Consider the following 57,671-nt stretch of genomic DNA (forward strand, 5'->3'; position numbering starts at 1 on the left):
GGCGATCCGCGATCGCAAGCCGGCCGCGGCCGCCATGGCGATGCGCGAACACCTGCTCGATCTGCAATACGCCATGATCCAGGCCATCCACATTGAGGACGATATGCCATGACGACGATCCCGTTTCACGATCCCGCGCCGGTGTTGCGGATAACGAACCTGAAGGTGCAGTTTGCCGGATCGCCGGTCAGCGTGTTAGATGGCATCTCTCTGAGCGTAAAACGCGGCGAGACGCTGGCGCTGGTGGGCGAATCGGGCTGCGGGAAGAGTATTACCTCGCTGGCATTAATGGGGCTGCTGCCCACCAGCGCGCAGATTGTCAGCGGTGAGATGCACTTTCGTGACCAGGATCTGCGCCAGCTCGCCCCGCGTGACTACGCCGACCTGCGCGGCAACGCGCTGGCGATGATTTTTCAGGAGCCGATGACCTCCCTCAATCCGGCGTTTACTTTAGGCGATCAGCTCAGTGAAGCGGTGATGCGCCACCAGAACCTCTCGCGCAGCGAGGCGATGGCAGTAGCGCTGCAGATCCTCGAAAAAGTGCAGATCCCGGCCCCGCAGATGCGGCTCAAAGCCTACCCGCACCAGCTCTCCGGCGGCATGCGCCAGCGCGTGATGATCGCTATGGCGCTGATTAATAACCCCCGGCTGCTGATTGCCGACGAACCGACCACCGCGCTCGATGTCACCATCCAGGCGCAGATCCTCGCTCTGCTCAACACCCTGAAGGCAGAAACCGGCACGGCGGTGTTGATGATCACCCACGATCTCGGCGTGGTGGCGGAAGTGGCACAGCAGGTGGCGGTGATGTACGCCGGTCAGGTGGTGGAGCAGGGGAGCGTTGAGGCGATTTTTGCCGATCCGCAGCACCCCTACACCATCGGCCTGATGGGCTCGATTCCGTCACTCGGCGCGCGCAAAGGTCCGCTCTCCACCATTCCCGGCGCGGTGCCGCTGCCGGAAGCGATGCCGAAAGGGTGCCGCTTTGCCACCCGTTGCCCCTTTGCGCAGACGCGCTGCCATCAGGAAAAACCGACCTTACAGCCGCAGGGGCCAGCTCATCTGGTGGCCTGTTTCCGCGCGCCCCTTGAACAGCATATCGCGCTGGGAGAAACCGCATGAGCACACCGATTCTTGAAGCCCACGATCTCAGCAAACGCTTTGCCGGGCCGTCGCGCCTCTTTGCACCGAAACGTTATGTCACTGCCGTCGATCGCGTCTCGCTGGCGGTTTACCCCGGTGAAACGCTGGCGATTGTGGGTGAATCCGGCTCCGGTAAGTCGACCCTTGGCCGCCTGCTGCTGCGCCTGCTTGCCGCCTCTGAAGGTGAGGTCTACTACCAGGGCGAGGCGATCACCCATGCCAGCGGCGCGCGCGTTAACCAGCTGCGCCGCGAACTGCAAATTATCTTTCAGGACCCCTTTGCCTCCCTCAACCCGCGCATGACCGTGGAGCAAATTGTCGGCGAGCCGCTCTGGCTGCACCAGAAGATGGGCCGAAGTGACCGCCAGCTACGCGTGGCAGAGCTGCTCTCCACCGTCGGGCTGCCTGCCGCCTGGGCACGACGCTACCCCCATGAGTTTTCCGGCGGCCAGCGCCAGCGTATCGGCATCGCCCGCGCGCTGGCTTCCGGGCCGAAACTGCTGCTCGGCGATGAGCCGGTATCGGCGCTCGATGTCTCGGTGCAGGCGCAGGTGGTCAACCTACTGGAAAACCTCAAGCAGCAGTTTGGCCTGACGATGATTATCGTCGCCCACGGTCTGGCGGTGATCCGCCATATGAGCGACCGCGTGGCGGTGATGTATCTCGGGCAGATTGTCGAGATGGCAACGGTCGAAGAGATTTTTGACGCGCCCTTGCACCCCTACACCCAGGCGCTGATTGCCTCCGCGCCGCAGACGCAGCCGGGGCTTGAGCGGCAGACGCCGCTGTTGCAGGGCGATCTGCCTAACCCGGCCAACCCGCCGCAGGGCTGCCGTTTTCATACCCGCTGCCCCTATGTCAGCGATGAGTGCCGCCATCTTGAGCCGATCAACCAGTTGCTCGAAGGGGGCCGTCAGGTTGCCTGCCATCGCTGGCAGGAGATTAACCGCGATCGCAGCGTTATTCAGATTGCTCCGCCTTCCGCCGCCTTCCTGCGCCGCCGCGCGCTGTTTGAACAGGCAGCCTCTCACTCGTCCCGTTAAAGGAAACAATAATGATTGTGCGAAATTCTCTGTTGACCGTTCTGGGAAGCGTTATGTTGCTGGGCGCGGCGCTGCCGACCCAGGCTGAAAGTGTGCTGAAAGTGGGCCTCGGCGCCGATCCCGATATGCTCGATCCGCATCTGGCGCGCACCTACTACGGGCGCTTTGTCTTTGCCTCGCTCTGTGACCGGCTGGTGGATGTTGACGCCAACCTGAAGGTCGTGCCGGGCCTCGCGACGGCGTGGACATGGAGCGAAGATGGCAAAACCCTGACCATGACCCTGCGCGAAGGGGTCACCTTCCACGACGGCGAGAAGTTTGACGCCGCGGCGGCGAAATTCAGCCTCGACCGCGCCCTGACGCTGCCAGGCTCGCTGCGTAAAAGCGAACTCTCATCGGTGGAATCCGTTGAGGTGACCGGGCCGATGCAGATAGCCCTGCACCTGAAAACGCCGGACTCCGCGCTGTTGATGCAGCTCACCGACCGCGCTGGCGCGATGCTGGCCCCCGAAGCGGCGAAGAGAGCCAATTTCGCCGCGCACCCGGTCTGCTCTGGCCCGTATAAATTTGACAGCCGCGTCTCGCAGGATCGCATTGTGCTGACGCGCTTTGACAACTACTGGAATAAGGGCGCGTACCACTTCGATAAAGTGGTCTATCTGCCGATCCCGGATGCCTCCGTGCGGCTGGCAAACCTGCGTGCGGGCGATCTCGATCTGACAGAGGGCATTGCCGCCAGCGATGTGAAAACCGTGCAGGCCGACAGCAAGCTGCAACTGGCGAAGGTGACCGGCCTCGGCTACCAGGGCATCACCTTTAACATCAATAACGGCAAAGTGCCGGCTAACGATCCCTTCAAGGATGCGCGTGTGCGCGAAGCTTTCTCGCTGGCTATCGATCGCGAGGCGCTCAACCAGGTGGTGTTTGAGGGGCTTTATACCCCGGCAAACCAGGCCTTCTCGCCGGTCAGCCCATACCACGTCAAGCTGCCGGTTGCGCCGCGCGATGTGGAGAAAGCGAAAGCGCTGTTACAGGCCGCCGGGGTGAAAACACCGCTGACCGTCTCGCTGCTGGTGCCCAATAACCCGACCTCGCAGCAGGTGGGCCAGGTGCTGCAAGCGATGACCGCTGAAGCGGGCTTTAACATCAACCTGCAGATGACCGAATTCGCCACCCTGCTCGACAGACAGCAGAGCGGTGATTATCAGCTGAGCTTCTCCGGCTGGTCCGGCCGCCCGGATCCTGATGGCAGTATCTTTGGCTTTGTGCACAGCAAAGGCGCGCTCAACGATGGCCGTTACAGCAACGCTCAGGTGGACGCATGGCTGACCGAGGCGCGGACGCAGAACGATCCCGCTACCCGTCAGGCGCTGTACGAAAAAGTGGTGAAACAGCTGCAAACGGATATGCCGATTGCCTACCTCTACTTTGAACCGCGCCTGTTCGGGCTGAACAAAAAAGTGCAGGGCTTTACCCCTTACCCGGACGGCATTGTGCGTCTGGCGGGTCTGAGCTTCGCCAAATAACCCGTCAGCCGTAAGGAGAGACCATGCTGGAACTGATTTGCAAACGCCTGATGCTTGCGGTGCCGACCCTGCTGCTGGTGAGCATGATGGTGTTCGGGTTGCAGAAGCTGCTGCCCGGCGATCCGCTCACCGCCATGCTCGGCGAGGAGCGCGATCCGGCGGTGATCGCACAGCTGCGCGCGGAGCTGAACCTGGATGCGCCGATTCCGGTGCAGTATTTCCACTGGTTGACCCGCGCGTTGCAGGGGGATCTGGGCGTCTCCTTACGGACGCAGGAGCCGGTGACCCATCTGATTGCCGCCAAGCTGCCGGTGACGCTGGAGATGTCGCTGCTGGCGATGATCATCGCGCTGCTGGTTGGCATCAGCATGGGCATCCTCGCAGCGGTGAATAAGAACAGCTGGATCGATCACGGCACTAACTTTGTCGCCATCTCGGGGATCTCGGTGCCGCACTTCTGGCTGGGGATATTGCTGATCCTCATCTTCTCGGTCAATTTGCAGTGGCTGCCCGCCTCCGGTTTTGTGCCCTTTGCGGAGGACCCGCTGCAAAACCTGCGCACGCTGCTGCTGCCGTCGCTGGTGCTCGGTACTGGGCTTGCGGCGACGCTGATGCGCCACACCCGCGCGTCGATGATTGCGGTGCTGAAAGCCGATTACATCCGCACCGCGCGTGCCAAAGGGCTGCTGCCGAAAGCGGTGATCATGAAGCACGCCTTTCGTAACGCGCTGGTGCCGGTGATCACCCTGACAACACTGCTGTTCGGCGAATTACTTGGCGGCGCGGTTCTCACCGAGCAGGTGTTTACCATTCCCGGCTTCGGCAAGATGATTGTCGATTCCGTCTTTAACCGCGACTACGCGGTGGTGCAGGGCGTGGTGCTGGTGGTGGCGATCGGTTTTCTCGCCCTCAATCTGCTGGCCGACGTGCTGTATGTGTTGATCAACCCGAAAATGCGGAGCGAATAATGGCGGAACTCACCTCTGTCGGTACGGCGGCAGCGCTGCCGCGTAATGAAAACCGGGTGCTTAAGAAATTTCTCGCCAACAAAAGTGCGGTGCTTGGCGCGGTGATTGTCGGCATCTTTGTGCTGATCGCGCTGCTGGCACCGTGGATCGCGCCGTTTGATCCGGTCAAAGCCGACTTTCTGGCGGTGCGTAAAGCCCCCTCGGTGCTCCACTGGTTCGGCACCGATGAACTGGGGCGCGACATTCTCTCGCGCATGGTGTGGGGCGCGCGTACCTCGCTGCTGGCGGGCTGCGTCTCGGTGGTGATTGCCGTGGCGATTGGTGTGCCGCTCGGCCTGCTGGCCGGTTATTTTCAGGGGATGTGGGATGGGGTGATTTCGCGCTTTATCGAAGCGCTGCTCGCCTGCCCGTTCCTGATTATGGCGATTGCTCTCGGCGCGTTTCTCGGCCCAAGCCTGACCAACGCGATGATCGCCATTGGCCTCTCGGCGATGCCGATCTTTGCCCGCCTGACGCGTGGCCAGGTGATCGCCATCCGCAATGAAGAGTATATCGACGGCGCGCGGGCCATCGGCCTGCCGGATCGCTGGATCATCGTGCGCTATGTGCTGCCCAACGTGATGTCGCCGATTCTGGTGCAGGCGACGCTCGCTATCGCCTCGGCGATCATTACCGAGGCGAGCCTCTCATTTCTCGGTCTCGGGCAGCAGCCGCCATACCCCTCATGGGGCGCAATGCTTAACACGGCGAAAGGGTTCCTCGAACAGGCGCCGTGGATGTCGATTTTTCCCGGTGTGGCGATCTTCCTCACCGTGCAGGGATTCAATTTACTCGGCGACGGGCTGCGCGACGCGCTCGATCCGCGCCACGACTAAGGAGTTTGCATGACGAAAGCGATTGATTTTAGCGTCGGTTACGCTTCACGCCGCGCGCCGATGATTGGGCAAAACGCGGTAGCAACGTCGCAGCCGCTGGCGGCACAGGCCGGAATGCGTATGTTGCAGCAGGGCGGTAACGCGGTGGATGCGGCGATTGCCGCGGCAATGGCGCTGACGGTGGTCGAGCCGACCGGTTGCGGCATCGGCAGCGATGCGTTTGCCATTGTCTGGGACGGTAAAGCGCTGCACGGGCTGAATGCTTCAGGCCGCTCGCCCGCCAGCTGGCATGCGGATCTCTTTGCCGGTCTTGACGCAGTACCGGAGATTGGCTGGGATGCGGTGACGGTGCCCGGTGCGGTCTCCGGCTGGGTGGCGCTGGCGGAGCGTTTCGGCACGCTGCCGCTCACCACGCTGGCGCAACCGGCGATTGAGTATGCCCGCAACGGTTTTCCCGTCTCGCCGCTGATTGGCCATCTCTGGCAGCGCGGGTATGAAAAACTAAAAGATCAGCCGGGCTTCAGCGACTGCTTCGCGCCCGAAGGCCGTGCGCCGAAGATCGGCGAGATCTTCCGCAACCCGGCGCAGGCGCGCACGCTGGAGCTGATTGCCGAGACCAGGGGTGAAGCCTTCTATCGCGGCGAACTGGCGCAGAAGATCGCCGCCTTTGCAAAGCAGCACGGGGCGCACCTGAGCGAAGCGGATCTGGCGAATCATAAAGCCAACTGGGTCTCGCTGCTGTCGCGCGATTTTGCCGGTGGCTCGGTGCAGGAGCTGCCACCGAACGGCCAGGGAATTGCGACACTGATTGCCCTCGGTATCCTCGAACAGTGCGATATTGGCCGCTACGATCCCGACTCGGTGCAGTCGCTTCATCTGTCGATTGAGGCGATGAAACTGGCGCTGGCGGATCTCGATCGCTATATCGCCGATGAAGATCACCTTGAGTTTGCCGCCGACCTGCTGCTCAGCGACAGCTACCTGAAAACCCGCGCGGCGCTCATTGATCCTGAAAAGGCCTCTGATTTTGTCTACGGTTCACCGACGCAGAGCGGCACGGTCTATCTCTCAACGGCGGACGCCAGCGGCATGATGGTGTCGTTTATTCAGTCCAACTTTATGGGCTTCGGCTCGGGCGTGGTGGTGCCGGAGACCGGGATCAGCCTGCAAAACCGCGGCTGCGGCTTTGTGCTCGATCCGAAACACCCGAACGCGCTGGCGGGCAGCAAGCGCCCGTTCCACACCATTATTCCCGGCTTTGCGATGGGGGCAGATGGCAAACCACTGATGTCCTTTGGCGTAATGGGCGGGCCGATGCAGGCGCAGGGGCATATGCAGATGGCGCTGCGTATTATGCAGCATGGGCAGAACCCGCAGGCGGCGATTGACGCCCCGCGCTGGCGCGTGGTGCGCGGGCGGGAAGTGATTGTCGAGTCGACCTTCTCGCACAATGTGATCGCCGCGCTGCGCGATCGCGGGCACCTGATTACCGTTGAGGATCCGCAGGCGGGGTACAATTTTGGCGGCGCGCAGGTGATTTACCGTATGCCGGAAGGGCAGTACATCGCGGCCACCGAGAGCCGCAAAGATGGGCAGGCGCTGGTGAGTTAAGGGGGCTCCGCTCCCGTAGGCCGGATAAGCGCCAGCGCCATCCGGCATGATTACCGCGGCAGCGATTGCCGGATGGTTACATACAAACCGGCGCCGTTCCCGTAGGCCGGATAAGCGTCAGCGCCATCCGGCAATGGGCCTGGCATATGGCATTGGTGGAAGGGTTCCGTTCACCATGCGTGGCGGAGTTTCATTAACCCTTTATGCGGTGAACGGGACAAGGGAAGCGGCCGCGCTCCCCTTGTCAATCCCCGCGGCCCCGCGAGGAAATCGGTGCTTCGCACTACGCTCACCTCCCGCGCGCCTGACTGCGGCCGGCTCGACTCGACTTACTCGTTCCATTCTGGAACGAGTCCCTGTCTCGGTTCGCCTCTGTCCGCCATCCCTGGCGTCCAGACCTTGTCATTCACGCTTCGGTTCGCCGATTTCAGCGGGGACACAACCCCTCGCTTTCATATTGCAGATAAAAGCGAAACCGGTATCGCTGGAACTGCGGTTTTGTAGGCCGGATAAGCGTACGCGTCATCCGGCATATCACTGCGGCACCGATTGCCGGATGGCGGCTATGCCTTATCCGGCCTACGGTAACGAAGCCGATGGAACCGCCCAGGCCGGATAAGCGTGTAACGCGCCACCCGGCAAAGGGGCTGGGCATTATGCCGGATGGCGGCTGCGCCTTATCCGGCCTACAAATTATTCCAGAGTGAAGGGATCGGCGTCCTGCCAGGCGGGGAACTGGGCGCGGTACTCTTTCAGCGCGGAGAGTGACATCTCGGCGTCGATACGCGTTGCCTGGTGCGCGTCGGCGCTGGCAACTATTTCCCCTTGCGGGCTAATCACCCGGCTGTCGCCGCGGTAATGGTGGCCGTTCCCGTCGCTGCCGACGCGGTTACACCCTGCCACCCAGGCCTGGTTTTCAATTGCGCGGGCCAGCAGCAGCGACTGCCAGTGCAGGGAGCGCGGCGCAGGCCAGTTGGCGACATAGAGCAGCAGATCGTACTCATCGCGGTTGCGCGACCAGACCGGAAAACGCAGGTCGTAGCAGACCAGCGGCATAATGCGCCAGCCGCGCCACTCGAATATCACGCGTGACTCACCCGGCTGATAGTGGTGATGCTCATCCGCCATGCGAAAGAGATGGCGCTTATCGTAAAAATGGACTTCGCCCTGCGGCTCAACCAGCAAGAAGCGGTTGACCGCCCCGCGATCTGTTTGCAGCGCTGCGCTGCCGGCAATCAGCGCGTTACTCTGCTGCGCCTTCTCGCGCATCCAGCTCACCACCTCCTCCTGCGATAGCGACCGCGTGGCGGCTTCCATCGCAAAGCCGGTAGTAAACATCTCCGGCAGGACAATCACATCCCGCCCGCTAATCCCTTCCAGTTGTACATCAAAATGGCGCAGGTTCGCTGGGCCATCCATCCACGCCAGCGGCTGTTGTAACAGCGTAATTTTTAAACCAGGCACAATCACGACTCCCCTTCAGACAGCATCGGCACACTGTAGCACGCTAAAAACGAAAAAAACCCGCAGGATTGCGGGTTTTGTCGAAGGCGGAGAGGAGCCGTCAGGCGCTTAAGCGGCTTCCGGCTTGCGCAGCTTTTCCGGGGCTTGCACCACCGGTTGTGTCGCCAGCGCATCCGGCTCGAAGTCATCAACGTTGATGGTGCGCAGCCGGCTCGCTTCCGCTTTAATCAGCAGCGCCGCTTCATCCTGGTTAATCAGCCCGCTGGCCAGCGCCTGGTTTGCCAGATCGTCCAGACGGGTAAACGGCAGGTTTTTACCCAGCGACTTACAGATGCGCTGATGGATCGGGTCGGCAGCCATGACATCCACCAGTGCCTCTTCCAGCAGCCCTACCGGGTTGTGCTCGCTCGGCGTCAGGTATTGACCGCGGCCGATGCGTGAACGGGTGGCGTTTGGCGTTTGCAGGATCTTCGCCACTTTATGATCGAGCCTGTCGGACGGCGCACGGTAGTGGCGGCCGGTCGGGAAGATGACAAAGCTCAGCATGCCCGCCACGAATCGGTTCGGGAAGTTCTCCAGCAGATCGACCATCGCTTGCTCGGCCTGATAGAGCGCATCCTGCACGCCCCAGTGCACCAGCGGCAGATCCGCTTCCTGGCGACCTTCGTCGTCATAGCGCTTCAGCACCGCCGAGGCGAGGAACAACTGGCTTAACACATCACCCAGACGGGCGGAGATGCGCTCGCGGCGTTTCAGGCTGCCGCCGAGCACTGCCATTGAGATATCCGAGAGCAGTGCCAGGTTAGCACTCAGGCGGTTCAGGTGTTGGTAGTAACGTTTAGTCGCATCCCCGGTTGGCGAAGCGCTGGTTAAGCCGCGCGTCAGGCCGAGCCACAGGCTGCGCATCTCATTACTGCCGACATGGCCGATATGTTTAAACAGCAGCTTATCGAACGCATCAACATCGTTGTTCTGCGCGGCGGCCATCTCTTCCAGCACATAGGGATGGCAGCGAATCGCCCCCTGACCAAAGATCATCATCGTACGGGTGAGGATGTTAGCGCCCTCAACGGTGATGGCGATCGGCGCACCCTGGTAAGCACGGGCAAGGAAGTTGCCTTCGCCGAGCATAATGCCTTTACCGCCGGCAATATCCATCGCGTCAATGATTGCCTGCTGGCCACGGTGGGTACAGTGATATTTCACAATCGCCGACAGCACCGCCGGTTTTTCGCCGAGCATAATGCCGTAAGTGATAAGCGACGCTGCGGCGTCCATCACATAGGCATTACCGGCAATACGCGCCAACGGCTCTTCGATACCCTCCATCTTGCCAATCGCCACTTTGAACTGACGGCGAATGTGGGCGTAGGCACCAATACCCAGCGCCACGGATTTGACGCCGCCCGTTGAGTTGGAGGGCAGGGTGATGCCGCGGCCAACGGAGAGACACTCCACCAGCATACGCCAGCCCTGACCGGCCATTTTCGGGCCGCCGATGATGTAATCAATCGGTACAAAGATATCTTTCCCGCGCGTCGGGCCGTTCTGGAACGGGACGTTAAGCGGGAAGTGGCGACGACCAATCTCCACACCCGGCGTAGAGGTCGGGATCAGCGCACAGGTAATGCCCAGCTCTTCCGCGCCACCCAGCAGTTTATCCGGGTCGGAGAGTTTGAACGCCAGACCAAGCACGGTGGCAATTGGAGCCAGCGTAATGTAGCGCTTGTTCCAGGTCAGACGCATGCCGAGCACCTGCTCGCCCTGCCACTCACCCATGCAGACCACGCCGGTATCGGGAATGGCACCCGCATCGGAACCCGCTTCCGGGCTGGTCAGCGCAAAGCAGGGGATCTCCTGCCCACGGGCCAGGCGCGGCAGGTAGTGATCTTTCTGCTCCTGCGTGCCGTAGTGTTGCAGCAGCTCGCCCGGGCCTAAAGAGTTAGGCACGCCGACGGTGATCGACAAAATGCCGGAGACGCCGGAGAGTTTTTGCAGCACGCGGGATTGTGCGTAAGCCGAAAACTCCAGCCCGCCGTACTCTTTTTTGATGATCATCGCGAAGAAGCGATGCTCTTTAAGATAGGCCCACAGCTCCGGCGGCAGATCGGCCATCTCATGGGTGATCTGGAAGTCGTTCGCCATGCGGCACGCCTCTTCAACCGGGCCGTCGAGGAAGGCCTGCTCTTCTGCGGTCAGGCGCGGCTGCGGGTAGTTGTGCAGCTTTTTCCAGTCCGGGTTACCGCGAAACAGATCGCCTTCCCACCAGGTCGTACCTGCGTCGATGGCCTCTTTTTCCGTGCGCGACATCGGCGGCATCACTTTGCGGAAACCGTTAAACACCGGCGCGGAAATTAAGGATTTACGCATCGGCGTGAAGTTGAACGGCACGAGAATAATCGCCACCGGCACTACCATCCAGATTGACCAGATGCCCGCCAGCCCAAGGGCTGCGGTCCATGCCAGCAGGATCACGCTGCTGAGCAGCAGATTGACGCGGTGATAGAAGAGCACACCGAGCAGAACGAGCGTTGCGACAATACTCAAAATCATCATAACGAAAAGCTCCCTTCTTGTAGGAGGTCTGACCACTTGTGATGTATTGTTTGTAGTGGATGTCATTTCTTTTAGCAATGTGTTTACAAAATAATTACAACCTGGTTCACATTGTTGAGGCCATTTTGCGCACGGAAAATGAAAACGCCGGCGGGAGCAGCGGCTTTAGCTTCTCGGCTGAAAGCCTATCCGGTACACTGCGCAGTGTTATTTACATTTATGCTGAAGGATATCCTCATGTACCAGGATCTTATTCGTAACGAACTGAACGAAGCGGCGGAAACGCTGGCGAACTTCTTGAAAGATGAAGCCAATATTCACGCTATTCAGCGCGCGGCGGTGCTGCTGGCCGACAGCTTTAAAGCCGGTGGCAAAGTGTTGTCCTGCGGTAACGGCGGCTCGCACTGCGATGCGATGCACTTTGCGGAGGAGTTAACCGGGCGCTATCGTGAAAACCGTCCTGGCTACCCGGCGATCGCCATTTCTGATGTCAGCCACATCTCCTGCGTCAGCAATGACTTCGGTTACGATTATGTATTCTCCCGCTATGTAGAAGCCGTTGGCCGTGAAGGCGACGTGCTGCTGGGGATCTCGACTTCCGGTAACTCGGGCAATGTGATCAAAGCGATCGCCGCGGCGCGTGAGAAGGGGATGAAAGTGATCACCCTGACCGGTAAAGATGGCGGCAAGATGGCCGGCACCGCAGATATCGAAATTCGCGTGCCGCACTTTGGCTATGCCGATCGCATTCAGGAGATCCATATCAAAGTGATCCATATCCTGATTCAGCTGATCGAAAAAGAGATGGTTAAAGCGTAACGCTGGCTTTTTATTTGCCCTGTTCATCCCGGGCAGTGCTCACCGTTCCTGCGCCCCGGCGCAGCTCATCGCGGCGCTGCCCGTGTCTGACGGGCTGCAACAATCACGCCTTCTCAGAGTAAGGCGGTTGTGGAGGTGACTATGTGCGAACTGCTCGGGATGAGCGCTAACGTGCCGACCGATATCTGCTTTAGTTTTACCGGTCTCGTCCAGCGCGGCGGGGGAACCGGACCGCATAAAGATGGCTGGGGTATCACCTTCTACGAAGGCAAAGGCTGTCGCACGTTCAAAGATCCGCAACCGAGCTACAATTCGCCCGTCGCTAAGCTGGTGCAGGAGTACCCGATCAAATCCTGCTCGGTGATTGCCCATATTCGCCAGGCGAACCGTGGCGAAGTGGCGCTGGAGAATACCCATCCGTTTACCCGCGAGCTCTGGGGCCGCAACTGGACTTACGCCCACAATGGCCAACTGACGGGTTATAAATCTTTGCAGACCGGCAACTTCCGCCCGGTGGGCGAAACGGACAGTGAAAAAGCCTTCTGCTGGATGCTGCATAAGCTGACGGAGCGCTACCCACGCACGCCGGGCAATATGGGGGCGGTGTTTAAATACATTGCGACGCTGGCACTGGAGCTGCGTGAGAAGGGCGTGTTCAATATGCTGCTGTCGGACGGGCGCTATGTGATGGCGTTCTGCTCCACCAATCTTTTCTGCATTACCCGACGCGCGCCGTTTGGTGTGGCGAAGCTGCTGGATCAGGATGTGGAGATCGATTTTCAGCGCGAGACCACACCGAATGATGTGGTCACTGTGATTGCGACGCAGCCGTTAACGGCGAATGAAACCTGGCACAAGATTATGCCAGGCGAGTGGGCCTTATTTTGCCTCGGTGAGCGTATAGTTTGACGCCAGCTGCGGCTGCACGGAGGTGGTCAGCGGCTTGCTGACCACGTAGCGTCCATCCACGACGGCGACAATTGGCGGCTGGTGGGTGGCCGCGAAGTAGTCATACCCCGGCTTTAACTGCTTCCAGAAATCCGCGTAGGTGGAATATTTGTGACGCTGCATATTCGCGTCGGTCATGCGGAACGGATAGATATTCACCTGCACGCTCGGCTGGCCGAAAATCAGCGCCGCGGTCACAAACTGGAAGATCTCATCAATGCCGCTGTCCGTCATGGCGTAGCAGCCAATGGAGACGCAGGCGCCGTGAATCATCAGGTATTTGCCTTCATAGCCGTGGGCGCGGTCAAAGTTGTTCGGAAAGCCGATATTGATAGCCTTGTAGAAACGGCTGTCCGGCTTCAGCTGGCTGCGCTGTACCGAATAGAACCCCTCCGGGCTTTTAAAATCGCCCTGACGGCGTTTCGGCCCGAGGCCACCGGAGTAGTTGCAGATTCTGTAGCTGTCGAGCAGCTGGTACTGTTCGCCCATCTTGACGTAGAGATCAAGGGTGCGCTCTTCTTTGAAGATCTGGATATAGACCGGCGACCCCATCAACTGCTGCTTAAACTCTTTGCTTACCGGCTTAGTGACGCTGTTGCTGCCCACCAGGCCAGCAAAGGAGACGCACGGGATCAGAAGCATCGCAATGAACAATGCGATTTTGCGCATACAACGTGTTTCCTTGATAAAACGGATATGACTTTGCCAGAACGGCAAAAGGTGCCCAGAATTCGGACAATTCTGTTTTGAGCGCTCACCTTAGCATTCCGACATTTTTTCGCAAGCCCCGAATAGCGGTGAGTCGGTGCCCGTCGAGCCTGTTGATTCTCTTTTCGCCATCGCGCAAAAAGTGTTCTATTTTGCCTTTCAACCACCTGCGCGATTTGCGACGACTATTATGAAAGTAAAAGCCGGGAATTACACAGCGGATTGCCCTCTTTTCGGCGGTTTCTCGGCTGGCTTCTCATTTCGCTGGAACGTGCTGTATACTTATCCAGTGTTCTGTGAGGGTGTACGCATGCGCAAAATAATACATGTCGATATGGACTGCTTTTTCGCGGCGGTAGAGATGCGCGACAACCCGGCCCTGCGCGATATTCCGATTGCCATTGGCGGTAGCCGCGTGCAGCGCGGCGTCATCAGCACCGCCAACTACCCGGCGCGTAAATATGGCGTGCGCAGCGCGATGCCGACCGGGATGGCGCTGAAACTCTGCCCGCACCTCACGCTGTTACCCGGCCGTTTCGACGCCTATAAAGAAGCCTCCCGCCAGATCCGCGACATCTTCTCGCGCTACACCTCATTAATTGAACCTCTGTCGCTGGATGAAGCCTATCTTGATGTCACCGACAGCCCGCACTGCCACGGCTCCGCAACGCTGATGGCGCAGGAGATCCGCCAGACCATCTTTAATGAGACGCAGCTTACCGCCTCGGCGGGCATCGCGCCGGTGAAGTTTCTCGCCAAAATCGCCTCCGATCTCAACAAACCCAACGGGCAATATGTAATTACTCCGGCGGAGGTGCCTGCCTTTCTGCGCACGCTGCCGCTGAGCAAAATCCCCGGCGTCGGCAAAGTGTCGGCGGCCAAGCTGGAGACCCTTGGGCTGCGCACCTGTGAGGATGTGCAGAGGAGCGATCTCGCCATGCTGCTTAAGCGGTTTGGTAAGTTTGGTCGCGTACTGTGGGAGCGCAGCCAGGGGATCGATGAACGGGAGATCAGCAGCGAGCGGCTGCGAAAGTCGGTCGGCGTCGAGCGCACGCTGGTGGAGGATATCCATCAGTGGGAGGAGTGCGAAGCGATTATCGAGCGCCTCTACCCGGAGCTTGAGCGGCGGCTCTCGGTGGTGAAACCGGATCTGCGCATCGCCCGCCAGGGGGTAAAACTGAAGTTTAACGACTTTCAGCTCACCACCCAGGAGCATGTCTGGCCGTGCCTGAATAAAGAGGATCTGCTCGCCACCGCGCGCCAGGCGTGGGATGAGCGACGCGGCGGGCGCGGCGTGCGCCTTGTCGGCCTGCATGTCACGCTGCTCGACCCGCAGCTTGAGCGCCAGCTGGTGCTGGGGCTGTAACCCTACCAGAATTTGCGCTGGTAATTTCCCGCCCGCTTCTCTATCATCCCCGGCGTTTATTCATTCCCTGTTAACTGCAAAGGAGGTTCACCATGACACACCATGCCCTGATTTCTCTTTGCAGACCTCTCCAGGCTTAATTCTTTAAAACTTGCCCCTGGTTTCGTCTGCCAATTCCTTTTATTTCTCTACATATGGATTGGTATATGGGCAATTCTGTTTGTCATATCTCAGACGCGATCTCCTGTATTGCGTCGGAAAACCTGTGGATCGAAGGTTCAGCGATCCAGCAATTACACACGACTGCGGCACTGCCGGGGATGACGCGCGTCGTCGGCATGCCGGATCTTCACCCCGGCCGCGGCTATCCGATTGGCGCGGCCTTTTTCTCCACCGGCCGCTTCTATCCGGCGCTGGTGGGGAACGATATCGGCTGCGGCATGGCGCTGTGGCAGACCGACCTGGTACGGCGCAAATATAACGCCGATAAGGTTGAAAAACGGCTCAGCGCGCTGGGCGATACGGCATCTGCTGAGTGGCTGGATGAAGCGGTGCCGGATGCGTGGCAAAACCACCCCTGGCGCGCCGCGCTGGGATCGATTGGCGGCGGGAACCACTTTGCCGAGCTGCAACAGGTCGATAGCGTGGCCGATGCGGCGCTGTTTGCGCAAAGCGGCCTCGATGAGCAGCGCCTGCTGTTATTGGCCCACAGCGGTTCGCGCGGGCTGGGGCAGCAGATTTTGCGCCGCCACGTCGACGCCTTCTCCCACGCCGGGCTGGCGGAAGGAAGCGACGCGGCTCGCCACTACCTGGCTGAGCACGATGAGGCCCTCAACTTTGCCCGCATCAACCGGGCGCTGATTGCGCGGCGCATGCTGGATCATCTCAACGCCGATGGCGCAGCGCTGCTCGATGTGGCGCATAACTTCGTTGAATCCTGCACGGTTGGGGGGGAAGCGGGGTGGCTGCATCGCAAAGGTGCGACGCCGGACGGGCAGGGCCTGGTGGTGATCCCGGGTTCACGCGGCGATCACAGTTGGCTGGTGATGCCGAAAGTGAGCGAGGTGAGCCTCTATTCGCTGGCCCACGGCGCGGGACGCAAATGGATGCGCACCGAGTGCAAAGGTCGCCTGTCAGGGAAATTCACCCCGGCGCAGCTGGCGCGCACACCGCTCGGCAGCCGGGTGATTTGCCGCGATCGTCAGCTGATCTATGAAGAAGCGCCGCAGGCCTATAAGTCGGTTGAAAGCGTGCTTGAGTGCCTGGTCGACGCCGATCTGGTGACGCCGGTTGCGCGTTTACGTCCGGTATTAACCCTGAAAGTGAGCGGAGGGGCGGGCGAATGAGACTGTTGCAACTCTCCTCTGCACAAGGGCCTGATGAGTGCTGCCTGGCGGTGGGTAAAGCATTAGCGCGGCTGATGGAAGAGGCCGAGGCGCAGAAGGTGGCGCTGACGGTGCTCGAAACGGAAGCGGCGCGCCAGCCGGGCGCCTACCGCTCGGTGCTGGTCTCTCTCGATGGCGACAATGCGCAGGCGCTCAGCGCGCGCTGGTGCGGCACGGTGCAGTGGATCTGCCCAAGCCCCTATCGCGCCAGGCATGCGCGTAAGAACTGGTTTATCGGCGTAGCGGAATTTACTCCACAGGCGGCGCTGCAGGATAGCGCCATCCGCTTTGAGACGCTGCGCTCATCCGGGCCGGGTGGCCAGCACGTGAATAAAACCGATTCCGCCGTGCGCGCTACGCATATTGCCAGCGGCATTAGCGTTAAGGTGCAGTCGGAGCGCAGCCAGCATGCGAATAAGCGGCTGGCGATGCTGCTGATTTTACACCGTCTGGAGCAGGCGCAGGATGACGAGCGCGCGGCGCTTAAGTCGGAACGCAGGCTGTTTCATCATCAGATAGCGCGGGGCAACCCGGTGCGCACCTTTAAGGGGCCAGGGTTTAAGGCGCAGTAACGGAAGGAAAATGTCCGCGCCAGGCGGCGCGGACAGCAGACTTATTTAGCCGGGATAGACTTCAGCAGCTCGGTCAGCAGGGTCCAGTATTGGCCCACGCTTTCGATATGCACTTGCTCATCCGGCGAGTGCGGGCCGGTGATGGTTGGCCCAATCGACACCATATCCATCTCCGGATAGGGTTTCTTGAACAGACCACACTCGAGACCAGCGTGGATAATCTGAATGTTCGGCATTTTATTGAACAGACGCTGATAGGTTTCACGCACCAGCGCCATCACCGGCGACTGGGCATCCGGCTGCCAGCCCGGGTAGCCGCCCTTCGGCGCGGTTTTCGCACCGGCCAGCGCGCCGAGCGATTCCAGCATGCTTACCACGTAATCTTTACCGCTATCGACCAGCGAGCGGATCAGGCAGACGATCTCGGCGCTGTCGTCCTGTAATGTCACCACGCCGACGTTCAGCGAGGTTTCCACCACGCCTTTGGCGACGTCGGAGTTGCGGATGACGCCGTTCGGCGTGGCGTTCAGCAGGCGGACAAACGCATCGCGCGACTGGACGGTCAACGCCGCTTTGTCGCTGCTTACGCTGTCGACCAGCACCACCAGATTCTTCTCTTTGGCTTCCAGCTCGTTTTTCAGGATCGCCTGGTACTCATTCGCCAGGGTTTTCAGCTGTGCGGCTTTATCCGTTGGCAGGGCGATCACGGCGAACGCTTCGCGCGGAATGGCGTTACGCAGCGTACCGCCGGTGAAGTCGAGCAGACGCAGATCCAGCTCGGCAGCATGGGCCGCCAGGAAGCGCGCCAGCAGTTTGTTGGCGTTGCCCAGACCTAAATGGATATCGGCACCGGAGTGGCCGCCTTTCAGCCCTTTCAGCGTCAGTTTGACGGTTTCAAACCCGGCCGGCACCGCTTCGCGGGTCAGGGGCAGGGTGGTGATGAAATCGATACCGCCCGCGCAGCCCATGTAGATCTCACCCTCCTCTTCAGAGTCGGTGTTGATCAGGATATCTGCCTGCAACCAGTTGGGTTGCAGACCGAATGCGCCATCCATGCCCGCCTCTTCGGTCATGGTCAGCAGCACTTCCAGCGGGCCGTGTTGCACGGTGGAATCTGCCAGCACCGCCAGCGCAGAGGCCATACCGATGCCGTTATCCGCGCCAAGCGTGGTGCCGCGCGCTTTTACCCACTCGCCGTCAACATAGGGGCGAATCGGGTCTTTGGTGAAGTCGTGTTCTGTGTCGTTGTTCTTCTGCGGCACCATATCGAGGTGCGCCTGCAGCACCACCGGCTTGCGGTTTTCCATCCCGGCAGTGGCCGGTTTGCGGATCAGGATATTGCCTACCTGGTCGCGCTCTGCGTGCAGGCCTTGCTCTTTCGCCCAGCCCATAATGTGTTCGGCGAGCTCTTCTTCATGGTAAGACGGGTGCGGAATAGAGCAGATTTTGGCAAAAATATCCCACAGCGGCTGCGGAGATAGTTGAGACAGTTCAGACACGATGAGTCTCCTTAATAGCGCCTGCGAACAGGTTGCGTGCAGGTCGCGGGTTAGATAAACGAATCGCAAGACCCTCTTGCGAGATGCGGTTGAGAATACCACTTTATGACGACAGCGCGAGCACGGGATTGGGGAAAAAGCGGCGGCGATACCTGGGTAACACTGGTTTTTAGCGCCTCAGATCTCTATAATCTCGCGCAACCTATTTCCCCCTCGAACACTTTTTAAGCCGTAAAACACAGGCTGGGACACTTCACATGAGCGAAAAATACGTCGTCACCTGGGACATGTTGCAGATTCACGCCCGCAAACTTGCTGCCCGTTTAATGCCTTCAGAACAGTGGAAAGGCATTATCGCCGTAAGCCGTGGCGGTCTGGTTCCAGGCGCGCTGCTGGCGCGTGAACTGGGTATTCGTCATGTCGATACCGTTTGTATCTCCAGCTATGACCACGACAACCAGCGCGAACTGAAAGTACTGAAACGCGCGGAAGGCGACGGCGAAGGCTTTATCGTGATTGACGATCTGGTCGATACCGGCGGCACCGCCGTAGCGATCCGCGAAATGTACCCGAAAGCACATTTTGTCACTATCTTCGCCAAGCCGGCCGGTCGCCCGCTGGTAAACGATTATGTGATTGATATCCCGCAAGATACCTGGATTGAGCAGCCGTGGGATATGGGCGTAGTCTTCGTTCCGCCAATCAGCGGCCGTTAATCCCTCCCTTGCTGTACACACGCCCGGTTCTGCCGGGCGTTGTTCTTTTTGGCGCGTCACGGGTTACAATGCCCTCCGGTAAATTTTAAGGAGCTGCGCGCCATGCCCCAGTCAAATCTTAGCGAAACGCTGTTCAAACCCCGCTTTAAATACCCTGAGACCTCGACGCTGGTGCGCCGCTTTAACCCTGGGGTGCAGCCGCCCGTGCAGTCCGCGCTGGATGGCAAAAACGTGCCGCAGTGGTACCGGATGATCAACCGGCTGATGTGGATCTGGCGCGGCATCGACGCGCGCGAGATCCTCGAAGTGCAGGCGCGCATCGTGATGAGCCAGGCCGAGCGCACCGACGCGGAACTGCTCGATACGGTGGTTGGCTACCGCAACGGCAACTGGATCTTCGAATGGTCTGCACAAGCGATGAGCTGGCAGCAAAAAGCGATGCAGGAGAGGGACAGCGCGCTGAGCGGCCGCCACTGGCTGCACGCCTCCCATCTCTACAGCATCGCCGCCTATCCCCACATCAAAGGCGATAGTCTGGCCGAACAGGCGCAGGCGCTGGCCAACCGTGCCTATGAGGAGGCCGCGCAGCGCCTGCCGGGCAGCATCAAAGAGCTGGAGTTCGCCATTCCCGGCGGCGCGCCGGTCACCGGCTTTCTGCATATGCCGGAAGGCGAAGGCCCTTTCCCGACGGTGCTGATGTGCGGCGGGCTCGATGGCCTGCAGATCGATTACTACACCCTCTATGAGCGCTACCTGGCCCCGAAAGGCATTGCCATGCTGACGCTCGATATGCCCTCGGTGGGCTTCTCCATCAAATGGAAGCTGACCCAGGACTCCAGCCTGCTGCATCAGCATGCGCTCCAGGCATTGCCGAACATTCCGTGGATCGACCACACCCGCGTGGCGGCCTTTGGTTTCCGCTTTGGTGCCAATGTGGCGGTGCGGCTGGCCTATCTTGAGGCGTCGCGCCTGAAAGCGGTGGCCTGCCTCGGGCCGGTGGTGCATTCCCTGCTCAGCGAGCCGCTGCGTCAGAGCGAAGTGCCGGAGATGTATCTCGATGTGCTCGCCAGCCGCTTAGGCATGCATGACGCTTCCGATGAGGCGCTGCGCGTGGAACTTAACCGCTACTCATTAAAAACCCAGGGGTTATTGGGCCGCCGCTGCCCGACGCCCATGCTCTCCGGTTTCTGGCAAAACGATCCCTTCAGCCCGGAGGCAGAGTCGCGTTTAATCACCGCTTCATCCAGCAATGGAAAGCTGCTCGACATCCCGTTTAACCCGGTTTATCGCAATTTTGACGCTGCGCTTAGGAAGATTGTTGACTGGATCAACCATCAGTTCGGTTAATACTTTGAGAAATTCCATTGATTTGGTAAAACAGTTGCATCACAAAAGGAGATCGCAATGACGTTACCAAGTGGACATCCGAAAAGCAGGTTGATTAAAAAGTTTACTGCGCTAGGACCTTATATCCGCGAAGAGCAGTGCGAAGAAAACCGTTTTTTCTTTGATTGCCTGGCAGTTTGCGTGAATGTGAAACCCGCGCCGGAAAAACGCGAGTTTTGGGGATGGTGGATGGAAATGGAAGCGCAGGAGAAGCGCTTTACCTATCGCTACCACTTTGGGCTCTTCGACAAAGAGGGGCACTGGAAACCCACCGCTATCAAAGACCAGGAAGTGGTTGACCGTCTGGAAAAAACGCTGCGCGACTTCCATGAGCGCGCGCGTACGCTCTTAGCCTCGCTTGAGCTGAAGCTTGAACCTGCCGATGACTTCAAAGAGAAGTTAAAACTCCCCGCATAACGTCCCCGATAAAAAATGCCCGGCTGCTCTTCACACGCCGGGCATGAACAGGCACTGGCCTGCTTCCTCCCATCAGACGGGAAAAAAATGCCCTCAACCGAGGGCATTTCCTATAACGAGGGTTACAACAGGGTTTAGAACTGGTAGGTCACGCCAACGGCAACAACGTCGTCGTCAGCAATGCCCAGTTTGTTGTCGTCTTTGATCTGGTTGATTTTGTAATCGACCATCGCCGAGAAGTTTTTGTTGAAGTAGTAAGTGGCACCAACGTCGATGTAGTTCACCAGATCTTCGTCGCCAATACCGTTTTCCATATCTTTGCCTTTGGTCAGCACGTAGCCCACGGACGGACGCAGGCCGAAGTCGAACTGATACTGTGCGACGGCTTCAAAGTTCTGCGCTTTGTTGGCAAAGCCCAGGGTAGAGGAGACCGGCGTCATGTTGTATGACACGGAGTAGAAGGTCGCCAGGTAGACGTTGTTAGCGTCATACTTCACGCCGGTCGCCCAGGCTTCGGCATTCTGACCACGGCCCAGCGCCAGTGCGGTGTTCTGCGCGTTGGTACGGTCAGAGTTGGCGTAAGCACCAATAATCGTGACCGGGCTACCACCGAAATCATAGGCCAGAGAGGTACCCCAGCCGTCGCCGTTCTGCTTGATGATGCTGCTACGGCCATTTTCGTTTTTACCCTGGTACTGCAGGGTCATGTCCAGGCCGTCCACCATGCCGAAGAAGTCGGTGTTGCGATAGGTCGCCACGCCGGTGGTACGCTTGGTCATAAAGTTATCGGTACGGGTCAGCGAGTCGCCGCCGAACTCCGGGAACATATCGGTGACGGACGCCACGTCGTACAGCACGCCGAGGTTACGACCGTAATCGATAGAGCCAAAATCTTTAATTTTCAGACCGGCAAACGCCAGACGGGTTTTCTGGCCCGAGGTGGTTTCGTCGTTGTTACCGGCGAATTCAGATTCCCAACGGCCGAAACCAGTCAGCTGGTCATTAATCTGGGTTTCACCTTTGAAGCCGAAACGCACGTAGGTTTTGTCACCGTCGTTGCTGTTGTCATCACTGAAGTAGTGCATGGCTTTCACTTTGCCGTACACGTCCAGTTTGTTGCCATTTTTGTTATAGACTTCTGCCGCGTGAACAGAAGAAGCCGATGCAACAACGCCCAGTACCATTAATGCCAGAGTGCTCTTTTTCATTTTGAATTCCTGATTGAACTAACGCGCCACTATTCGCTGGGCTCTCGCCCCGTGAAAAACAGGAAGGGTTGTAACGCTCTGAAATGAAAGATTTATGACAAAGTAAGAGTAATTTGAAAAAGTTATGTTTTTTTGTGTTTGCCATAAAATTGTCAAACTCTGCCGCTACGCTTGCTGATCCCGCGCAACAAAAAAGTGGTCGAATCACGCTGGCGGTTGGCAAGCGCGCTCACTCCTGTTACAACGTCTGATTACTAACAAACTTCCTATTTTTTCTAAAAACGGCAGAGAATCATGAGTGACAGCCAGACGCTGGTGGTAAAACTCGGCACCAGTGTTTTAACAGGCGGTTCCCGTCGCCTTAACCGCGCCCATATTGTGGAGCTGGTGCGCCAGTGCGCGCAGCAGCACGCCGCCGGGCATCGCATTGTAATCGTTACCTCTGGCGCCATCGCCGCCGGGCGTGAGCACCTGGGCTACCCGGAACTGCCCGCTACTATCGCCTCAAAACAGCTGCTGGCGGCCGTCGGTCAGAGCCGTTTGATTCAGCTCTGGGAGCAGCTCTTCTCCATTTACGGGATTCATATTGGTCAGATGTTGCTGACCCGCGCCGATATGGAAGATCGCGAGCGCTTCCTCAACGCCCGCGACACGCTGCGCGCGCTGCTGGATAACAACATCGTGCCGGTGATTAACGAGAACGATGCCGTGGCGACCACCGAGATCAAAGTCGGTGATAACGACAACCTCTCGGCGCTGGCGGCGATTCTGGCCGGAGCCGATAAGCTGCTGCTGCTCACCGATCAGCAGGGGCTGTTTACCGCCGATCCGCGCAACAACCCGCAGGCGGAGCTGATTAAAGATGTCTACGGCATTGATGATGCGCTGCGCGCTATTGCGGGCGACAGCGTGTCCGGCCTCGGCACCGGCGGCATGGGCACCAAATTACAGGCCGCCGACGTTGCCTGCCGTGCCGGTATCGAGACGATTATCGCCGCAGGCAGCAAGCCAGGCGTGATTGCCGATGTGGTGAGCGGCACGCCGGTCGGCACACGTTTCCATGCCCAGACTTCGCCGCTGGAGAACCGTAAACGCTGGATCTTCGGCGCACCGCCGGCCGGTGAGATCTCCGTTGATGAAGGGGCAACCGCCGCTATTCTTGAGCGGGGCAGTTCGCTGCTGCCGAAAGGGATCAAGAGCGTGACAGGCAACTTCTCCCGTGGGGAAGTGATCCGCATTTGTAATCTGCAGGGGCGCGATATCGCCCACGGCGTAAGCCGTTACAACAGCGATGCGCTGCGCCGGATTGCCGGTCACCATTCGCAGCAGATTGATGAGATTCTGGGCTATGAGTATGGCCCTGTCGCGGTGCACCGCGACGATATGATCACCCGTTAAGGAGCAGAGGTATGCTGGAACAAATGGGCATCGCGGCGAAAGCTGCGTCGTACAAGCTGGCGTTGCTCACAAGCCAGGAAAAAAACCGCGTGCTGGAGAAGATTGCCGACTATTTAGAGGCGCAGTCCGACGCGATTTTGCTGGCCAACGAGCAGGATCTGCAGGAAGCGCGCAGTAATGGTCTTAGCGACGCGCTGCTTGACCGCCTGGCGCTCAACCCGGCGCGGTTAAAAAGCATCGCTGACGATGTCCGCCAGGTGTGCAAACTCGCCGATCCGGTCGGCCAGGTGATAGATGGCGGCGTGCTCGACAGCGGGCTGCGCATCGAGCGCCGCCGCGTGCCGCTGGGCGTGATCGGCGTGATTTATGAAGCGCGGCCGAACGTCACCGTGGATGTCGCCTCCCTGTGCCTGAAAACCGGCAACGCCGCGATCCTGCGCGGCGGGAAAGAGACCTGGCGCACCAACGCTGCAACGGTGAAAGTGATACAGCAGGCGCTGGAAGAGTGCGGTTTACCGGCGGGCGCGGTACAGGCGATTGAGAGCCCGGATCGCGCGCTGGTCAACGAGATGCTGCGTATGGATAAGTACATCGACATGTTGATCCCGCGTGGTGGGGCAGGGCTGCATAAGCTCTGCCGTGAGCAGTCGACGATCCCGGTTATCACCGGCGGTATCGGCGTCTGCCATATTCTGGTCGATGAAACGGCAGAGATCGCTCCGGCATTGAAGATTATTGTCAACGCCAAAACCCAGCGCCCGAGCACCTGTAACACCGTTGAGACGCTGCTGGTGCATCAGGGCATTGCCAGCACCTTTTTGCCAGCGCTCAGCCAGCAGATGGCGGAGAGCGGCGTGACGCTGCATGCGGATGAGCAGGCGCTCGCGCTGTTGCAAAATGGCCCGGCGAAGGTTGAAGCGGTGAAGGCGGAGCAGTATGACGATGAGTTTCTGTCGCTGGATCTGAATGTGAAGATCGTCGCCGATCTTGATGATGCGATCGATCATATTCGCCAGCACGGCACGCAGCACTCCGATGCGATCCTCACCCGCACCCTGCGCAATGCCAACCGCTTTATCAACGAAGTCGACTCCTCAGCGGTGTATGTGAACGCCTCGACGCGCTTTACCGACGGCGGCCAGTTTGGCCTCGGCGCGGAGGTGGCGGTCAGCACGCAGAAGTTGCACGCGCGCGGCCCGATGGGCCTCGAAGCACTGACCACCTATAAGTGGATCGGTTTTGGTGACGATACCATTCGTGCGTAAATAAAGTCGGGTGATGCAAAAGTAGCCGTTTGATTCACAGGGGCATTGACGCATCACCCGCTTAGTTTTAACCTTCTAACCCGTGATTCACGCTCGTGAACACCTCGCAGGGCCGATATAGCTCAGTTGGTAGAGCAGCGCATTCGTAATGCGAAGGTCGTAGGTTCGACTCCTATTATCGGCACCACTTCAACTTCTTCTAAGCCCACTCAAGTACCCAGGAACCTTGCACTCTCCAGGTTTATCCCATTTTTTCATCACTTAATCTTTATTGTTGTACCCGTTAATCGTCATCATTTGGTGTATATCAGGGCGTACACAGGCTATTCGGTCTTAGAGGTATACCAACAATACTTACAGCTAGTTGCATTCAGAAAAAGGACATCAGGCTTAGAATATTGCCAATGAAGATATATTTTCTCGTTGGCGTGAGCTTGTTAACATTGGCGACAAAACTTTTTGCAAGAACTTGTGCTTGATGTAAGTGATCTCGATCTTTTGACATTAACGCCCTTAAAAGATGTCCGTGAGAATGCTCTTAGGAGATGCGTGGCATTAATCGAATCATCCATTAATCAATATGTATGCACTGGAAGATAAGTCTATACAAAAGTTCATTTATTCATAGCTTCCTGTTAGGATTAATCTTAATGATATTTAATTGGGCAGGGGAAATGAATAAGACACTGATTGCAACGTTGGTATGTGTAACAATGTTAACGGCGTGTGGACCTAAAGCGTTAACACCCGAACAAAAACAGGAAGTTGCGGCTCTTAAGGCTGAGTTGTCCCAGACTGAGAGCGAAATTTCAGCAGCGAAAAAAATTGATCAACAATTTTCTGGTGGTTTGATTAAGAATTTAACTAACGCAAGACTGGAAGTATTGGGAACGAATAAGGCTCTTTTAGAACAGCGTATCAATGCTATTGAGTCAGGAGCTAAAATTAACGTCGTTATCTCTGGTATCAAGCCAGACCCTGAACTTGCTGCGTCGATTAAAACTGAAATTGATAGCCTGACTAGAACAATTAACGAAGCTAAAGCTGATGCCAACCAATACAGTGGAGGTTTAATACAGTCACTTAAGCTATCAACCGTTGCCACTGAAGAGCAGAGCATGGCAATGCTGCAGCAAAAATATCTTACCGCTAAGTATGGGCTTGCTGAAGTAAAGCTGGCATCGGTTCAGGATGATGTCGCTCCCACTAGCACTAAAAAGACAGCAACAGCTAAATATACAGAGCAACAGCCCCCTCAGCTACCACCAGCTGAAGGTCCGTTCGGTCTTGAGGCTGGCCTGACCAAAAAGAATATAGAGGATATGATCGGGGCGGAGCTAAAGCCATTTCCTGATAGCGTGAATCTTTATACTTCCGATAAATTGCCAAAGCAAAACGCAAATTTTGGAATGTACGGTTTACTGATATCACCAAAATCTGGCTTATGTGAAATTCGGGCTGTAGGTAGAGATATTGATACTGATAGCCATGGGCTGGCCCTCAAATCTAAGTTTGAAGATTTAAAGGGTTCGCTCAGTTCGCTTTATGGAAAGGGTAAAACGACAGACGTTTTACTGGCAGGCTCACTATGGAAAGAACCTCAGGACTGGATGATGGGACTACTCAAAAATGAACGTTTCTTATCTACCACCTGGAGGGGAACAAAAGAAATGCCGCTTAAAAATAATATTGCCTCTATCTCGATTGAAACTAAGGCGATCAGCGCAGAACAAGGTTATCTCTACATTCAGTACTTATTTACGAATGACGATATTTGTAAGGCGGAAATTGAAGCTGCAAAAAAAAGCTCCCTCTAAATAGTTTGTATAAAAGCCCCTAAGCAGGGGCTTTTATACATATGCGCTCATTTCCCGGCAACGAAATGGCCTTCAAAAAAAATACCTTAAAGTGCCGCTAAGAATATCTCTTCCTCAGACAATTCATGCAACTGGTGCCGTTCCTTTGCTTCTCCCTTAAGGAAATGTAACCACTCAGCCTTTGCACATTGCTGCTGATTGAACTCTATAAACCTACCAATTTAAGTAGCATGGTGGCGTTAAATAACCGATGCTTAAATTTATCAAAAATGGTAATGGTATATCATTAACCAACTCTGCTACACATTGAACATGTAAATACACCGAGATGCCCCTCACTCTTTTCCAGAATATATCCTGACCTAAAGTTAAATTTAAAACCTCATTATCTATTTGCCCCGATGAGTGTTGCCTTTTTAATTAAATCATAAGAAAATACTTAGAAATCATTATTAAAAGCAACTTAACCAAAATTATATTGGTCGGGTGACCTGTGTTTTCTTCAGGGATGAGAAAAGTGCGTTATTTCTTGCTGTTTATATTATTTATTTCTGCCGCACAGGCTGCGCCATTATCGCCAGCTGACCGGGATGCGGTGCGTCAACAGCAGGAACAGCTGCTGCGCCAGAACCAGCAACAGCGCGATGAGCTGGAACGAAGCACGCCGCTGCCGCAGCAGGAGGCGCGTACGCCTGACGGCACGGCTCAGGGCCCCTGTTTCACCATCCACACCATCACCCTTTCAGGCGTCACGCTTATCAGCGCGAAAGCGCAGCAGAAGCTTATCTCTCCCTGGCTGAATCAATGCCTGGATATGGCAAAAATCACCGAATTAACCACCGCTATTTCTGACTGGTATATCAGCCGCGGCTATATCACCAGCCGCGCGTTTCTTACTGAACAAGATCTGTCGCAGGGTGAATTACGCCTGGTAATAATGGAAGGGAAATTAAGCCATATCCGCCTCGACGGTGAAACCCCGCGCATGCTGAAAATGGTTTTCCCCGGTCTGGAAGGCAAGGTGCTAAATCTGCGTGATATTGAGCAGGGGATGGAGCAAATAAACCGTTTGCGCAGCAATCCTGTGCAGATAGAAATAGTACCGGATACCGAGCCGGGATATTCCATCGTTAACCTCACCGCCACGCCGGAATTTCCGTTAAGTGCCTCTCTCTCGCTGGATAATAGCGGGCAGAAGAGCACTGGCGAGGAGCAGTTAAACGGTTCACTGAGTGGAAATAACCTGCTGGGGCTGGCTGATAAATGGTTTGTCAGCGGCGGGCGCAGCAGTGACTTTGCCACCGGATATGATGCGCAAAGTCTCCAGACCGGGGTCAGCGTGCCTTATGGCTATGGGCTTCTGGATTACAGCTATTCCTGGAGTAACTACCGCACCACTATCATGAATCAGGGTTTTCCATGGATTTCGACGGGGGACACCAAAACCCATCGGCTGAATGGCTCATGGGTGGTGTTTCGTAATGGCGATATCAAAACCGCGCTCTCGGCGGGCGTAACCCAGCGCTCCAGCCGTAACTGGCTTAACGACGCGCCGCTGAAAAGCAGCACCCGCAACCTCTCCAGCCTCCAGCTTGGTATTAACCACACGCAGAAAATGTTCGGCGGTGTGGCAACGTTCAACCCCGGTTACAGCCACGGTATGCCGTGGTTTAACGCCGAAACCGATGAAGAGAAGATCGGCGACGTGCCGCGCGCAGAGTTCCGTAAGTGGAGCCTGAGCGCCAGTTTCCAGCGCCCGGTAACCCATGAACTTCTGTGGCTTAGCAGCCTGTACGGGCAGTGGTCGCCGGACAGACTTTATGGCAGTGAACGGCTGACCCTCGGTGGCGAAAGCTCCGTTCGCGGCTTCAAAGAGCAGTATCTCTCCGGCGATAACGGGGGTTACTGGCGCAACGAACTCAACTACCCGCTGTTTACCCTGCCGGTGCTCGGGCAGATCAGCGCCACCGTCGCGCTGGACGGCGGCTGGCTGGAAAAGGATCGTTTCGACAAATTCGCTTCGGGCACGCTGTGGGGTACAGCGGCATCGCTTAGCAGCGCCGGGCGCTGGTTCGCAAGCCAAATCACATTAGGGACGCCGCTCGCCTATCCCGACTGGCTGGGGCCGGATCATCTGACGCTTAACTGGCGTGTTGCGGTGACATTTTAAGGAAGAAGGCAATGGATACTGTCAAACCTGTTCGTTTCTCACAACGCGCGCTGAGCTGGCTGATTATCAGCCTGCTGGTCTGGCAGCCCGTTGCGCCTTCCTTTGCTGCGGCCATCACGCCGAATGGCCCGGCCACCATGGACAAGGCCGCCAATGGCGTGCCGGTGGTCAATATCGCCACGCCTAACGGCGCGGGAATTTCCCATAACCAGTTCAAAGATTACAACGTCGGCACCGAGGGGGTAATCCTCAATAACGCCACCGGTCAGCTTACGCAGACGCAGCTGGGCGGGCTTGTCCAGAATAACCCGAACCTGCGCGCAGGCCAGGAAGCGCGCGGCATTATCAACGAAGTCACCGGCGGCAGCCGTTCCCAGTTGCAGGGCTATACCGAAGTAGCGGGGAAAGCGGCGAATGTCATGGTCGCCAACCCGTATGGCATCACCTGTAACGGCTGCGGCTTTATCAACACGCCGAATGCTACGCTGACAACCGGTAAGCCGCAGTTTGACGCGGCGGGCAACCTCTCGGCGCTGGAGGTGACAAAAGGCACCATTACGGTGGAAGGGAAGGGGCTGGACGCCAGCGCGAGCGATGCGCTGTCGCTGATCTCGCGCGCCACCGAAGTGAACGCCGCGATCCATGCGAAAGCCTTAACGGTAACCGCAGGCGCTAATCGCATCGATGCCAGCGGAAACGCCACACCGATTGCTGGCGAAGGCGCGGCTCCGGTCGTGGCGGTGGATACCGGCGCGCTCGGCGGCATGTATGCCAACCGCATTCATCTGGTCTCGACCGAAAAAGGCGTCGGGGTGAATCTCGGCAACCTGGCCGCGCGGCAGGGCGATATCCAGCTTGATGCCAACGGGAAAATGGTTATCCGGGAGAGTGTCGCCAGCGGATCGTTAACCGCGAGCGGCGAGAGCGTGACGCTGAACGGAAGCCACCAGACGGGCGGCAATATGGTTATCGCCGGGACGCAGGCGGTGGCGCTTAACGGCAACCAGGTGGCGAAAGAGACGCTGGAGGTTAAGGCAAAAAGCCTCACCCACAGCGGAACCTCTACGGCGAATCGCATCGCGCTGACCGGCCAGGACACGCTCACCAATAGCGGCTCGCTGGTGGCGGAGGAGCTGGCGCTTGGCGCGTCGCACATCACCAACAGCGGGAAACTTCAGGGCACCCAGGCTCTGAATCTCAACACCACTCAACTGGATAACCTGGCGAGCGGTACGCTTTACTCCGCGCAGGATCTCACACTCACGCTGCCGCAACTCAACAACCAGGGCACGGTTCAGGGGCGCTCACTCAACCTGACCGGCGATCTGCTGCATAACAGCGGCACGTTGCTGTCGGAAAGCAATACGCAACTGAAGATCGGGCAACTGGATAACCAGGGTACCATCGCGGCAAAACAGCAACTCACCGCCGAAACCAGCTGGCTCAATAACGGCCTGGCGGGGCAGTTGCAAAGCAGCGGTAATATCCGGCTCGGCGCTGATAATGCAGTGCTGAATGGCACTCAGCAGGCGAATGGGGCGCTGGAGGTCACGGCCAATACACTCGATCACACCGGCAAATCAAGCGCCAGTGCGCTCAACCTCAATGCCCGCGACACCCTGACCAACAGTGGTTCGCTGGTGGCAAATAACCTGACTCTCGGCGCGGCGCATATCCGCAACAGCGGGCAGGTTCAGGGCAGCGACGCGTTGAACCTGAATACCAGCCTGCTGGATAACCAGGCCAGCGGTACGCTCTATTCAGCAAAAGATCTCAACTTTACCCTGCCACAGCTGAACAATCAGGGCACGGTGCAGGGGCTGTCGCTGCGTATCACCGGCGACGTGCTGAAAAATGAGGGCACGCTGCTTGCCGATACTGGCCTGTGGCTGAAGGCAAGGCAACTGGAAAACCAGGGGAGCATCGCGGCGCAAGGCCAGCTCACCGCCAGCGCGACTGAGCTTAATAACCGCGGGCGTCTGGAAAGCAAGGGGCGTGTCGATCTCAGCGCGGATAACGCGATGCTTGGCGGAACGCAAACCGCGCAGGACGCGCTTAATGTAACGGCGAAAACGCTTAACCACAGCGGGCAGACCAGTGCGGCTGCCGTTGCCCTGACGGCGACAGATGCCATCAACAACAGCGGGTCGCTGGTGGCGAATAACCTCGCGCTGCATGCCGCGCAGATTAATAACTCCGCGCAGATTCAGGGCACCCAGGCGCTCAATCTGCAGGCGGATCGGCTGGAGAACCAGGCGTCCGGCACGATCTACACCGCCCGGGATCTGATCCTCAACATTCCACAACTGCACAACAGCGGCACCATCCAGGGGCTGTCGCTCAGCACGACGGGCGATGTGCTGCAAAACGAGGGCACACTGCTTGCCGATACCGGCCTCTGGCTGAGAGCCGGGCAGCTCGATAACCGGGGTAACATCGCTGCAAAAGGCCCGTTAATGGCTAACGCTACCCGGCTAACCAACGCCGGGCGTCTGGAAAGCAAGAGCCGCATGGATCTCAGCGCGGATGACGCGACGCTTGGCGGGACGCAAACCGCGCAGGACGCGCTCACTGTGACAGCGAAAACACTCAACCATAGCGGGCAGACCAGTGCGGCTGCTGTCACCCTGACGGCAACAGATGGCATCAACAACAGCGGAGAGATGAGCGGAGCCGCTGTCGCTCTGACGGCGAAAAATAATATCAACAACAGCGGGGCCTTGATCGCGGATAACCTCGCGCTGCATGCCGCGCAGATTAACAACTCCGCGCAGATTCAGGGCACCCAGGCGCTCAATTTGCAGGCGGATCGGCTGGATAACCAGGCGTCCGGCACGATCTACACTGCTCAGGATTTGATCCTCAACATTCCGCAGTTGCACAACAGCGGCACCATTCAGGGGCTGTCGCTTAATGCCACCAGCGATGTGCTGCAAAATGAGGGCAAGCTGCTTGCCGATACCGGGCTGGCGCTAAAAGCTCAGCAACTGGAAAACCGCGGTAACGTGGCGGCAAAAGGCCCCCTGAATGCCAGCGCCGGGCGGTTGAACAACCAGGGCATGATGCAGGGGCTGACGCTCGGCATTGCCGGTGATGTGCTGGAAAACAGCGGGACGCTGCAAGGCAAAACCCTCGATATGCGCGGCGGGCAGGTGCGCAACAGCGGCATGCTGGTCGCGGATGACGCGCTGCGTATTGATGCCGGTTCCGTGACGACAACGGCTGACTCCACGCTCAACAGCAAAGGTAACCTCCAGCTTTCAGCAAAACGTGACGCCTCGCTGCAAGGGCAACTCAACGCCGACAAATCGCTGGAGGTTGAGGCAGGCACGCTGACCAGCACCGCCCAGTTGCAAAGCGGCGGCAAGATGGCGATCGCCGCCGACAGCGCCACGCTTAACGGCGCGCAGTGGGCGAAAGGGACGCTGGAGGTGAAGGCCAACACCCTGAACCACGGCGGCCGAACGAGCGCGGGAAGTATCGCACTCACCGCGCAGGATGGATTGACCAACAGCGGCACGCTGATTTCGGATAGCCTGGCGCTGAACGCACGGCAGATCGCCAACCGGGGCCTGCTCCAGGGCACCCAGGCGCTGAACCTGAACACCGGGCAACTGGATAACGAGACCGGCGGCTCGATCTATTCGGTGCAGAGCCTGCTGTTAAACATTCCACATCTCAACAACCTCGGCACTATTCAGGCGCTCTCCCTGGCCTTCATCGGCGATACGTTACGCAACGACGGAGCACTGACCTTTACTTCCGACGCGCTGCTACGTGCCAACACGCTGGAAAACCGCGGCGCGATCACCGCCAAAGGGCGCTTAACCACCGAAGGCGCAACGCTTGATAACAGCGGCTCGCTTGAAGGCCAGACGCTGGAGATCGCCGCTGATACGCTGCGCAACAGCGGCTCAACCTTGTCTGCGGGTGATACGCAGCTTCGCGCCGGGCTGCTGGATAACCGCGCAACGATGGCGGCAAAAGGTCAGCTAACGGCCGATAGCCAGACGCTTATCAACAGCGGCACTTTACAGGGCCAGACGCTGGATATCGGCGGCGACGCCATACAAAACAGCGGCACGCTGAACGCAGCGGGCGCGGCGCAGATCCGTGGGGGAGAAGTAACGAACCTCGGTGCGGTGGCGGCAAAAGGCCAGCTCGCCGCCAGTGTCACAGCACTTAACAACAGCGGTACGGTACAGGGACAGGCTCTTGATATCACGGGCGATCGGGTGCAAAACAGCGGCACGCTGGCATCCGATAGCGCACTGCGCGTGCAGGCCGGAACGCTCGCCAGCGGCACGGGCTCCATCATTACCGGTATCGGCAATGTGGTGCTGCGTGCACAAACGGGGGCCGATCTCGACGGGCAGGTGAACGCTGGCGGTGCGCTTACTGTTCACGCCGGGACGCTGAGCAGCCAGCAGCAGGCGCAGTTGCAGAGCGAGGGCAATATGACCCTCGAGGCGGACAACGTCACCCTAAACGGAACGCAGGCGGTCAAAGGCGCGCTGGATGTTAAAGCCAATTCGCTGAGCCATGGCGGCAAGTCCAGCGCGACCGGCATCAATTTAAATGGGCAAACTACGCTGTCGAATAGCGGTACGCTGGTTGCCGACAACCTTGCGATGAACGGCGGGAAGATCCGCAACAGCGGCCTGTTGCAGGGCACCCGCGTGCTCGCTCTTCAGGCCGGCAAACTGGATAACCTCTCCGGCGGGACGATCTACTCCACGCAGGGCTTCACCCTCGCCACCCCTGAATTAACCAACAGCGGTCTCATCACCACCGATGGCGAGCTGCATATTGGTGGCAACACGCTGGTAAACGACGGCGAGATCAACGGCGTCAGCCTCTCCAGTGATTACCGAAACCTGACCAATGCCGCCAGCGGGCGTCTGCTGGCTGACAAAAACCTCACCTTCAATTCAGCCAATATCGTGAACGATGGGCTGGTCTCGGCAGATACCGGCAGCGTGACGGCGCAGAGCCTGGAGAACCGCGGTGAGCTGACCGCCACCTCACTGCTGCTGACGCTCACGCGGCAGGCGATAAACCACAATAACGGGCGCATCATTGGCGAGAGCGGCCTGACGCTCAGCGCACCGACGCTGCTTAACCAGGGCCTGATGGCAGGTAACAGCCTGACGCTGAAGCAGGGCGATATTACCAACAGTGGAACGTTGCAGGGCACGAATGGCCTGTCGGCAACCGGCGCCAGCCTGAACAATGAGCAGGGCGGCGTCGTGCTGAGCAATGGCGCCGTCACCGTGAAAAATGGCCGCCTGGTCAATGCCGGCCAGTTGCAGGGCGATACGCTGGATTTAGCCACCGGCGAGTGGCTCAACAGCGGCACCGCGCTGGGCAAAAATGGGCTGAATGCCGAAGTTAGCGGCAAAATGGATAACCAGGGGCGCATCATCAGCCAGCAGGCGCTGACGCTCCGGGCGGCAGGCAGCGAGAATGACGGCACGCTGATGGCTAAAGTGTTCGCCCTGCACGGCGATGTGCGTAACAGCGGGTTGATTCAGGGCAGCGACACGCTTGCCTGGGATGGCACCTCGCTGGTGAATGCGGCCAGCGGGCAGATGCTGAGCGGCAACGGCCTTACGCTTAATGGAAGCACGCTGGATAACCAGGGGCAGCTCCAGGGCCGCACCGTTACCGCAAACGCCGACAGTTTGCACAACGACGGCACCCTGCAGGCGCAGGACGATCTTAACGCCACGCTAAGCGGCAAGCTGGATAACCAGGGGCAGATGCTGAGCCAGGGCGCGGCGGATATCCGCACGGCGCAAACCCAGAACGGCGGCAAACTGGCGGCAAAAGTACTGCGGCTTACCGCGCCTGAACTGACCAACACCGGCCTGTTGCAGGGCAACGATGCCCTGACGCTCAGCACCCTTAACCTGCTGAATGGCAGCAAGGGTCAACTGGTCAGCGGCAACGCGCTGGCGCTGAATCTCGATCGGCTGGAGAACCAGGGGCAGCTCTATGTGAACGGCGGGCTGACCCTGAATGCGCTCACGCTGGTCAACGGGGGCAGCGTGGAGTCTGACGCTCTCGACGCCACACTGCGCGGCATACTGACCAATAGCGGAACTCTGCTTGCCCATCAGGACGCGGTGCTGCGTGGCGATACACAGACTAACAGCGGTGACATCGCCGCGCAGTCACTGACCCTTGAGGGCAGAGCGCTCAGCAACAGCGGGTTAATGCAGGGAACGCACGGGTTGCAGGCCACGGCGGACACGCTACTCAATAAGGCGGGCGGCCGTTTGCTCTCCGGCGATGCCATGACGCTCAATGCCGGCAAGCTGGAAAATGGCGGAACAGTGCAGGGGGCCGCCGTCTCGTTAAACGGTTCGAGCCTGAACAACCGCGGTCTGGTTAACGGCCTGCAGGGGCTGACCGGGGTTTACGGCGCAGATGTCACCAATGACGGGCAACTGGTCAGCGGGGGCGCGACCGATTTACGCGCGCAAACCCTGACCAACATCGGACGCATCACCGGTAATACTCTGACGTTAAGTGGCCCGGAGCTGCACAACAACGGCTTGTGGCAGGGCAATAATGGCCTGACGGTGAGCGGCGACACGCTGACCACCGGCGCGGGATCGCGCACGCTGAGCGGCGGTGCGTTGACGCTGGATGGTGGATCGCTCACTACGCTGGGGACGTTGCAGGGCAGCCAGGTCAATGTGGCCGCCGATAACTGGACGCTCGGCGGCTCGCTGTTGAGCCAGGGTGAGCTGACGGCGAATGTCGGCAATACGCTGGCCTTATCCGGCTCGTTAACCAGCCAGGGTGGAATGAATGTACGTGCTCAGACGCTGAACAACGACGGGCAGATGCTGAGCGCCGGTGATATCACGCTGAGCGGCCAGTCGCTGACCAACACCGGCATGCTGCAGGGCAACAGCCTGGCGGCGCATGAGAGCCGCATCACCAACACCGGCAAACTGATCGGTCTGAAAGGCCTGCAACTGGATAATCGTCAACCTGCTGTCACCACACTGGCGCGCATGGCGCTGGTGGCTCCGGCGCTTGAGCTGAGCAATGGCGCGACGGGATCGTTACTCACTCAGGGCACGCTGGATATTACCGCCGGGACGGTGCGTAACGCCGGGAACTGGCAAGGAAACCGGGTGATTTTGGCGGCCCAGTCGCTGGAGAATGGCGGCGCGGTGCAGAGCGCCGGGGCGCTGAACCTGACGCTTACGGGTAATCTCAACTCCACGGCGGGCAGTAAAATTACCGCTATGGGGGCGGCGGCGTTGCAGGCGCTCTCGCTTACCAACCAGGGGCAGTGGGCGGCAGCCACCCTTACGCTGAAGGGCAACACACTCGATAACAGCGGCGCCATCAGCGGGCGCGACAGTGCGACCGCGACGCTCAACGGCGCATTCACCCAGCAGGCGCGGGGCACGTTTGCCAGCAACGGTACGCTTGGCCTTACCGCCGCCACCGTGGGCAACCAGGGCAAAATCCAGGGCGGTGATCTTACGCTTACGGCGAGCTCGCTGACCAACAATGCGGGTGCCGAACTGGTGAGCGCCAGAGGGTTAACGCTCACCGCACCATCGCTGTTCAACTATGGGCTAATTCAGGGCGCGGGCGAAACCCGCATTGAGAGCACCGCACAGGCAATAAATGCGGGCAAACTCCTCTCCGGCGCGCGTCTGACCTTAACCACCCCGCAATACAGCGGCGCGGGCTGGTTACAGGCCACCAATCTGATCCTCAATGCCGCCAATAACGCCGGCACCGGGACGCTGCTTGCCGACCAGATGACGCTGACCGGCAACACCTTCACTAACCAGGGTACCACCCAGGCCAACAACCTGGCGCTGAATTACGCCCAACTGACTAACAACGGCACGCTGCTGGGCAACAGCCAGTTGACGGTCAATGCCTCACAAGTGAATCAGTCTGCCAGCGGCAAGCTCTTCAGCGGCGGCGATCTGTTTGTTGGCGCAACCGGGATGAATACGCTGGGGCAGGTGGTTGCGCTGGGCAACCTGACGCTGCAACTCGCCGATGCCTTTACCGGTAAAACGGCGCTGGCGGCGGGCAGGAATCTGAACATCAGCAGCAATGGCGCAATTGATAACCAGTCTGTGATGCAGGGCCAGGCGGTCAACCTGAGCGCAGGCGGGCAGCTGACGAACAATGGGCAAATCACCACCGGCAACGGCAGCAGCACCCTAAGCGGCAGCACGATTGTGCTGAATGGTAATGGCTCTCTGCAGGGCGGCGGTGATGTGACGCTGTCAAGCCGCGGCGCGATCGCGGTAAACGGCTTTACCGGCACCCGCGGCAGCCTGACGCTCAGCGCGCCGGGAAGCATTATTAACACCGCGCTGCTCTACGCGGCGAATAACCTGGCGCTCTATGCGAACAGTATCACCAACCAGCGCGGCGATATGCTGGCAGGGAATAACCTGTCGATGCAGCGTGATGCGGCGGGGAATGCGAATAGTGAAGTGGTTAACACGTCAGGAAATATTGAGACGCAGAACGGTGATATCACGATTCGGACGGGGAAACTATTGAATGAGCGTGAGGGGATCAGTGAATCACGCAGCTATCAGGCGGCGGCAGGCAGTCCTGCGGCAAGCGGAGCAAATTCAATTGTGCTGAAAGTCAGGGACTTACCCCCCGATGAATGGGGATATATTTTTGAGATGGTAGGTGGCTTTGGGGGGGCCGGTGTGGTTGCTGAGGTCGCACCAATGGCAAAAGGGAGTGTGCAGCGATATTTGGTGGGATCAACCGTTGTTAACGTCACTGCAAAAGGAGGTGCATCACGCATTTCTGCAAGCCGGAATCTTAATATCAACGCTGCCATGCTGAATAACCAGGCCAGTAATTTAATGGCTGGAAATGAGATAAACCTCTCTGGTGATACTCTGAATAACCAATCTTACTTTGGTTATTCAGAAGATGAATATAGAGTTTATAGATACCATGGGAAAACCGCTCGGTCACCCAGCCAGTCTAGTGGATCGGTCAAACTAAAACATAAAAACCGTCAAGTGACCTATACATTAGACGGCGCTCCACAATACGAAACGCATAACACCGATCAGGTGTTTCGCTCAGTAATTCAGGCGGGTGGTAGGGTTTCCGCCAATTTTACGAATAATGTCAGCAACACGGCGACGACATCTAATGCAGGGGGAATAACACATACTATTCCTGCCCCCTCACTCAATACCCTGAGCAACCAGGGTATTGGCGGTAGCGTGGCGAAACAGGCGCTTGCCGCAGGCTCTGCGTCCGTTAACTCGCCGCAGTGGCAGGATCAGCTACAAAATGCGCTGCAGCAGATTAACGGCGGCGGCTCGCTGGACAATGGCACAACGGCCGGAACTGCGCTGAGCACCGTCAGCGGTCAGCAGAAAGGCAGTGCCAGCCTCGGTAATGCAGGAAGCCTGGCCAGTGCCAATGTTACCCAGGCCGCACTGAAAAATATCGCTAATAGCGGCCCCGGTCAGCACCAGGGGAAAACCGTTGATACCAGCGCCTGGCCGCTGCCAACGGGTAATAACGGCTACTTCGTGGTGTCGGCTAACCCGAAAAGCCCCTATCTCATTACCCTCAACCCAAAACTGGACGGGCTGGGTGATTTAGATCCGGCGCTGTTCGGCGACCTGAATGTGTTGCTGGGGCTGTCGCCTTCGGCCTCCGCGCCCGGTTATAACGCCGCGAACCTGCCGACCGGGGTTAACCCTGCGGCGAAGCCAACCGGGCAGAACTCTTCCGGGTTACCTGGCGGCATTACGCCAGTCAGCCAGGTAAATGGCCCGTCGCTACCGCAGGGAATGACGCCGTCGGAGGGCGTGAAGCTTGTCAGTGCGCCAGGTGGTATCACCGGGGCTGGCGTATCAACGCCTGATTTGGCAGGCAACCCGCTCTTCGTCCAGGCTGGCATGACCACACTGGTCGCGCCGCGCGAGACCAATCCAAAGTATACCGACGAGAAGCTGTTCCTCGGTTCAGCCTACATGCTGGATCGCATCAACCTGAAACCGGATTACGACTACCGTTTCCTCGGTGATGCCGCATTTGATACCCGTTATGTCAGCAATGCCATGCTGAACCAGACCGGTAACCGCTACCTGAACGGTATTGGCTCCGATCTGGAGCAGATGCGCTACCTGATGGATAACGCCGCTAACGCGAAGCAATCCCTGGGGCTGCAGTTTGGTATCGCGCTCACCGCCGATCAGATTGCGGCGCTGGACCACAGCATCCTGTGGTGGGAGCGCGCGACCATCGGCGGCGAAACGGTGATGATCCCGAAACTTTACCTCTCGCCGAAAGATGTCACCGTCAATAACGGCAGCGTTATCGCCGGGAACAATGTCACCATTAATGGCGGCAAGGTCACCAACAGCGGCAGCACACTGCTGGCGCGCAACGATCTGAGCGTTAACAGCGCCTCGCAGATTATCAATACCAACGATGCGCTGCTGAAAGCGGGCGGCAATGTTGATCTCAGTGCCGTTGGCGATATCAACAACATCAGCTCTGCCATCAGTGGCAAAACGGTAGCGCTTGAGAGCCTCGACGGCAGCATCAACAACATCACTCTGGCTGACCAGTTTGCGCTTAATGCGCAGGGCAAGGGCGGCACGATAAGCCTGAAGGACACCACGCTTGGCAGCATCGCCAGTATCACGGCGCTGGATGGCTTATCGCTCACGGCCGGAAAAGATATCACGCTCACCGGCTCTACCCTGGCGGCAGGCGGCGATCTGCTGATCGATGCGGGCGGCAATATCGCCGTCAACGCCATTGAAATTAACGATGCCCACGGTCAGTCCGGCTTCCGGCGGCAAGCGCCGACCAGCCGATCGACGGTGAACTATCAGGGCAGCGGCATCACGGCGGGTGGATCGCTCTCTATGCAGGCTGGCGAAGATTTAACGCTGACCGCCAGCGATGTTCGCGCGGGGAAAGATGCTTCGCTTGCGGCAGGCAATGACCTCAACCTGAATGCGCAGCAGACCAGCCAGAACAGCCGTAACGGTAATAGCGAAAATCACAGCACCGGGCTTGATCGCACCACCGTCAGCGCGGGCGGTAACTTGTTCCTCACCGCCGGGCAGGATATCCATTCCCAGGCAGCCGGGCTGGCAGCAGAGCAGCAGGTCGGGATGCAGGCCGGTCGCGACGTCGATCTGCAAGCTGCAGAGACAACGCAGGGCGACAGTTATAAAGCTCGCAAAAAAACTGTTATCAACGAGCAGGTACGCCAGCAGGGTACGGAGATTGCCAGCGGCGCGGGCACGACGATTATCGCCGGGCGCGATATGAACGCCGAGGCGGCACAGGTGACAGCGCAGGGCGATATCGGCGTGCAGGCCGGGCGTGACATCAACCTGACGACCGCCACCGAGAGCGATTACCACTACCAGGAGCAAACCAAAACCAAGAAAGGGTTCCTGAAAAAAACCACCACGCACACCATCTCTGAGCAGAGCGCGACGCGCGAATCGGGCACGTTGCTGAGTGGCGATAACATCACCCTTAAATCCGGCAACGACCTGCTGGTAAAAGGCTCGAATGTGGTGGGTGATGGCAATGTGGCGCTGAGTGCCGGTCACGATGTCAATATTGAGGCCGCCACCAACACGGATTCCAACTGGCAGTTCAAAGAGAAGAAAAAGAGCGGCCTGATGGGCTCCGGCGGGATTGGTTTCACCATTGGCACCAGCAAAACCACGCAGGATCTGAAAGAGAAAGGCACTACTCAGAGCCAGAGTATGAGCGCCATTGGCAGCAACGGTGGCAACGTTGCGATTAACGCCGGCGAGCAACTGCATGTGGGCGGCGCAGATCTGGTGGCGAAAAAGGATCTCTCCCTTTCCGGCGACAGTGTGGTTGTCGAACCTGGCCGTGACAAACGCGTCAGTGACCAGACGTTCAAGCAGAAGAGCAGCGGCCTGACGGTGGCGCTCTCCGGCGCGGTCGGTGATGCAATCAATACGGCGGCGACCACCGCCATGGAAGCCAAAGATCAGAGCGATGGGCGACTGGCCGCATTGCAGGCCACCAAAGCGGCGCTTTCCGGCATTCAGGCCGGGCAGGCGAGCCGTCTGGCAGATGCTGCCAGCGGCGGCGACATGACGAAGAACGGTGCGTTCGGCGTGATGGCCTCCATCGGTGGGCAGTCGTCGAAATCCACCTCGCACTCGGAGCAGGAGACCAATACCGGCAGCACGCTTAACGCCGGGAACGATCTCAGCATCACCGCCAGCGGCAAAGGGCAGGCGGCGAACAGCGGCGATATTGCCATTGCGGGCAGCCAGCTGAAAGCCGGGAAAGATCTCACTCTCGATGCCGCGCGGGATATCACCCTCACGGGCGCAGCAGATACGCAGAAAACCACCGGCAGCAACTCCAGCAAGGGCGGTTCTCTTGGTGTCGGCATCACCGCCGGAAAAGATGGCGCAGGGTTTACCGTTTCCGCCAGCGGCAACGCCGCGAAGGGCGGCGAGAAAGGTAACGGCACCACCTGGAAGGAGAGCACGCTCGATGCCGGGCAAAATGTCAGCCTGAGCAGCGGGCGCGACACCCTGTTGCAGGGCGCGCAGGTTAATGGCGACAAGGTGACGGCGGATGTTGGCCGAGACCTGACGCTGAGCAGCCTGCAGGACAGCGATACCTATAACAGCAAGCAGCAGAGCGTCAGCGGCGGGTTGAATTACACCTTCGGCAGCGGAGCGGGTGGCAGCTTCAGCTACAGCCGCGACAAGATGAAGAGCAACTACGACTCGGTGCAGGAGCAGACGGGTATCTTCGCTGGCAAGGGTGGTTTCGATGTTACGGTCGGCAACCATACGCAACTGGATGGCGCGGTGCTTGCCAGCCGCGCAGAGGCTGACAAAAACCGGCTCGACACCGGTACGCTTGGCTTCACGGATATCGCCAACAAAGCGGATTACAAAGTCGAACACGTCGGCGGCGGGTTCAGCACCGGGGGAAGCATTGCCGGCAATGTGATCGGCAATATGGCGAGCAACATGCTGACCGGGCTCGGCGGTAGCGGGCATGCCGAAGGCACCACGCAATCGGCGGTGGCTGACGGTACGGTGATTGTGCGCGATAGCGCCAATCAGCAGCAGGATGTCAGCACGCTGAGCCGCGACACGGAACATGCCAACGGCAGCATCGACCCGATATTCAACAAGGAAAAAGAGCAACGTCGGCTGCAAACCGCACAGCTGATTGGCGAGATTGGCAGCCAGGTCTCGGATGTTGTGCGCACCGACGCGAAGATCACCGCGACGGAAAACGCCAAAGCCAGCATGCAACACGCGGATGAGAAAGACCGCGCGGCAGCCATCAGCCTGCTGCAGAAAGCAGGGAAGCCGGTTACTGATGAGGCTATCAGTGACCAGATGTACCAGACCTTCTATAACCGTGAGTTTGCGAAAACACAACAGGGCACAGGCGGCAGCGTTCAGCGTGCCATCACCGCCACAACCGCCGCAGTGCAGGCGCTGGCGGGAGGCGATCTCAAATCAGCGATTGCCGGTGGCGCCGCACCTTACCTGGCGAATGAGATTGCCAGGTTAATTCCCGAAACAGATTGGCAAGCACGCGTGCTGGCCCACGCCGTGGTAAATGCCGCGCTGGCGGCAGCCAGCAAAAAAGATGCAGCGACCGCAGCGGCAGGAGCCGCCACCGGCGAACTGGCAGGGATAATTGCCGTTGACGCGTACCATAAAACCGTTGGTGAACTGAGCGAGGAAGAGAAACAGACCGTTTCCGCACTGGCAACCCTGGCATCCGGCCTTGCCGGCGGCCTGGTGGGCGACAGCAGCGCAAGTGTGGTTGCTGCGGCGCAGGCAGGGAAAACGACGGTTGAAAATAACTATCTGAGTGATGACTTTACCTGTAAGAGCGGTGATACATCATGCAATCAACGGAAAGCGCTGGTTAATAAACTGATCGCGAATGGCGCTCCCGATATAGCGGAAATATTAGAAGCAGCCAAGAACTGTCCCGGTGGTAAAGGTCCCTGCACTTCCGCTGCAGAAAAGTACAATCATGACAAAGAGAAATTTATTTCTGTTGTCGATAGCATGGTGAAAAAAGGCCAATTAAACAGAGATGAATTAGCAACTATTAACTATGAACTCTGGCAATCAATGAGCCAGAGCGAGGAGATCAGAAAATCACCTCTCTGGATCCATTATGCAGAAATGTCCTACTGGAGTAATGGGCCTGTAGACAAAGTCATTGATACCTCGTTAATTGAGTATGAAGCACACAATGCCGGGCTAAGTCCAACCCAGACCCGAGAAGCTGTAGAGTCGTACCGACAAGAAACCATGTGGGCTACAATAATCGGTATAGCTTTGGCTGATGGCGGCAGGGGAGGAAAAATCCCGGGCGGGAAAGGGAAATATGAGCCTGGCCTGAAGTTTGAGACAACAATGCCAGTGGTTGTCACTGGACAAAGAGCGATTGATAAGGCACAGAGTTATGAAAGCACCATTCGCTCTCAATATGGCAACACTTCTTATAATAATCGCAAGTATGAAGCCCTTGTGAATGGAAAAGTTGTAAACGGCGTTGCTGATGAAGTTGCCTTAATTGGTGGTAAAGTTACAGCAATTGAAGCAAAATTCGTGGATAACTGGTCTACCTCTATTCGCAACCCTGATAGTCCAGGAGGCTCAAAACCATGGGCAATAGCAGAGCAGAAAAAAATGGTAGAACAAGCAAAAAAATATTCGGCGGGTTTTGAGGGCGGTGCGCGATATCATACAAACAGTCCGGAGCTGGCCAGCCATTATACAAAGGTATTCAACGAAGCTGGAGTCACCAACTTTAAATTTGTCGTAACACCAACAACACAGAAAGAGCGATAACATGAGTAAATTTTTAGATGACCTTGAAAAGAATTGTGGCGCTAAGATTGAGCGAAGTGATGCGCGTGTTGTTCCCGGCACAGAAAAAGTTGATGGTTTAGAAATCGTCTATTTCTCTGATGATGGGAAAAGTAAATTTAGCAAACAGTTCGATAACCTCACTGCCTCTGTATCACCAAGAAGTGCTAAGAGTGGGGGCAGAAATGAACGAGGCTGTTCTATCACTATACCTGAAGGCCTCACTTTCTATGCAATAGGCTATCATGGCGATCTGGAAGGCTGGCGTAAAGATATCGAAACTGGCGCGCATGGGCTTGGCCTGTTGCTCGCCCATATTGAAAATGATCGGTTTGTGATCTCTGATGGACGTTCTTTCGCATTATCTGAATGTGTGATCAAATTTACGTAGTTTTTGTCGGGTTGGTTTTCATCTCTTCGCATTTGGAATTACTGAGGTGAAAATCGGCTCGTCTTGACGCAACCCATCATAAAGATGATCAGGATGACGATGAGTAGCCGTCGCTCCTGAATATACTCATACGGCACATGCGCCGTTAACCAAACCCCATTATCCCAGTAATTGATCACCCTGTTACAAAAGAACAAGGTGATCAATTACTGCGTGAAGCTGCTGAGGCAAGGGTGAGGCACTGAAATGAATAATATTTTTGATAAAGATGAAATTATTCGATTTTTTTTACTTCAGAATGAGCTGGTTAAAGCTTTATTTAAAGCTTATCCAATGGCAAAAGACATTGAGTGGTTATTAGATTTTCCCAAAAGTGGATATGTCCATATTAATGAGGATATATGGAGTTTTTCCAAACATGGAAAGGGAATCAGGTTCTTTATGGAAGGATCACACATTGATAAAGTGGTTGATGTACATAATAATATAAGTTGTCCTGAATTGGTTGATACATGGCGATTACTACATTACTTTTCGCTTGATGATGAAAACCAGCTTGAGGTGCTTTTAAATAATATGGTTATCTCGGGTGAATTAGAGAAAATATCGGATAAATTATACCGGTTAAAAGAAATCCCGGCCTGAATGGCCGGGATCGTGCTACCAACTATCAGGCAAAATGCCCGCTCCCGCGCTTGTACACCGGCAGATCGCCGATGTACAAGCACCCCCGGAAAAACGTTAGAAAACACAAAAACATCCATGAAACTGGTATATCTTCTTTCTGAAGAGTTAAAAGCTGATCCTGAATATGTTTCCTTGACTCAAGCTTTAACATCAGATAAATCAAGACCTTATGTTGGGTTAAATGGAACCTATGGTCTTTTTGGGTCACAAGAATGGTGGGATAGTATCAATCAAGGTAAAATGCCGTTGCTATCTCTGTCTGGGGTAATAAAAAAAGCTTATGTAGCAGGGCAAGACCCTTCTGATTTTAATAATACCATCGATTTATTTCTTGATGATGGAACCATCCAATCCGTTGGTATTTATACTAATAAAGATGAAGACTTAATTTTTTTTGAAAAGGGACATAGGGCAAGTATTGTCTATGCTCTTGATGAGCTTAAACCAAAGGCAATGCTTAATTTTGGCCAAAAATATAATAAAATCGCTCTAGAAATGGCTGTTTCATTAAAACCAGTTGAATAAAAGATAATGGTTCTTATGAATTAGCAAAGAGGATTCTAAATTTATAAACTAGGATCTTTTATTAATTTTCATACTGTTAATAATACTGTGAATCTTCCACTATATTTAACGGGGATCGCTCAGACTATCACTAACTCGGGATTGATCTCTGTCACGCAGCCAGTAGTCGTATCACCAGTTGCCCGTGTTCAATCGCCACGGTAACTGGTGTATCGGTCGCAAACCCCGCCTTTTCCAGTCAGTTGCCCTTGAGGTAAAGACTGGGGCAGGTCACCAGTATTAAACTAATCGTTTCTGAAAACCAACTATTACTCTTCTTACGAAAACGAAGGATCAATATGGAGTAAGGTACGAAAAAATGAAAGAGTTACAAGATAAAATCATTCAGGGGGAAGAAAAAATGAAAGTAAGTGATGAGAAGTTACGGCAAATTTTAGCGAGAAAAGAGAGCTAAAAGTTATGGGAAATAGTTAATTGAAAAATATCACAGCTGCAGACGTTGTTGAACTGATCAATGCACATAGTGACATCGTGAATTTTGGCACTTCTGAGAATGCAGTAGATGACGATTGGATAAGAAAGGCAGAGAGTACTCTCGGAGTCAAGCTAACTCCATCGTATGTGTGGTTTTTGAAAAATTATACAGGTGGTGAGATTGGCGGAGAAGAAATTTGACTCCGTAACCGTTATCGAGTGCAGGTCAATGCTGCCATCAGTAATGATCATGCATCAGGCCGCCTATAACAGCTATTTTGAGAAAGGGTAGCAGGGGACAAGCGGCAGCCTACACCTCCATATTTGCCGCTGTAAGTGAGCAATGTTTAATCAGCAATTGCAGATGGGGGAGCGCTTGAAACGCTTGAGGTACATACATGTATAGAAACTTTGATTTATGCATTACAGATTTTAGTAGTGATAATGAGCCCGGGGATTATTGGTATGATTGCGCCATTGTGGAATCTACTGAGATATTAAGTAAATTCAATGAGGGAGATTGGTTGTGTCTATTTGTCGATTTAGCAAATAAATATATTTTGGGAAGCAGAGACCTAGTGATGTACCAAAAAAGCTTAGAGTGAAAATAAAATGATTTATGGCGATCCGTTCATTTTCGCACTTCAATTTGATGTGGTTGAAGCATGGAGTGCACCGGGTGATATTTGGAAGAATGGCCTTTTTTCATTATATATTGATGGTCAAAGACTGTTCGGTAATATTAATCCGGTTGAGTTAAAAACCACGTTTGGATTTTATTCGAATGCTCCATTGGATAAGCTTGGTGTTAATGATTCGAGTATAGATGCGCATGGTTTGTATCAAAATGCAGCGAGCTATTTTCAGGTGATGGCACAGAGCTTATCGATGGGTTATTTGATATAACGTGCACTGCCATGGAAGATAATGCCTGTTATCTTTACTTTATGAAGAAAAATGAAGGTGATTTATTAATTTGGAGTTTAGATGGAGGCATAAATGTAAGTGAAAAGATTTTGCCCAAAAATACAGTGAGTGATGTTGTTAGTTTATTACAAAGGAACCCCTTGTGGTTTTCATTAGTACCATCCTAAGTTAGCGGAGTTTTTTGTCTTGTAAGCACGCGTTATGAGCTTTTTCCGATGACTGAATGAATAATAAAAAACTTTTCGAAGGCATAGATTATGAGAATGATCCTGAGTGGGTTATAAAAGAGTTTTATAATTCTATATATTCTCAACATAAGTTTTTATGGGCATTGCCATTTATACTGAAAAGGTATGGATGCTGTGTTAATGAAACTGATTGTACTTTTCCAGATTTAGATGATCCAGATCCTATGTGTCATTTTGAAAGAATTATGTTCAGTGTCTATGGCGGAGAGATGATCGTACCTGAATTTTTAGGTTTTAATTACGTCAGGCTTACATGTGAAAGTTATATAAAGCTCCATCCAGATGATCAAAAAACGGTCAATGACCTGACGATGCAAATACACTAAGAATGATTACCAGGGAAAGGAGAAGAATATGATTTTTTGGTGATCCTTATCGATTTACAATATGGATAAAGATCCTTCCTCAATGAAGTGAAACTCAAAAGAATTGTTAAAGTTTAAAAATGTTCTTACTTCCTAATATGAATTTGAGTGAATACGATCCTCGACAGCTTTCCCTGACATTAAACCAGTTGAATAAAAATTTCAGCTCGCCTTGACGCAACCCAGCATAAAGATGATCAGGATGATGATGAGTAGCCGTCACTCCTGAATATACTCATACGGCACATGCTCCGTTAACCAAACCCCATTATCTGCCTGGTAGAATTTAAAGCCCTTCTTATACATATCCACGGCTTTAATTTTTAATAACACAGGCTTTCCATAACGTTGCCCGACCTGAATTGCCGTAGCTTCATCAGAGGAAATATGTACATACTGACGTGACAAAGGGAGTAGGCCTTGCTCTCTGATTTGAGCAATAAAACGAGTTGCAGTGCCGTGATACAAAACATCTGGAGGCGTTTTCTCTGCGTAAGTGATATTGACTTGTTGAGTGGAGTGCCCCTGAGCAGCGCGAATGCGTAAGCCATCTTCGGAGATCATGAAGCGTTTCTTTTCACTGCTTTCAACAACGTCGAAAATAAGATCTTTATCGAGTGCATAGCCTTTATTACCAGCACGCAGAATAAGCTCGTCTATAACAGCCCAGCCCTCTTTATCCAGAGTTAGCTCAATCGCTTCTGGTTTATGGCGCAAGACATAACTTAAGAATTTACTGGTGTCGGTACTCTTTTTGCTCATCACTTACTCTCAAATAATCCCTGCCGTTAAACCAGAAGGCCACTGCTGCAAAGCTCATAATTTCATTATGACCGCTGTTTTTCACTCATAATCTCGCGGCACTTCTGCTGATCCTCTTTGATGCCAGCCTGCTGCTGCGCGCTGAGCGACGTCCACGTATCGATCATTCTGTCGCCCAGCGCGGAGATGTAGTGATTTTTACGTAACGCGTAATCGGCGTTGCCACCCTCGATAATATTTTCCATATCACGGGCAAAATTCTGCGCATCGTCGTGATCGATGGTGCAGAAGACCGCGCGGTAATAGCTCTCCTCCTCTTCGGAGTAGTGCGGCGTAAGCCAGTAGGCAACAGCGCCAATCAGCGCGAGCAGAGGAGTGATAACGCGTAATTTTTTTAACATTGTTGAGTTCAGCAAGAAAAAGTGAGGGCGTAGTGTAGCTGAGGCGAAAAGAGATTGTAAAAACGAAGCCCAAACAAAAGCATCACTGGTAGAAATGATTCCCCTCTCGCCGCAGCGGATGGATTGCCAGGCACGAGATAATTTATCCCTACTGCCTCAGCTAAAAACCGTCATAGCCACTGGTTACAAAGCCGTGTAGCTTACGCAAAACTTCTTCTGCTCAGGAGGCTGCAATGATCACTCAAGCTGAAGCTATCGAGATCGCCAGAGACTATGCCGCGCAGAGTCGGCGCGGGTGGGATGAGCAGGCTCATCACGCTACGGTCATCACCTTATATGGCGAACCGGTGTGGATGATCGCCACCACTGATGTCAAATACTCCAGCGAGCTTCCCTGGCTGATGACCCATCTGCCAAACCCCCGCTATTACTACATCAGTATGGTTGAGGCGAAATGCATCGCGGTGGGCCACCGGGCAAACCAGTATCAGCGCGTTCGCTGAGCCAGCGCTGTTTGGCACATTCACTTCCGGCATTATTTAAGTTGCAGCCTCACCTTGCTGCCCGCAAATAACGTTAGCAAAGCGGCTTTTAACTCCCCGCTGTTTTGAACAGCAGAAATTGTCGCGCAATACTCCCTGTAACCTGTCTGCTGCGCCGCAGCCTCGTTCAGCCGAATCGTCAATGTATCCACGCTGAGCGTAACGGCTTCTATTGCCGCCGCCAGCTCATAGGCGGTGTCGTCGCTCTGAAACCCGATGCACTCATCAATAGCAAGATCATCTTCATCCAATCTCCCGATGATAAAAAAATGCTCCGGGTCGTGTGCATCGTCTCCTACGCCAAGGGTAAGCACCTCATCCTCGTTGGCGACATTCGCGCAAACCGCATTAAACGCTTTTATCCCAACCATCTTTTCCCCGTCGTCGGCGTTATTTTTCGCTTGTATTCCCGCCACATGATAGCCACTCTTTTTCCATTCATACCCATTATAAATTTCCCGCGAATATAACGGGCGAGGAGCAGGGCAGATGAAGGTTATTCTCGTTCGGCATGCACAAACGCAGTGGAACCGCGCGGGCATGATTCAGGGCCAGCAGGACAGCCCACTCACCGAGCGCGGCGAGCGCGAAACGGCAGCGTTACTCGCTGCATTAAAAGATGATTGTTACGCCGCAGAGTGCGTCTTTAGCTCGCCGCTCCCGCGGGCGCGCAGCATGGGTGAACAACTCGCCGCGCTTTTTCAGGCACCGCTGGTGATCGATGCCGCGCTGAGGGAGCAGTCATTCGGGCGCTACGAAGGGCTTTCCACGATGAATTTACAGGCTGAATCTCCCGCTGAAGCCGGGGCGTTATTTGCGCACGATGCCGCATTCTGCCCGCCAGGCGGGGAATCACTGGCGCAGGCGGTGCAACGCATGCTGGCGTTTTTACAGCTTCAGCGCGCGCGCGCGGCGCAGGAAACTATCTGCGTTGTCTGCCATGGGCACGTCACTCAGGGGCTGCTGGCGCTACTGAAAGAGGGAAACCTTGAGAACTTCGCCCGCTATGCCCAACCCAATGCGAGCTACGCGGTGTTAGAGATGTCGCAAGAGAAATGCGAAGTGCTGCGCTGGGGCGTGGCGACTCACTTACGCGCGCTGGACGGGTAGAAGGTTATCGTAGCTACTCTCCGCCCGCCGCAAATCCTCCAGCGTATCAATATCCTGAACGATTCCCGCATCCGTCAGCGGCAGATCCAGCACCTCGGCGCGCGCTCTTGCCTGCTGCACGATACTTTTCGCGCCGCTATCGCCAGTTAATGCCCGCAGGGCAGGGAGGTAGAGAGGTGAAAAGGCGACCGGATGGCCCTGGCGCTGCTGATACCACGGCACCACCAGCGCTTTTTCACCTAACCCTTCGGCGACGCGCAGTAACGATTCCGGGGCGATCAGCGGCAGGTCGGCGGGCAGAATCAGCCAGCCGGAGGCGTTCGGGGTGGCGTTAACGCCCAGCGCGATGGAGTCGCCCATTCCGCCCGTGCCGCCGGCAGGGCGAACCAGATGCCAGTTAAGACCCGCGCGCTTCACTGTATGAATCACGTGCTCTAATACCGTGCGCTCACCGAGCGGCGTATCAAGCTTGTGCTGTTGTGCGCCGGAGGCGAGAAAGCGCTCGCCGCGGCCTGCGGCAAGGATGATCACCACCGGATCAGCCATCAGGCTACATCCCTTGCGAGCTGCGCGGCGGCGACATCCGCCAGCACGGAGAGCGCCAGCGAACGCGCATCGCGCGCTTTCGGGAAAATGCCAATCGGCGCTTTGATCCGCGCAATATCAGTCTGTGCAATGCCCAATTCACTCAGCTTCTGCGTGCGTTTTTGATGGGTGCGGTAGCTTCCCAGCGCGCCGATGTAGAAAGGCTGTGCGCGGAGCGCCGCCTGCAACACCGGCAGCTCCCGGTGCAGATCGTGCGAGAGCAGGATCACCGCCGTCTGCGCGTCGATCTGTGCGCCATCCGTTAGCGTCTCGACAAGCTGCACCTCGTAGCCCGAGGCGCGGGCGAGGCTGGCGGTGGCCTGCGCTTCAATCGAGCGGCCAAACACCATCACCCGCACGCGCGGGCGGTAGGCGACGTTAAAGGTTTCCTCATGCCAGCCGCTTTCGGTCACACCCGTCACGCAGCAAAGCTGCTCACGGGCGGGATGGTAGCGCAGCGCGGCGGGCTGGCGCTGCGCAAGCAGGTTCAGCACCGCCAACAGTGGTTGCGCGCTACGCAGGCAGTGAATATGCAGCGTGATGCCGCCGCCGCAGGGGAGCACAATGTCGAACCATGGCGATCCCTCGCCGTAGCGCACCACGCGATCTTCACCGCAGGCGAGTGCCGCCATCGCTTCAAAGGCGGCGGCAGACTCCACGCAGCCGCCAGAGACAAAGCCACAGTAGCCGCCATCTTCGCGCACCACCATCTGCGCGCCCGCCGCGCGAGCCGCGCCGCCGCGAATACCGGTCAGCGTCACCAGCGCAGCCCCCATGCCTGCGCTCAGCGCATCAACGGCGAAGCGCAGAATCTCTTCGCTGTCATCGGTGAGCAGCGCCTGCTGCGGCGTCAGCAGCGCTTCATCCGCCGTGTCGGGGGCCAGAATGGTCTGTTCCATGGCGGCTCCTCAGGCGATATCCGGCAAGGCATCGAGCAGCTTATCGAGGGTGACGGGGTAATCCCGCACCCGCACCCCGGTGGCGTTGTAGATCGCATTGGCGATGGCTGCGCTGACGCCGCACAGCCCCAGCTCACCCACGCCTTTGGCTTTCATCGGCGAGGAGATGGGGTCCGTGTCGTCAAGGAAGATCACCTCCTGCTCAGGCACATCGGCATGCACCGGCACCTCATAGGTGGCCATATCGTGATTGACGAAGTAGCCCTGCCGCGTGTCGACTGCCAGCTCCTCCATCAGTGCGCCGCCCAGCCCCATCGTCATCGCGCCAATCACCTGGCTGCGCGCGGTTTTCGGGTTGAGGATGCGCCCGGCGGCACACACTGCCAGCATACGGCGCACGCGCACTTCACCGGTTGCCGCATCGACGGCGACCTCAACAAAGTGGCCGGCGAAGGTCGATTGCTGGTACTGCTCATCCAGATCGCCAAACTCAATGATGTCCTCCGCGCTAAGCGCGCCCGCCGCTTTTAGCGGTGCGCTGCGCTCGCCCACGCTTACCGTCTCATCAGCGAACACCGCTGCAGCGGCGTCAAAGCCCAGTTTTTTGGCAATGGCTTCACGCAGCTTGACGCAGGCAGCATAGACGCCAGCGGTGGAGGTGTTGGCACCCCATTGCCCGCCTGATCCGGCAGAGACCGGAAAGCTGGAGTCGCCGAGGCGCACTTCAACGTGGGAGAGCGGCACGCCGAGCATCTCGGCGGCGGTCTGGGCAAGGATGGTGTAGCTGCCGGTGCCGATATCGGTCATATCCATCTCCACCGTTACCCGGCCTGCGTCGTCGAGATGCACGCGCGCGCCGGACGGGGCGAGCAGGTTGTTACGAAAACCCGCCGCCACACCGTAGCCTATCAGCCACTCCCCATCCCGCGTCTGGCCGGGGGTGGCGCAGCGCTGCGACCAGCCAAAGCGCTCTGCTCCGGTACGCAGGCATTCCACCAGCTGGCGGCGTGAGAAGGGGCGTTGTGGATCTTTTGGATCAACCTGCGTGTCGTTGAGAATGCGAAACTCAACCGGATCGATCCCGGCTCGCTCTGCCATCTCATCAATGGCAATCTCCAGCGCCATCATGCCGGGCGCTTCACCCGGCGCGCGCATGGCGTTGCCCTCCGGTAAATCAAGCGTCGCCAGCCGTAAACCGGTATGGCGATGAGCCCCGGCGTAGAGCAGCTCGCTCTGGTTCACCGCCGTCTCCGGCGTCCCGCCCGGCAGGTTGCCGGACCAGCTATCATGAGCGATGGCGGTGATTTTGCCCTGCCGATCGGTGCCGATACGAATGTGCTGAATAGTCGCCGGGCGATGGGTAGTGTTATTGGGGATCATCGGGCGCGGTAGCATCACTTTCACCGGGCGTTGCAGAGCACGAGCGGCGAGGGCGGCCAGCAGCGCATCGCTGCGCAGGAAGAGTTTGCCGCCAAAGCCGCCGCCGATATAGGGCGAGATGATGCGTACATTCTCTTCCGGCAGATTGAGGGTGGTGGCCAGATCGGTCCGGCACCAGGCGACCATCTGGTTGGAGGTCCAGACCGTCACCTTATCCCCATCCCAGACGGCCATCGAGGCATGCGGCTCCATCGCCATATGGCTCTGATCCGGCGTGGTGTAGGTGGCGTCGAGTTTCACCTCCGCGCTTGCCCAGGCGGCGTCAAAATTGCCGCTATTTTTGTCCGGCGCGCTCTCCGGTGCGCTGTTGACCGCCGGCTTCTGCGCTGCCAGATCGTAGGCACCGTTTTCGCGCTGGTAAGTGAGGTCCACGAGCCCGGCAGCGGCGCGCGCCTGTTCAAAAGTTTCAGCCACCACCAGCGCAACGGCCTGGTGGTAGTGCTCAATCTGCGGGCCGCCGAGCAGCGTAGCGGCGTTGCGTTCGCCTTTGCCCAGCGGGCCGGCGTTATCGGCAGTAATAATCGACAGCACGCCTGGCGCGTTGCCAGCCGCGTCGCAGTTAATCTCGCTGATTTTACCTTTCGCAATGCCCGCACTGACGATGTAGCCATAGGCGACATTGGGCAGTAGATCATGCCACTCGTAAGCGTAGTGGGCGCGACCACTCACTTTCAGCGGGCCATCGATGCGATCATGAGGCTGACCGACCACTTTCAACTGGTCGATTGGGTTTTCGCCTGCCGGTTTCTCAAATTTCATCGTTTACGCCCTCGCTTCCGACAACACCGAGGCGAGCGTGCGCTTCGCCAGCGTCAATTTAAATGCATTCTCCGCCGTCGGCTGCGCGGTGGCGAAGAGCTTCTCATACACCGCCTGTGCTCCCTGCGGCAGCGCCGCATCCGCTTCGGCAAGCCGCCACGGTTTATGGGCAACCCCGCCGATGGCGACGCGCCCGCTGCCGTCCGGGTGGACAATTGCCGCCACGGAGACCAGCGCAAAAGCGTAAGAAGCGCGGTCGCGCACTTTACGGTAGATATGCGTTCCGCCCGCCGGCGGCGGCAGGGTGACGGCAACGATCAGTTCGCCGGGCTGCAACACCGTCTCCAGATGCGGCGTGTCGCCCGGCGCGCGATAAAACACCGCCAGCGGGATCTGGCGTTCGCTACCGTCCGGGTTGACGGTCTCAACAATGGCATCAAGCAGTTGCATGGCAACCGCCATATCGCTCGGATGGGTGGCAATGCAGGATTCACTGGCACCGACCACCGCAAGCTGACGGCTGTAGCCGCCCAGCGCCGCGCAGCCGCTGCCCGGCTGGCGCTTGTTACAGGGCTGGTTGGTGTCGTAGAAATAGGGGCAGCGCGTGCGTTGCAGCAGGTTGCCTGCGGTCGTCGCCTGGTTACGCAACTGCCCGGAAGCCCCGGCGAGCAGGGCGCGGGAAAGCACGGCATAATCACGGCGCACGCGCTCATCGGCGGCGAGGTCGGTGTTGCGCACCAGCGCGCCAATGCGCAGGCCACCTTCAGCGGTTTCTTCAATGCTATCCAGCGCCAGGCCATTGACATCAATCAGATGGGTCGGCGTCTCAATCGCAAGCTTCATCAAATCCAGCAGGTTAGTGCCGCCAGCGATAAACTTCGCACCCGCTGTGCGCTGCGCACTGGCAGCCGCTTCGGCAGGGGTGGTGACCCGCTCATAGGTAAAGGTCTTCATGATTTCTCCCCGGCGGTCTCTTCAATTGCCGCCAGCATGTTGGCGTAGGCGCCACAGCGGCAGAGGTTGCCGCTCATGCGTTCACGGATCTCATCTGCCGTTATCTCGGGCGGGGAGACAAGATCGAGGGTGACATGGCTGGGAATGCCCTGCTCAATCTCTTTCAGCATGGCAACGGAGGAGCAGATCTGCCCCGGCGTGCAGTAACCGCACTGGTAACCATCATGTTTAACAAAAGCCGCCTGCATGGGATGGAGATCGTCCGGTGAGCCGAGACCTTCGATGGTGGTGATTTCAGCATCCTGCTGCATCACCGCCAGGGTGAGGCAGGAGTTAATGCGTCGGCCATTGACGATCACCGTGCAGGCGCCGCACTGACCGTGATCGCACCCTTTCTTGGTGCCGGTGAGGTGTAAACTTTCACGCAGTGCATCCAGCAGCGTGGTACGGGTATCAACCTCAAGCTGGCGGCGCTCGCCGTTGACAGTTAAGGATAGCGGGATCATTTCCGGGGCGCGGTGCGCGTCCGGGGTGTTGCCGTGGTTGCTCATACCAGGCCTCCAGTCATCAATGCGGGTGAATAAAAGGTTTGCGCTTATAACGGCGTTATCATTTTTTTAAGTTTTAAGCATAGACGGCACTCCGGAGCGGATTACTCCTAAATCATCGCGACGATAGAGGGGCAAGGAGAAGTGCGGAGTGCGGGCAGAGAGGGGGGCGCCACGCCCCAGCGTGGCTGGCTGAACCCCGGCGCTAAAAATTTTTTGTCGCTTACCCGGTGCGTGAGTGGTAAGCGCGGCACCGGGCGAAACCTACTTTTTAATGAGGTAATGGGAGGCGGTTTACTTATATTCACTCCATTTCTTGCGGTCATTGAATATTTCTTTGATCTGTCCGTTTTGAATAATGGATTGCACAATGTCATCTTCCCATGGGGCCAAAACGACCTTTCCTTCAAGCCAAAAGAAGATATGGCTTTTCACATTTTCGTTCATCCTGTTGCGGTAAATCCACCTTAATTCAGCGCCGGTGATGGCTCTGTTCTTCTTCTTACCATTGCTGGCTGGTGTGTCGGCGTTTTTACCTTTATGTTGTTTATTTATGACATTACTTATATTTAAGTCATCGAGAACAAAATGTACGTTTCTGCCAGAATTAACTGCCCATTGCAGGCCTGCTTTTGCCTTTCTGCGAATATCTTCGTTGTTGCCTGCGGAATCCAGGGCGCTTTTATATTTTGGACTGCTTTTTAAAAAGTTACGAAACTCTTGCTCAAATTGGGCGTAACGCTGATTGGTGAAGGGGTCGCTTTTAAGGATTTTTAGTTCATCAATGGTTAACGTCCTGGATTTAAAGGGTTCTTTGTGTTCCGCATACCATCTGCGGCCCAGTTCTGAGTGCACGCCATATATCAAATCGCCCTGCTTAACGGGGCTGTTATCATTAGTTTGTTCATTATCTGTAGAGGTTGGCGAAAGAGTGGTCGCGCTTTTCTTTTTACTGAATAGACGCATAATTCCCCCTTGCTTTTACGGCATGTTTAACATCTGTCAGACAACAAATAGGTGATGTTCATACTGATTTATTTAAAACGGTAGTATTAATGTAATTAGCGCAATGAAGAGGGATTGTAACCAGAAGTTGATATTCTTTCAGATTTTTCACGCTCTTTTATAGGAGGGGGAACCTTTAAATAAATAGAGGTTGTTGTATCACTTCAGTTATTGCGCGCTTATAGATAAGCGGCTTGAACAGCAAGATACGAAGCCGCTTAGTATAAGTAAAATCTAAATGTGACACTCTCATCCAGATAAGCAAAAGGCTATTTGGCTCAATCTGATGAAAGCGTCAAATTAATTCAGTGATGGAGCATCTCGTCGACAATCTGCTCTTTGGTCATATTGTAGGGGTAGTAGGTCGGCCAGTTATCCATCTCTTTCAGCAACGCCTCCTGAGACTCATTGCCCATGAAAATATGGAAATGCTGAGACTTGCGCGGCGCAATGGTGTGATCGCTGAACTGCACATACTTCGGCGCTTTTGAGCTGGCATCTTTACACTCAAACAGATAGCGCACACCCTTTTTGCCCGAAACGTAGGTCAGGATCTTGTAGCCAGCATAGTCGTAGCGGCAGCTGTTAACCGTTTTGCCGGTGTGAAACTCCATCACGTTGTTTTCAATGCCGATCATATCGATATTCGTGGCGTAGCCCTTTTTGTAATAGTCGCGATACTCCTCCACCGTTTTATCGCCGTGCTGCGCCTTTTTCTTCAGCACCGGATCGAGATCGCCGCTCAGCAGGTAAGGGTTAACGGATTGCCAGACTCCATCCCAGTCAGACAGCGCGCGGTCTTTTACATCCTTATCATCAATAATCCCCTCGCTCGCTTTACGCTCCACTTCTGTCAGCGGTTTGCCGTGGTGATGCCCATGGGCAAAGCCCTGTGCGCTCAGCAGCAGCGCGCCCATTCCCAAGGCCAAAGCCGTTTTCTTCATCACTGTGTCACTCCCTGGTTACGTTTGTCATGAATTGAAATGTTATATTATAACAAAAACAAACACCAGCCCCCGGTAGTGCCGCCAGCACCGGACAGACGGCAACACATGTGATTAGTACCCTAAACGCAGCGGTAAAATAAATTTAGCGCCACGCTACGCTTTTTTTCTTCATTAACCAGAGAGATACGAGGAATGAGAAAAAACAATTTTTGTTAAACGTGGATGGAATTAACGGCTGCGCTTTGACTAATTTATGATTATTGCCAAACTTGATCATGAAAGGCGATTAATATGATGCTGATGTCATATTGATTATTTTTAAAACGACAG

At 56.5% G+C, this 57,671-nt stretch carries 43 protein-coding genes, 1 tRNA gene and 1 pseudogene (1 of these 45 cut by a window edge); 29 read left to right on the top strand and 16 right to left on the bottom strand.

Annotation, left to right across the window (positions count from 1 at the left end; genetic code table 11):
- The 7 genes in view from PU683_RS03010 to PU683_RS03040 are tightly spaced (at most 23 nt apart) and all read left to right on the top strand, a layout consistent with a single transcriptional unit that may run on beyond the window.
- Window positions 1-112: the 3' portion of a FadR/GntR family transcriptional regulator gene (locus tag PU683_RS03010; RefSeq protein ID WP_277170037.1), read on the top strand. The gene continues 605 nt to the left of window position 1, outside the view; 112 of the gene's 717 nt are visible here — the last part of the coding sequence; its start codon lies off the left edge, out of view; its stop codon occupies window positions 110-112.
- On the top strand, window positions 109-1,122 hold the full coding sequence (locus PU683_RS03015) for an ABC transporter ATP-binding protein (protein WP_277170038.1): 1,014 nt from the start codon (window positions 109-111) through the stop codon (window positions 1,120-1,122). Before PU683_RS03010 ends, PU683_RS03015 begins: the two co-directional genes overlap by 4 nt.
- The gene (locus tag PU683_RS03020) at window positions 1,119-2,186 is read left to right on the top strand and encodes an ABC transporter ATP-binding protein (RefSeq protein WP_277170039.1); all 1,068 of its coding nucleotides are present in this window, start codon (window positions 1,119-1,121) and stop codon (window positions 2,184-2,186) included. The genes PU683_RS03015 and PU683_RS03020 overlap by 4 nt, the downstream gene beginning before the upstream one ends.
- Window positions 2,187-2,197: 11 nt before the next feature.
- Window positions 2,198-3,712: an ABC transporter substrate-binding protein gene (locus PU683_RS03025; protein ID WP_277170040.1), complete on the top strand. Its 1,515-nt coding sequence runs from the start codon at window positions 2,198-2,200 to the stop codon at window positions 3,710-3,712.
- 23 nt (window positions 3,713-3,735) lie between these two features.
- Window positions 3,736-4,680, top strand: a complete 945-nt coding sequence (locus tag PU683_RS03030) for an ABC transporter permease (protein ID WP_277170041.1) — start codon at window positions 3,736-3,738, stop codon at window positions 4,678-4,680.
- Window positions 4,680-5,555 carry an ABC transporter permease gene (locus PU683_RS03035; protein WP_277170043.1) on the top strand — a complete coding sequence of 292 codons (876 nt, stop codon included), beginning with the start codon at window positions 4,680-4,682 and terminating at the stop codon, window positions 5,553-5,555. The genes PU683_RS03030 and PU683_RS03035 overlap by 1 nt, the downstream gene beginning before the upstream one ends.
- Before the next feature lie 9 nt (window positions 5,556-5,564).
- Window positions 5,565-7,166, top strand: a complete 1,602-nt coding sequence (locus PU683_RS03040; protein WP_277170044.1) for a gamma-glutamyltransferase family protein — start codon at window positions 5,565-5,567, stop codon at window positions 7,164-7,166.
- 693 nt (window positions 7,167-7,859) lie between these two features.
- On the opposite strand, the gene PU683_RS03045 is transcribed toward PU683_RS03040, so the two are convergent.
- Complete coding sequence (locus PU683_RS03045; RefSeq protein ID WP_277170045.1) at window positions 7,860-8,630, bottom strand: amidohydrolase; 771 nt, start codon at window positions 8,628-8,630, stop codon at window positions 7,860-7,862.
- Window positions 8,631-8,738: 108 nt separating this feature from the next.
- Window positions 8,739-11,186 carry an acyl-CoA dehydrogenase FadE gene (gene fadE, locus PU683_RS03050; RefSeq protein WP_277170046.1) on the bottom strand — a complete coding sequence of 816 codons (2,448 nt, stop codon included), beginning with the start codon at window positions 11,184-11,186 and terminating at the stop codon, window positions 8,739-8,741.
- A gap of 237 nt (window positions 11,187-11,423) precedes the next feature.
- Between fadE and lpcA the strand changes: the two genes are divergently transcribed.
- Both lpcA and PU683_RS03060 read left to right on the top strand, forming a co-directional pair.
- Window positions 11,424-12,005, top strand: a complete 582-nt coding sequence (gene lpcA, locus PU683_RS03055) for a D-sedoheptulose 7-phosphate isomerase (RefSeq protein WP_023479022.1) — start codon at window positions 11,424-11,426, stop codon at window positions 12,003-12,005.
- A gap of 141 nt (window positions 12,006-12,146) precedes the next feature.
- A complete protein-coding gene (locus PU683_RS03060; RefSeq protein WP_277170047.1) occupies window positions 12,147-12,914 on the top strand; it encodes a class II glutamine amidotransferase in 768 nt (255 codons plus the stop codon).
- Here the strand turns inward: PU683_RS03060 and dpaA are convergent.
- Window positions 12,885-13,622: a peptidoglycan meso-diaminopimelic acid protein amidase gene (dpaA, locus tag PU683_RS03065; RefSeq protein ID WP_277170048.1), complete on the bottom strand. Its 738-nt coding sequence runs from the start codon at window positions 13,620-13,622 to the stop codon at window positions 12,885-12,887. The two genes, PU683_RS03060 and dpaA, sit on opposite strands and share 30 nt — an antisense overlap.
- Window positions 13,623-13,971: 349 nt before the next feature.
- Between dpaA and dinB the strand changes: the two genes are divergently transcribed.
- The 3 genes from dinB to prfH all read left to right on the top strand — a co-directional run bounded on the left by dinB (window position 13,972) and on the right by prfH (window position 16,984).
- Window positions 13,972-15,027, top strand: coding sequence for a DNA polymerase IV (gene dinB / locus PU683_RS03070; RefSeq protein WP_277170049.1), 1,056 nt, complete (start codon window positions 13,972-13,974; stop codon window positions 15,025-15,027).
- Window positions 15,028-15,233: 206 nt separating this feature from the next.
- On the top strand, window positions 15,234-16,373 hold the full coding sequence (locus tag PU683_RS03075) for an RNA ligase RtcB family protein (RefSeq protein ID WP_277170050.1): 1,140 nt from the start codon (window positions 15,234-15,236) through the stop codon (window positions 16,371-16,373).
- Complete coding sequence (prfH, locus tag PU683_RS03080; protein WP_277170051.1) at window positions 16,370-16,984, top strand: peptide chain release factor H; 615 nt, start codon at window positions 16,370-16,372, stop codon at window positions 16,982-16,984. Before PU683_RS03075 ends, prfH begins: the two co-directional genes overlap by 4 nt.
- A gap of 41 nt (window positions 16,985-17,025) precedes the next feature.
- On the opposite strand, the gene pepD is transcribed toward prfH, so the two are convergent.
- Window positions 17,026-18,483 (bottom strand): cytosol nonspecific dipeptidase, encoded by a 1,458-nt coding sequence (gene pepD / locus PU683_RS03085; protein WP_277170052.1) that lies wholly within the window; start codon window positions 18,481-18,483, stop codon window positions 17,026-17,028.
- A gap of 257 nt (window positions 18,484-18,740) precedes the next feature.
- On the opposite strand from pepD, the gene gpt reads away from it, so the two are divergent.
- The 3 genes from gpt (at window position 18,741) to crl (ending at window position 21,002) form a co-directional block, all read left to right on the top strand.
- Window positions 18,741-19,199 carry a xanthine phosphoribosyltransferase gene (gpt, locus tag PU683_RS03090; protein WP_137849249.1) on the top strand — a complete coding sequence of 153 codons (459 nt, stop codon included), beginning with the start codon at window positions 18,741-18,743 and terminating at the stop codon, window positions 19,197-19,199.
- Window positions 19,200-19,301: 102 nt separating this feature from the next.
- Entirely contained in the window at window positions 19,302-20,546 is a 1,245-nt protein-coding gene (gene frsA / locus PU683_RS03095) for an esterase FrsA (RefSeq protein ID WP_277170053.1), read from the top strand.
- Window positions 20,547-20,603: 57 nt separating this feature from the next.
- On the top strand, window positions 20,604-21,002 hold the full coding sequence (gene crl / locus PU683_RS03100; RefSeq protein WP_187801447.1) for a sigma factor-binding protein Crl: 399 nt from the start codon (window positions 20,604-20,606) through the stop codon (window positions 21,000-21,002).
- Window positions 21,003-21,136: 134 nt separating this feature from the next.
- Here crl and phoE read toward each other — a convergent pair whose 3' ends face one another.
- On the bottom strand, window positions 21,137-22,210 hold the full coding sequence (gene phoE, locus PU683_RS03105; protein WP_277170054.1) for a phosphoporin PhoE: 1,074 nt from the start codon (window positions 22,208-22,210) through the stop codon (window positions 21,137-21,139).
- A gap of 294 nt (window positions 22,211-22,504) precedes the next feature.
- Between phoE and proB the strand changes: the two genes are divergently transcribed.
- From proB to PU683_RS03150, 9 genes are all read left to right on the top strand, one after another.
- Window positions 22,505-23,608, top strand: coding sequence for a glutamate 5-kinase (gene proB, locus PU683_RS03110; RefSeq protein WP_042715971.1), 1,104 nt, complete (start codon window positions 22,505-22,507; stop codon window positions 23,606-23,608).
- A gap of 11 nt (window positions 23,609-23,619) precedes the next feature.
- Window positions 23,620-24,873 (top strand): glutamate-5-semialdehyde dehydrogenase, encoded by a 1,254-nt coding sequence (gene proA / locus PU683_RS03115; RefSeq protein ID WP_277170055.1) that lies wholly within the window; start codon window positions 23,620-23,622, stop codon window positions 24,871-24,873.
- A 111-nt stretch (window positions 24,874-24,984) separates the two neighbouring features.
- Window positions 24,985-25,060: transfer RNA gene (locus PU683_RS03120), tRNA-Thr, on the top strand.
- A gap of 487 nt (window positions 25,061-25,547) precedes the next feature.
- Entirely contained in the window at window positions 25,548-26,690 is a 1,143-nt protein-coding gene (locus PU683_RS03125; protein WP_277170056.1) for a hypothetical protein, read from the top strand.
- Window positions 26,691-27,198: 508 nt separating this feature from the next.
- Window positions 27,199-28,860, top strand: coding sequence for a ShlB/FhaC/HecB family hemolysin secretion/activation protein (locus tag PU683_RS03130; protein WP_277170057.1), 1,662 nt, complete (start codon window positions 27,199-27,201; stop codon window positions 28,858-28,860).
- 11 nt (window positions 28,861-28,871) lie between these two features.
- Complete coding sequence (locus PU683_RS03135) at window positions 28,872-43,754, top strand: hemagglutinin repeat-containing protein (RefSeq protein WP_277170058.1); 14,883 nt, start codon at window positions 28,872-28,874, stop codon at window positions 43,752-43,754.
- 1 nt (window position 43,755) lies between these two features.
- Window positions 43,756-44,163: a hypothetical protein gene (locus PU683_RS03140; protein ID WP_277170059.1), complete on the top strand. Its 408-nt coding sequence runs from the start codon at window positions 43,756-43,758 to the stop codon at window positions 44,161-44,163.
- 246 nt (window positions 44,164-44,409) lie between these two features.
- Window positions 44,410-44,808, top strand: a complete 399-nt coding sequence (locus PU683_RS03145; RefSeq protein WP_277170060.1) for a DUF6896 domain-containing protein — start codon at window positions 44,410-44,412, stop codon at window positions 44,806-44,808.
- 117 nt (window positions 44,809-44,925) lie between these two features.
- Window positions 44,926-45,375, top strand: a complete 450-nt coding sequence (locus PU683_RS03150; protein ID WP_277170061.1) for a hypothetical protein — start codon at window positions 44,926-44,928, stop codon at window positions 45,373-45,375.
- Between the two features lie 151 nt (window positions 45,376-45,526).
- On the opposite strand, the gene PU683_RS03155 is transcribed toward PU683_RS03150, so the two are convergent.
- Window positions 45,527-45,613 (bottom strand): SymE family type I addiction module toxin, encoded by an 87-nt coding sequence (locus PU683_RS03155; RefSeq protein WP_277170480.1) that lies wholly within the window; start codon window positions 45,611-45,613, stop codon window positions 45,527-45,529.
- Window positions 45,614-45,849: 236 nt separating this feature from the next.
- Here PU683_RS03155 and PU683_RS03160 point away from each other — a divergent pair, with 236 nt between their 5' ends.
- From PU683_RS03160 to cdiI, 3 genes and pseudogenes are all read left to right on the top strand, one after another.
- Window positions 45,850-46,050 carry an SMI1/KNR4 family protein gene (locus PU683_RS03160; protein WP_277170063.1) on the top strand — a complete coding sequence of 67 codons (201 nt, stop codon included), beginning with the start codon at window positions 45,850-45,852 and terminating at the stop codon, window positions 46,048-46,050.
- A 411-nt stretch (window positions 46,051-46,461) separates the two neighbouring features.
- Window positions 46,462-46,943, top strand: a pseudogene (locus PU683_RS22355) (immunity 42 family protein).
- Between the two features lie 56 nt (window positions 46,944-46,999).
- Window positions 47,000-47,350, top strand: coding sequence for a ribonuclease toxin immunity protein CdiI (gene cdiI, locus PU683_RS03175; protein ID WP_277170065.1), 351 nt, complete (start codon window positions 47,000-47,002; stop codon window positions 47,348-47,350).
- Window positions 47,351-47,608: 258 nt separating this feature from the next.
- On the opposite strand, the gene PU683_RS03180 is transcribed toward cdiI, so the two are convergent.
- Window positions 47,609-48,151 carry an RNA 2'-phosphotransferase gene (locus PU683_RS03180; RefSeq protein WP_277170066.1) on the bottom strand — a complete coding sequence of 181 codons (543 nt, stop codon included), beginning with the start codon at window positions 48,149-48,151 and terminating at the stop codon, window positions 47,609-47,611.
- Window positions 48,152-48,216: 65 nt separating this feature from the next.
- On the bottom strand, window positions 48,217-48,552 hold the full coding sequence (locus tag PU683_RS03185) for a hypothetical protein (protein ID WP_277170067.1): 336 nt from the start codon (window positions 48,550-48,552) through the stop codon (window positions 48,217-48,219).
- A gap of 233 nt (window positions 48,553-48,785) precedes the next feature.
- Here PU683_RS03185 and PU683_RS03190 point away from each other — a divergent pair, with 233 nt between their 5' ends.
- The gene (locus PU683_RS03190; RefSeq protein WP_277170068.1) at window positions 48,786-49,055 is read left to right on the top strand and encodes a hypothetical protein; all 270 of its coding nucleotides are present in this window, start codon (window positions 48,786-48,788) and stop codon (window positions 49,053-49,055) included.
- A gap of 32 nt (window positions 49,056-49,087) precedes the next feature.
- Here the strand turns inward: PU683_RS03190 and PU683_RS03195 are convergent, their stop codons facing one another.
- Window positions 49,088-49,510, bottom strand: coding sequence for an Imm10 family immunity protein (locus PU683_RS03195; RefSeq protein WP_277170069.1), 423 nt, complete (start codon window positions 49,508-49,510; stop codon window positions 49,088-49,090).
- Window positions 49,511-49,583: 73 nt separating this feature from the next.
- On the opposite strand from PU683_RS03195, the gene PU683_RS03200 reads away from it, so the two are divergent.
- Window positions 49,584-50,204 carry a histidine phosphatase family protein gene (locus tag PU683_RS03200; RefSeq protein WP_277170070.1) on the top strand — a complete coding sequence of 207 codons (621 nt, stop codon included), beginning with the start codon at window positions 49,584-49,586 and terminating at the stop codon, window positions 50,202-50,204.
- On the opposite strand, the gene PU683_RS03205 is transcribed toward PU683_RS03200, so the two are convergent.
- The 7 genes from PU683_RS03205 to zinT all read right to left on the bottom strand — a co-directional run bounded on the left by PU683_RS03205 (window position 50,184) and on the right by zinT (window position 57,338).
- Window positions 50,184-50,750, bottom strand: coding sequence for a nucleotidyltransferase family protein (locus PU683_RS03205; RefSeq protein WP_277170071.1), 567 nt, complete (start codon window positions 50,748-50,750; stop codon window positions 50,184-50,186). The two genes, PU683_RS03200 and PU683_RS03205, sit on opposite strands and share 21 nt — an antisense overlap.
- On the bottom strand, window positions 50,750-51,688 hold the full coding sequence (locus tag PU683_RS03210; RefSeq protein WP_277170072.1) for an XdhC family protein: 939 nt from the start codon (window positions 51,686-51,688) through the stop codon (window positions 50,750-50,752). The genes PU683_RS03205 and PU683_RS03210 overlap by 1 nt, the downstream gene beginning before the upstream one ends.
- A 9-nt stretch (window positions 51,689-51,697) precedes the next feature.
- On the bottom strand, window positions 51,698-53,887 hold the full coding sequence (paoC, locus tag PU683_RS03215) for an aldehyde oxidoreductase molybdenum-binding subunit PaoC (RefSeq protein ID WP_277170073.1): 2,190 nt from the start codon (window positions 53,885-53,887) through the stop codon (window positions 51,698-51,700).
- A 3-nt stretch (window positions 53,888-53,890) separates the two neighbouring features.
- Window positions 53,891-54,841 carry an FAD binding domain-containing protein gene (locus PU683_RS03220; RefSeq protein WP_277170075.1) on the bottom strand — a complete coding sequence of 317 codons (951 nt, stop codon included), beginning with the start codon at window positions 54,839-54,841 and terminating at the stop codon, window positions 53,891-53,893.
- On the bottom strand, window positions 54,838-55,392 hold the full coding sequence (gene paoA, locus PU683_RS03225) for an aldehyde dehydrogenase iron-sulfur subunit PaoA (protein WP_277170076.1): 555 nt from the start codon (window positions 55,390-55,392) through the stop codon (window positions 54,838-54,840). Before paoA ends, PU683_RS03220 begins: the two co-directional genes overlap by 4 nt.
- Window positions 55,393-55,683: 291 nt before the next feature.
- Window positions 55,684-56,355 carry a hypothetical protein gene (locus tag PU683_RS03230; RefSeq protein ID WP_277170077.1) on the bottom strand — a complete coding sequence of 224 codons (672 nt, stop codon included), beginning with the start codon at window positions 56,353-56,355 and terminating at the stop codon, window positions 55,684-55,686.
- 344 nt (window positions 56,356-56,699) lie between these two features.
- Window positions 56,700-57,338, bottom strand: coding sequence for a metal-binding protein ZinT (gene zinT, locus PU683_RS03235; RefSeq protein WP_277170482.1), 639 nt, complete (start codon window positions 57,336-57,338; stop codon window positions 56,700-56,702).
- Between the last annotated feature and the right edge of the window lie 333 nt (window positions 57,339-57,671).

This window comes from Candidatus Kosakonia sp. 282A-S69 (assembly GCF_029433855.1).
Taxonomy (GTDB): domain Bacteria; phylum Pseudomonadota; class Gammaproteobacteria; order Enterobacterales; family Enterobacteriaceae; genus Kosakonia; species Kosakonia cowanii_A.

What these genes read in the sequence shown, in the direction of transcription:
- PU683_RS03015 (WP_277170038.1), top strand. Translation starts at nt 109, where the DNA reads ATGACGACGATCCCGTTTCACGATCCCGCGCCGGTGTTGCGGATAACG.
- PU683_RS03020 (WP_277170039.1), top strand. Translation starts at nt 1,119, where the DNA reads ATGAGCACACCGATTCTTGAAGCCCACGATCTCAGCAAACGCTTTGCC.
- PU683_RS03025 (WP_277170040.1), top strand. Translation starts at nt 2,198, where the DNA reads ATGATTGTGCGAAATTCTCTGTTGACCGTTCTGGGAAGCGTTATGTTG.
- PU683_RS03030 (WP_277170041.1), top strand. Translation starts at nt 3,736, where the DNA reads ATGCTGGAACTGATTTGCAAACGCCTGATGCTTGCGGTGCCGACCCTG.
- PU683_RS03035 (WP_277170043.1), top strand. Translation starts at nt 4,680, where the DNA reads ATGGCGGAACTCACCTCTGTCGGTACGGCGGCAGCGCTGCCGCGTAAT.
- PU683_RS03040 (WP_277170044.1), top strand. Translation starts at nt 5,565, where the DNA reads ATGACGAAAGCGATTGATTTTAGCGTCGGTTACGCTTCACGCCGCGCG.
- fadE (WP_277170046.1), bottom strand. Translation starts at nt 11,186, where the DNA reads ATGATGATTTTGAGTATTGTCGCAACGCTCGTTCTGCTCGGTGTGCTC.
- lpcA (WP_023479022.1), top strand. Translation starts at nt 11,424, where the DNA reads ATGTACCAGGATCTTATTCGTAACGAACTGAACGAAGCGGCGGAAACG.
- PU683_RS03060 (WP_277170047.1), top strand. Translation starts at nt 12,147, where the DNA reads ATGTGCGAACTGCTCGGGATGAGCGCTAACGTGCCGACCGATATCTGC.
- dpaA (WP_277170048.1), bottom strand. Translation starts at nt 13,622, where the DNA reads ATGCGCAAAATCGCATTGTTCATTGCGATGCTTCTGATCCCGTGCGTC.
- dinB (WP_277170049.1), top strand. Translation starts at nt 13,972, where the DNA reads ATGCGCAAAATAATACATGTCGATATGGACTGCTTTTTCGCGGCGGTA.
- PU683_RS03075 (WP_277170050.1), top strand. Translation starts at nt 15,234, where the DNA reads ATGGGCAATTCTGTTTGTCATATCTCAGACGCGATCTCCTGTATTGCG.
- prfH (WP_277170051.1), top strand. Translation starts at nt 16,370, where the DNA reads ATGAGACTGTTGCAACTCTCCTCTGCACAAGGGCCTGATGAGTGCTGC.
- gpt (WP_137849249.1), top strand. Translation starts at nt 18,741, where the DNA reads ATGAGCGAAAAATACGTCGTCACCTGGGACATGTTGCAGATTCACGCC.
- frsA (WP_277170053.1), top strand. Translation starts at nt 19,302, where the DNA reads ATGCCCCAGTCAAATCTTAGCGAAACGCTGTTCAAACCCCGCTTTAAA.
- crl (WP_187801447.1), top strand. Translation starts at nt 20,604, where the DNA reads ATGACGTTACCAAGTGGACATCCGAAAAGCAGGTTGATTAAAAAGTTT.
- phoE (WP_277170054.1), bottom strand. Translation starts at nt 22,210, where the DNA reads ATGAAAAAGAGCACTCTGGCATTAATGGTACTGGGCGTTGTTGCATCG.
- proB (WP_042715971.1), top strand. Translation starts at nt 22,505, where the DNA reads ATGAGTGACAGCCAGACGCTGGTGGTAAAACTCGGCACCAGTGTTTTA.
- proA (WP_277170055.1), top strand. Translation starts at nt 23,620, where the DNA reads ATGCTGGAACAAATGGGCATCGCGGCGAAAGCTGCGTCGTACAAGCTG.
- PU683_RS03125 (WP_277170056.1), top strand. Translation starts at nt 25,548, where the DNA reads ATGAATAAGACACTGATTGCAACGTTGGTATGTGTAACAATGTTAACG.
- PU683_RS03130 (WP_277170057.1), top strand. Translation starts at nt 27,199, where the DNA reads ATGAGAAAAGTGCGTTATTTCTTGCTGTTTATATTATTTATTTCTGCC.
- PU683_RS03135 (WP_277170058.1), top strand. Translation starts at nt 28,872, where the DNA reads ATGGATACTGTCAAACCTGTTCGTTTCTCACAACGCGCGCTGAGCTGG.
- PU683_RS03140 (WP_277170059.1), top strand. Translation starts at nt 43,756, where the DNA reads ATGAGTAAATTTTTAGATGACCTTGAAAAGAATTGTGGCGCTAAGATT.
- PU683_RS03145 (WP_277170060.1), top strand. Translation starts at nt 44,410, where the DNA reads ATGAATAATATTTTTGATAAAGATGAAATTATTCGATTTTTTTTACTT.
- PU683_RS03150 (WP_277170061.1), top strand. Translation starts at nt 44,926, where the DNA reads ATGAAACTGGTATATCTTCTTTCTGAAGAGTTAAAAGCTGATCCTGAA.
- cdiI (WP_277170065.1), top strand. Translation starts at nt 47,000, where the DNA reads ATGAATAATAAAAAACTTTTCGAAGGCATAGATTATGAGAATGATCCT.
- PU683_RS03180 (WP_277170066.1), bottom strand. Translation starts at nt 48,151, where the DNA reads ATGAGCAAAAAGAGTACCGACACCAGTAAATTCTTAAGTTATGTCTTG.
- PU683_RS03185 (WP_277170067.1), bottom strand. Translation starts at nt 48,552, where the DNA reads ATGTTAAAAAAATTACGCGTTATCACTCCTCTGCTCGCGCTGATTGGC.
- PU683_RS03190 (WP_277170068.1), top strand. Translation starts at nt 48,786, where the DNA reads ATGATCACTCAAGCTGAAGCTATCGAGATCGCCAGAGACTATGCCGCG.
- PU683_RS03200 (WP_277170070.1), top strand. Translation starts at nt 49,584, where the DNA reads ATGAAGGTTATTCTCGTTCGGCATGCACAAACGCAGTGGAACCGCGCG.
- PU683_RS03205 (WP_277170071.1), bottom strand. Translation starts at nt 50,750, where the DNA reads ATGGCTGATCCGGTGGTGATCATCCTTGCCGCAGGCCGCGGCGAGCGC.
- PU683_RS03210 (WP_277170072.1), bottom strand. Translation starts at nt 51,688, where the DNA reads ATGGAACAGACCATTCTGGCCCCCGACACGGCGGATGAAGCGCTGCTG.
- paoC (WP_277170073.1), bottom strand. Translation starts at nt 53,887, where the DNA reads ATGAAATTTGAGAAACCGGCAGGCGAAAACCCAATCGACCAGTTGAAA.
- PU683_RS03220 (WP_277170075.1), bottom strand. Translation starts at nt 54,841, where the DNA reads ATGAAGACCTTTACCTATGAGCGGGTCACCACCCCTGCCGAAGCGGCT.
- paoA (WP_277170076.1), bottom strand. Translation starts at nt 55,392, where the DNA reads ATGAGCAACCACGGCAACACCCCGGACGCGCACCGCGCCCCGGAAATG.
- PU683_RS03230 (WP_277170077.1), bottom strand. Translation starts at nt 56,355, where the DNA reads ATGCGTCTATTCAGTAAAAAGAAAAGCGCGACCACTCTTTCGCCAACC.
- zinT (WP_277170482.1), bottom strand. Translation starts at nt 57,338, where the DNA reads ATGAAGAAAACGGCTTTGGCCTTGGGAATGGGCGCGCTGCTGCTGAGC.